Annotated in this window: 38 protein-coding genes; 14 read left to right on the top strand and 24 right to left on the bottom strand. The window is 64.8% G+C overall.

Annotation, left to right across the window (positions count from 1 at the left end; genetic code table 11):
• Positions 1-151: 151 nt before the first annotated feature.
• Genes ACIQT2_RS22665 through ACIQT2_RS22655 form a run of 3 tightly spaced genes read right to left on the bottom strand, consistent with a single transcriptional unit; the run spans position 152 to position 2,807 of the window.
• Complete coding sequence (locus tag ACIQT2_RS22665; RefSeq protein ID WP_402951192.1) at positions 152-1,366, bottom strand: acetyl-CoA acetyltransferase; 1,215 nt, start codon at positions 1,364-1,366, stop codon at positions 152-154.
• Positions 1,363-2,073, bottom strand: a complete 711-nt coding sequence (locus ACIQT2_RS22660; protein ID WP_402951189.1) for a CoA transferase subunit B — start codon at positions 2,071-2,073, stop codon at positions 1,363-1,365. Before ACIQT2_RS22660 ends, ACIQT2_RS22665 begins: the two co-directional genes overlap by 4 nt.
• Positions 2,074-2,090: 17 nt before the next feature.
• A complete protein-coding gene (locus ACIQT2_RS22655) occupies positions 2,091-2,807 on the bottom strand; it encodes a CoA transferase subunit A (RefSeq protein ID WP_402951186.1) in 717 nt (238 codons plus the stop codon).
• Positions 2,808-3,073: 266 nt separating this feature from the next.
• Here ACIQT2_RS22655 and ACIQT2_RS22650 point away from each other — a divergent pair, with 266 nt between their 5' ends.
• A complete protein-coding gene (locus tag ACIQT2_RS22650) occupies positions 3,074-3,826 on the top strand; it encodes an IclR family transcriptional regulator (RefSeq protein ID WP_402951206.1) in 753 nt (250 codons plus the stop codon).
• Positions 3,827-3,886: 60 nt separating this feature from the next.
• Here the strand turns inward: ACIQT2_RS22650 and ACIQT2_RS22645 are convergent, their stop codons facing one another.
• Both ACIQT2_RS22645 and ACIQT2_RS22640 read right to left on the bottom strand, forming a co-directional pair.
• Positions 3,887-4,459: a GNAT family N-acetyltransferase gene (locus tag ACIQT2_RS22645; RefSeq protein WP_402951183.1), complete on the bottom strand. Its 573-nt coding sequence runs from the start codon at positions 4,457-4,459 to the stop codon at positions 3,887-3,889.
• An 86-nt stretch (positions 4,460-4,545) separates the two neighbouring features.
• Positions 4,546-6,372 (bottom strand): cytochrome c biogenesis protein DipZ, encoded by a 1,827-nt coding sequence (locus ACIQT2_RS22640; protein WP_402951180.1) that lies wholly within the window; start codon positions 6,370-6,372, stop codon positions 4,546-4,548.
• 278 nt (positions 6,373-6,650) lie between these two features.
• Here ACIQT2_RS22640 and ACIQT2_RS22635 point away from each other — a divergent pair, with 278 nt between their 5' ends.
• On the top strand, positions 6,651-7,340 hold the full coding sequence (locus tag ACIQT2_RS22635) for a fasciclin domain-containing protein (RefSeq protein ID WP_402951178.1): 690 nt from the start codon (positions 6,651-6,653) through the stop codon (positions 7,338-7,340).
• Between the two features lie 86 nt (positions 7,341-7,426).
• Here ACIQT2_RS22635 and eda read toward each other — a convergent pair whose 3' ends face one another.
• From eda to ACIQT2_RS22610, 5 genes are read right to left on the bottom strand one after another with little or no spacing between them, the layout of a single operon-like run.
• The gene (gene eda, locus ACIQT2_RS22630) at positions 7,427-8,059 is read right to left on the bottom strand and encodes a bifunctional 4-hydroxy-2-oxoglutarate aldolase/2-dehydro-3-deoxy-phosphogluconate aldolase (RefSeq protein WP_402951175.1); all 633 of its coding nucleotides are present in this window, start codon (positions 8,057-8,059) and stop codon (positions 7,427-7,429) included.
• A complete protein-coding gene (locus ACIQT2_RS22625) occupies positions 8,052-9,509 on the bottom strand; it encodes a mannitol dehydrogenase family protein (protein ID WP_402951172.1) in 1,458 nt (485 codons plus the stop codon). Before ACIQT2_RS22625 ends, eda begins: the two co-directional genes overlap by 8 nt.
• Positions 9,500-10,411, bottom strand: a complete 912-nt coding sequence (locus ACIQT2_RS22620; RefSeq protein ID WP_402951201.1) for a PfkB family carbohydrate kinase — start codon at positions 10,409-10,411, stop codon at positions 9,500-9,502. The genes ACIQT2_RS22625 and ACIQT2_RS22620 overlap by 10 nt, the downstream gene beginning before the upstream one ends.
• A gap of 47 nt (positions 10,412-10,458) precedes the next feature.
• Complete coding sequence (gene manD / locus ACIQT2_RS22615) at positions 10,459-11,670, bottom strand: D-mannonate dehydratase ManD (RefSeq protein ID WP_402951169.1); 1,212 nt, start codon at positions 11,668-11,670, stop codon at positions 10,459-10,461.
• Between the two features lie 23 nt (positions 11,671-11,693).
• Positions 11,694-13,076 carry an MFS transporter gene (locus ACIQT2_RS22610; RefSeq protein WP_402951166.1) on the bottom strand — a complete coding sequence of 461 codons (1,383 nt, stop codon included), beginning with the start codon at positions 13,074-13,076 and terminating at the stop codon, positions 11,694-11,696.
• 155 nt (positions 13,077-13,231) lie between these two features.
• Here ACIQT2_RS22610 and ACIQT2_RS22605 point away from each other — a divergent pair, with 155 nt between their 5' ends.
• Positions 13,232-13,966: a GntR family transcriptional regulator gene (locus ACIQT2_RS22605; protein WP_400270057.1), complete on the top strand. Its 735-nt coding sequence runs from the start codon at positions 13,232-13,234 to the stop codon at positions 13,964-13,966.
• Between the two features lie 74 nt (positions 13,967-14,040).
• Here ACIQT2_RS22605 and ACIQT2_RS22600 read toward each other — a convergent pair whose 3' ends face one another.
• The 11 genes from ACIQT2_RS22600 to purU all read right to left on the bottom strand — a co-directional run bounded on the left by ACIQT2_RS22600 (position 14,041) and on the right by purU (position 28,197).
• Positions 14,041-14,220, bottom strand: coding sequence for a hypothetical protein (locus ACIQT2_RS22600; protein ID WP_400335451.1), 180 nt, complete (start codon positions 14,218-14,220; stop codon positions 14,041-14,043).
• Between the two features lie 33 nt (positions 14,221-14,253).
• A complete protein-coding gene (locus tag ACIQT2_RS22595; RefSeq protein ID WP_402951161.1) occupies positions 14,254-16,266 on the bottom strand; it encodes a BCCT family transporter in 2,013 nt (670 codons plus the stop codon).
• 289 nt (positions 16,267-16,555) lie between these two features.
• Complete coding sequence (locus tag ACIQT2_RS22590; protein ID WP_402951159.1) at positions 16,556-17,362, bottom strand: IclR family transcriptional regulator; 807 nt, start codon at positions 17,360-17,362, stop codon at positions 16,556-16,558.
• A gap of 66 nt (positions 17,363-17,428) precedes the next feature.
• Complete coding sequence (locus ACIQT2_RS22585; protein WP_402951156.1) at positions 17,429-18,676, bottom strand: molybdopterin molybdotransferase MoeA; 1,248 nt, start codon at positions 18,674-18,676, stop codon at positions 17,429-17,431.
• A gap of 125 nt (positions 18,677-18,801) precedes the next feature.
• Positions 18,802-20,019, bottom strand: a complete 1,218-nt coding sequence (gene fdhA / locus ACIQT2_RS22580) for a formaldehyde dehydrogenase, glutathione-independent (protein ID WP_402951153.1) — start codon at positions 20,017-20,019, stop codon at positions 18,802-18,804.
• A gap of 135 nt (positions 20,020-20,154) precedes the next feature.
• A complete protein-coding gene (locus ACIQT2_RS22575; protein WP_400270051.1) occupies positions 20,155-20,571 on the bottom strand; it encodes a heme-binding protein in 417 nt (138 codons plus the stop codon).
• Positions 20,572-20,715: 144 nt separating this feature from the next.
• A complete protein-coding gene (locus tag ACIQT2_RS22570; RefSeq protein ID WP_402951150.1) occupies positions 20,716-23,037 on the bottom strand; it encodes an FdhF/YdeP family oxidoreductase in 2,322 nt (773 codons plus the stop codon).
• A gap of 44 nt (positions 23,038-23,081) precedes the next feature.
• Positions 23,082-23,975: a bifunctional 5,10-methylenetetrahydrofolate dehydrogenase/5,10-methenyltetrahydrofolate cyclohydrolase gene (locus ACIQT2_RS22565; protein ID WP_402951147.1), complete on the bottom strand. Its 894-nt coding sequence runs from the start codon at positions 23,973-23,975 to the stop codon at positions 23,082-23,084.
• On the bottom strand, positions 23,972-24,598 hold the full coding sequence (locus ACIQT2_RS22560) for a cyclodeaminase/cyclohydrolase family protein (RefSeq protein WP_402951144.1): 627 nt from the start codon (positions 24,596-24,598) through the stop codon (positions 23,972-23,974). The genes ACIQT2_RS22565 and ACIQT2_RS22560 overlap by 4 nt, the downstream gene beginning before the upstream one ends.
• Before the next feature lie 142 nt (positions 24,599-24,740).
• Positions 24,741-27,233 carry an FAD-dependent oxidoreductase gene (locus tag ACIQT2_RS22555; protein ID WP_402951141.1) on the bottom strand — a complete coding sequence of 831 codons (2,493 nt, stop codon included), beginning with the start codon at positions 27,231-27,233 and terminating at the stop codon, positions 24,741-24,743.
• Positions 27,234-27,279: 46 nt separating this feature from the next.
• The gene (gene purU / locus ACIQT2_RS22550) at positions 27,280-28,197 is read right to left on the bottom strand and encodes a formyltetrahydrofolate deformylase (RefSeq protein ID WP_402951139.1); all 918 of its coding nucleotides are present in this window, start codon (positions 28,195-28,197) and stop codon (positions 27,280-27,282) included.
• Between the two features lie 134 nt (positions 28,198-28,331).
• Here purU and ACIQT2_RS22545 point away from each other — a divergent pair, with 134 nt between their 5' ends.
• Entirely contained in the window at positions 28,332-29,012 is a 681-nt protein-coding gene (locus tag ACIQT2_RS22545) for a GntR family transcriptional regulator (RefSeq protein ID WP_400335431.1), read from the top strand.
• Between the two features lie 288 nt (positions 29,013-29,300).
• Here the strand turns inward: ACIQT2_RS22545 and ACIQT2_RS22540 are convergent, their stop codons facing one another.
• Entirely contained in the window at positions 29,301-30,233 is a 933-nt protein-coding gene (locus ACIQT2_RS22540) for a LysR family transcriptional regulator (RefSeq protein WP_400335429.1), read from the bottom strand.
• A gap of 159 nt (positions 30,234-30,392) precedes the next feature.
• Between ACIQT2_RS22540 and ACIQT2_RS22535 the strand changes: the two genes are divergently transcribed.
• Together ACIQT2_RS22535 and ACIQT2_RS22530 are read left to right on the top strand one after the other, a co-directional pair.
• On the top strand, positions 30,393-31,697 hold the full coding sequence (locus ACIQT2_RS22535) for an SRPBCC family protein (protein WP_402951134.1): 1,305 nt from the start codon (positions 30,393-30,395) through the stop codon (positions 31,695-31,697).
• Positions 31,694-33,103 (top strand): ferredoxin reductase, encoded by a 1,410-nt coding sequence (locus ACIQT2_RS22530; protein ID WP_400335425.1) that lies wholly within the window; start codon positions 31,694-31,696, stop codon positions 33,101-33,103. The genes ACIQT2_RS22535 and ACIQT2_RS22530 overlap by 4 nt, the downstream gene beginning before the upstream one ends.
• Here the strand turns inward: ACIQT2_RS22530 and ACIQT2_RS22525 are convergent.
• Positions 33,100-35,253: a glycogen debranching N-terminal domain-containing protein gene (locus tag ACIQT2_RS22525; protein WP_402951130.1), complete on the bottom strand. Its 2,154-nt coding sequence runs from the start codon at positions 35,251-35,253 to the stop codon at positions 33,100-33,102. The genes ACIQT2_RS22530 and ACIQT2_RS22525 overlap by 4 nt on opposite strands.
• Before the next feature lie 226 nt (positions 35,254-35,479).
• On the opposite strand from ACIQT2_RS22525, the gene ACIQT2_RS22520 reads away from it, so the two are divergent.
• The 8 genes from ACIQT2_RS22520 to ACIQT2_RS22485 all read left to right on the top strand — a co-directional run bounded on the left by ACIQT2_RS22520 (position 35,480) and on the right by ACIQT2_RS22485 (position 42,803).
• Positions 35,480-35,818, top strand: coding sequence for a hypothetical protein (locus ACIQT2_RS22520; RefSeq protein WP_402951127.1), 339 nt, complete (start codon positions 35,480-35,482; stop codon positions 35,816-35,818).
• Between the two features lie 76 nt (positions 35,819-35,894).
• Positions 35,895-37,292 carry a cryptochrome/photolyase family protein gene (locus ACIQT2_RS22515; protein ID WP_402951124.1) on the top strand — a complete coding sequence of 466 codons (1,398 nt, stop codon included), beginning with the start codon at positions 35,895-35,897 and terminating at the stop codon, positions 37,290-37,292.
• 174 nt (positions 37,293-37,466) lie between these two features.
• Positions 37,467-38,966, top strand: coding sequence for a CoA-acylating methylmalonate-semialdehyde dehydrogenase (locus ACIQT2_RS22510; protein ID WP_402951198.1), 1,500 nt, complete (start codon positions 37,467-37,469; stop codon positions 38,964-38,966).
• The gene (locus ACIQT2_RS22505; RefSeq protein ID WP_402951195.1) at positions 38,966-40,063 is read left to right on the top strand and encodes an enoyl-CoA hydratase/isomerase family protein; all 1,098 of its coding nucleotides are present in this window, start codon (positions 38,966-38,968) and stop codon (positions 40,061-40,063) included. Before ACIQT2_RS22510 ends, ACIQT2_RS22505 begins: the two co-directional genes overlap by 1 nt.
• A 47-nt stretch (positions 40,064-40,110) precedes the next feature.
• Complete coding sequence (mmsB, locus tag ACIQT2_RS22500) at positions 40,111-41,034, top strand: 3-hydroxyisobutyrate dehydrogenase (protein ID WP_402951121.1); 924 nt, start codon at positions 40,111-40,113, stop codon at positions 41,032-41,034.
• Positions 41,035-41,071: 37 nt separating this feature from the next.
• Positions 41,072-41,845 carry an enoyl-CoA hydratase gene (locus ACIQT2_RS22495; RefSeq protein WP_400270157.1) on the top strand — a complete coding sequence of 258 codons (774 nt, stop codon included), beginning with the start codon at positions 41,072-41,074 and terminating at the stop codon, positions 41,843-41,845.
• 115 nt (positions 41,846-41,960) lie between these two features.
• Positions 41,961-42,266: a DUF4190 domain-containing protein gene (locus ACIQT2_RS22490; protein WP_397326590.1), complete on the top strand. Its 306-nt coding sequence runs from the start codon at positions 41,961-41,963 to the stop codon at positions 42,264-42,266.
• 327 nt (positions 42,267-42,593) lie between these two features.
• Positions 42,594-42,803: a hypothetical protein gene (locus ACIQT2_RS22485; protein WP_397326589.1), complete on the top strand. Its 210-nt coding sequence runs from the start codon at positions 42,594-42,596 to the stop codon at positions 42,801-42,803.
• Between the two features lies 1 nt (position 42,804).
• Here the strand turns inward: ACIQT2_RS22485 and ACIQT2_RS22480 are convergent, their stop codons facing one another.
• On the bottom strand, positions 42,805-43,467 hold the full coding sequence (locus tag ACIQT2_RS22480) for a TenA family protein (RefSeq protein ID WP_402951116.1): 663 nt from the start codon (positions 43,465-43,467) through the stop codon (positions 42,805-42,807).
• Positions 43,468-43,633: the final 166 nt, after the last annotated feature.

Genomic DNA, 43,633 nt, shown 5'->3' with positions numbered 1-43,633 from the left:
AAATCAACAAACTCCCGCCGGGCGTCCAACGAAAAATTCCTGACCACAACACGCTCCATCAATCAGAGCGTTGCAACGACCCTATGACTCCGCCGGGTTCAAAACGCGCACAAATGCGACTCAGTTGGGTGCTGTCCCCTAGTTGGGCAGGTTAGAGGGACTCGAGGATGCTTACGTAGTTCGCGATGCCCACGCCGCCCATGTTCTGGACGGCGCCGCGGCGGGCGTTGGCCAGTTGCATGTCGCCCGCCGTCCCGGTGAGCTGCATGGCAGCAATGACGTGCTGCGAAACGCCCGTGGCACCGACGGGGTGGCCTTTGGCCTTCAGCCCGCCGGAGACGTTGACGGGCAGTTTCCCGTCTTTGTAGACCCAGCCTTCCTTGATGGCCCGGGAGCCCTCGCCACGCTCGGTGAGGCCCATGGCTTCGTACATGATGAGCTCGGCGATGGTAAAGCAGTCGTGCACCTCGGCGAAGTCCAGATCGTTGATGCCAACTCCCGCCATGCCGAACGCCCGCTCCCACGACGCCCGCGTGGCCGCGAATTCGGTGGGATCGCGCTTCTCTGCGGGGAAGAAGTCGTTCGCGTGACCGAATCCGGCCAGGCGCACGGCTGCCGTTGCGCCGTTGGTTTCCTTGGTGGAAAGTACGACGGCGGCAGCACCGTCCGAGACCGGCGAACAGTCAGTGCGTCGCAAGGGCTCGGCGACCATGGGGTTCTTGTCCGAAATGGTCCGGCAGAACTCTTCGCCGAAGTCACGGTGCATCTGGGCATAGGGGTTGTCCATGCCGTTGCGGTGGTTCTTGGCGGCAATGGAGCCGAGGACGTCACCCAGGCCGGCTTCGAAACCAGGGCCTGCGATGCTGCCGCCGTAGCGCTTGTCGTAGTGCTTGGCTACCTCTGCGAAGAGACCCGTGAAGCCTGTGGTCGAGGGTTTCCCGGCCATCTCGTAGGAAGCACCAAGGAGGGCTGCCCCCACAACGTCCGCACCGGCGTCGGTCATTTTCTCGGCACCGATCACCAGGACATTCCGCGCTGTTCCGGCAAGGACCGCCTTGACGCCCTGCTGGAAGGCTGCCGAACCGGAGGCGCACGCGTTCTCCGTACGCGTGGCTGGCACGTTGCCGAGGTCTGCGGACAGCTGCAATGCCAGCGAAGACGTGAAGCCCAGGGGCTGCATGCCGGAGTTGAACTGGCCCAGGTAGATTTCGTCAATGTCCTTCGGCTCGAGGCCGGAGTTCCGGATCGCTTCACCGGCAACCTGGACAATCAAGGTTTCCAAAGTTTCGTCGGTGAGCTTGCCGAACTTGCTGTGACCCCAGCCCGTGAGCAGGATGTCTTTGCCGAACTGGTCCTTGAGGCTCATGCGTTGGCTCCTTCGAGGGTCTCTTCGACAGATATGTGCGTCAGCGCGACCGTGAACTCCGCGTCGGTCTTGTCGCGCAGCTCTTCGACCGTGACGCCCGGGGCGAGCCGGGTCAGCAGCAGGCGAGTGCCGCCGTCGTGCGTTTCACCGGTTTCCGGGTCGGGCACTATGTCGAAAACGGCCAGGTCCGTGATGATCCGGTCCACGCACTTGAGCCCGGTGAGGGGGAGCGTGCACTCGGTGACGATCTTGGCGGAAGCGTCCTTGGCGTTGTGCTCGGTCAGGACCACCACGCGCGGAGTGCCGGCAACGAGATCCATGGCACCGCCCATGCCCTTGACCATCTTGCCGGGGATGGTCCAGTTGGCGAGGTCGCCGCTGCCGGATACCTGCATGGCACCGAGGATGGCGACCTTCACGTGGCCGCCGCGGATCATGCCGAAGGAGGTGGCGGAGTCGAAGATGCTGCCGCCGGGATTGATGGTGACGGTTTGCTTGCCTGCGTTGATGAGGTCGGCGTCTTCCTCGCCTTCGTACGGGATCGGGCCCATGCCGAGGAGGCCGTTTTCGCTCTGCAGGACCACCCGCACGCCGTCGGGCAGGTTGTTGGCAACCAGCGTGGGGATGCCGATGCCCAGGTTGACGTAGTCGCCGTCGTTGAGTTCTTCGGCCGCGATGGCGGCCATCTGGTCACGTGTCCATGCCATGGTGTGTGCTCCTTTGCTTAGGCCGGGACGGGTTCGGGGCGCTGCCGGACAGTGCGCTGTTCGATGTCCTTGACCCGGTCGCTTGCCTGGACCAGCCGCTGGACGTAGACACCCGGGCTGACAATATGGTTCGGATCCAGCTCGCCGAGTGGCACGATCACCTCCGCCTCCGCGATGGTCACCTTGCCGGCAGTGGCGACGACGGGGTTGAAGTTCCGCGCAGTGTAGCGGTACACGAGGTTGCCGTCGGTATCCGCCGTGTGGGCGTGGACCAAGGCGATATCCGCGGTGATGGCGCGCTCGCGGACGTACGTGACGCCGTCGAACTCTTCATGCGGCTTGCCCTCGGCCACCAAGGTGCCCACCCCCGTCCGCGTGTAGAACGCGGGAATGCCCGCGCCTCCGGCACGGAGCCGCTCGGCCAGGGTGCCCTGCGGGGTGAACTCGACCTCGAGCTTGCCCGCAAGGTACTGCTCGGCGAACAGCTTGTTCTCGCCGACATACGACGCGATGACCTTCCGGACCTGCCCGGCCTCTATCAGGACGCCCAGGCCCTTGCCATCGATGCCCATGTTGTTGGACACGATGATGAGGTCCTTGGCGCCCGACTCGCGGACGGCGTCGATCAGGTCGGCGGGGATGCCGCTGAGGCCAAAGCCCCCGACGGCGATCGTCTGGCCGTCTGCCAAAAGGTCACGTAGCGCTTGGCCCGCGTTGGGATGCAGCTTCGACATGGGGCGGCTCCTCATTGAGTATCCACTTTGTGGACTTGGTGTTCTTGGGTACTGAGCCTAGGAGTGGTGATGTTGCGGGGCAAGGCCAGCCGGGCTTCCTGACTCATGCTGTGGACGATAGAGTGACAGCTGTCCATATTGTGGATGAATCTTCGGGAGTAACTATGGCTGACCAGAAAACAGGGCGCGCCAAAGCGGTGGCGTCCTCGGGAGCGGCGGCGCCCCCAAAACCGGTGCCGTCGTCGAACCCGGTCCAGGGCGCCCAAGTGGTGGGCCGTGTCGCGGCGCTGCTTCGTTTGGTGGGGCGTAAGCCAGCCGGGATGTCCCTCGCTGGGGTTGTGCGGGAGTCCGGACTGACGCGGCCTACGGCCTATCGACTGCTCACGTCCTTGGCGGCGGAGGGCTTGGTGGAACACGAGGAAGGCACGGGAAAGTGGGTCCTGGGGCCGGAGGTCTTCCTGCTCGGTTCAGTTGCGGCGGCCCGTTTCCCCATGGAGGACCTTGCCCGGCCTTCCCTGCGTCGACTGGCCGCTGAGACCGGGGAGAGCGCGTTCTTTTCCATCCGCCGCGGCAATGAAACAGTCTGCGTTTTGCGTGAAGAAGGGTCGTTCCCGGTCCGGTCCTTTGTGCTGCATGAGGGCGTTCGTTTCCCGTTGGGCGTGGCTTCGGCCGGAACCGCGATCATGGCTTTCATGCCTCCAGATGAGCAGGAGAGTCTTTTGGAGGACTGGGCCGCGCACGCCGGGGAATTCGCCGTCGGGCATCCCGCGGACGTGGTCCGGGACAACCTCGAACGGACCCGGTTGGCCGGCTATTCAGTGAATCCCGGGCTGGTCCTTGAAGGAAGCTGGGGGATGGGCGCCGCTGTCTTCGACCGGCAGGGCCACCCGGCGTGGGCGTTGTCCTTGACGGGGATCGAGCCGCGTTTCCGTGGGGAACGGCAGGAGTTCCTGGGCAAGTTGCTCATGGCCGAAGCACACCGGATGACGGCGCGTTTGCAGGGGTCCACGCCCAACTAGGTCGCATTTGTGCGCGTTTTGACGGTTCAAAACGCGCACAAATGCGACCCAGTTGGGTACTCAGGTGAGGTTCAGGCGCATCAGGACCCTCGGGAAGCCGTTGAGGACGGACGTGGTCTCGGCGACCTTCTTGAACCCGGCTTTTTCGAAGAGCCTTCGCGTGCCCACGTAGGCCATGGTGAGATCCACTTTGCCGCCCTTGTTGTCCACGGGGTATCCCTCGAGGACCGGTGCGCCGTGCGCCTTCGCGAAGTCGATGGCCCCCTGCAGGAGGTGGTGCGAGATCCCTTTGCCGCGGTGCCCTGGTTTCACGCGGATGCACCACACGGACCAGACCTCCGAGTCATCCACGTGGGGGATCTTACGGTTCGTTGCGAAACTGGTGTCCGCACGCGGGTGGACGGCCGCCCACCCAACTACCTCGTCGCCGTCGTACGCCAAAACGCCGGGCGGCGGATCCTCGGCCACCAGCCCCTCGACGTACTTGCCGCGTTCCTGTTTCTGGAGGCTCTGGTTGAGCTTGGACGGGATGCGGTAGCTGAGGCACCAGCACACGTTGGAGTCGGGTTTCTTGGGGCCCACCATGGTCTTGACGTCGTCGAACACCGTGGCGGGACGAACTTCGATAGCCATCGGCCCATCCTGTCACCATTCCAACGCGGGGTCACTCACGGCCCATCCTGAGGGTCAACATGGGCCGTGAGTGACCCCGCGTTGCTTTATCCGAACGTGAACGAGTACGCCTGGATGCCCTGCGGGACCCTCACCTCCAGTGCCCCCTCACGGATCTCGGAATCATCCACGATCTTGTAAAGGGTGGGCGTCCCGGACACGGCCACGGTGCTGGCTTTGCCGTCCCGGATCACATCCAGCGAACCCTCGCCGCTGACCACGATGTACACCTGCTTGGCGTGGTAGTTCAGCGAGATGGACGAGCCCGCCGCGGTGGGCGCAATGGACTGGGTCCCCAGGTTCCAGGAACCGGTCAAGGCGAAGCTGTCCGCAGGCTGAGCCGAAGGGGCCGAATACACGCCGTCCCCCGCCCTGTACGGTTCCGTGCCCCCATAATTGACCTTCTTGGTGACGCCCAAGTACGTCTCGGGAGTGGTGGCACCTGCAATCGGGCCGTCGTCGGAGGCTTCGACAGGTGCCGGGAGTTGGAGGGAGGGTTTGGCCTGTTGAAGCAGTTCACGGATCAGCTTTTCCGTGGTCTGATAGCCGCCCTCGCCGAACTTGATGTGGCGGACGGTCCCGTCGGCGTCAATGAGGTAGTGCGCAGGCCAGTAGCGGTTGCGGTAGTTGGTCCACGTGGAGAGGTTGTTGTCGATGGCCACGGGGTACGTGATGCCGAGGTTCTGCGCGCCGGACATGACGTTCCGCGTTTCCTTTTCGAACGCGTACTCGGGGGAGTGCACGCCGATGATTTCCAGCCCGGAGTCCTTGTACTTGCTGTACCACTGGGTGAGGTGCGGCACTGAACGCTGGCAGTTGATGCAGGAGTAGGCCCAGAAGTCCACCAGCACCACCTTGCCCTTGAGGTCCTTCAGGTTCACGGCCTGGTTGCCGGGCGTGTTGAACCATTCTTGGATGCCCTTGATATCCGGCGCTGTCCCGCACGATTCCAGCGAGGTGCCGCCGTTGCTGCACTTGTCCAGGTCCTTGTTCTGATCGTTCACCAGGCCGCCGAGGTCCAGGGCCTTCTTCACGGCGTCGTTGTCCTGGACCTGCTCCTGGAGTGAGGAGGTGTAGTCGGGGACGAGTTTCTGCAGCAGTTGCGGGAGGTTGAACACGAGTCCGATGGCCAGCGCAATCATCATGATCCCGCCCGCAATGCGGATCTTGCGCTGGTTCTTCCGGAACGCTTTGACCCGCTCGGCCACGCGGCGGCCCGCCAGGGCAAACACGAGCAACGGAATGGCGGCACCCAGCGCGAAAGTCAGCGTGAGCACGATGGTTTCCGGCCCCACCTGTCCGGTGGCACCCGCGACGGCGATCGCGGCCAGCACTGGTCCTGCACAGGGGACATAGACGACGCCGAGGGCCAGTCCCAGCACCAGCCCACCATTTTCGGTACCGACCCTGCGCTGCGGGATCCAAGAGAAGGGCTTTTCGAGGATGTGTTGGAAGCGGTCGAAAATCAGGCCAAGCCCGATCAGCACCAGGACCACCAGCCCGATCCAGCGCAGCAGGTCCTGCGGCAGGTTGACCAGCGTGAGCAGGAACGAGCCAACCAGCGTGAACGTGCTGAAGCTGATCACCAGCCCGAGGATCACCAGGTAGGGACGCCATCCCGCCCGCCGCTTTGCTTTGGCTTCGGATTCACGCTCGACGGCGGTAGCGAGGTTTCCGCTGGCGGCGACCTCGCCGCCTGAGGTGCTGCCGCCGTCGGACGTTTTGTCCCTCGGGGCTCCACCGGACGCGGCCGATCCGGGCCGGGCACCCTGGACGCCGCCGGACAAGAAGATGACCGGGAGGACCGGAAGGATGCAGGGCGAGATCCCCGTAATGAGCCCACCGAGCAGGCCAATGAGTGCCAATTGCAGCATTTCTTTCTCCCAAACTTCGCCGGGCCGGCGGCTGGTGGTGCCCGCTCCGGATATCTGCGGGGAGTTCGGAGCCGGGACGGCGATGGCTTGGTGCGGGCTTGGAAAACGGGCCTATTCCCGTTTCCATAAGACTTTTTCAATCCGCACCCATCCGCGCGGCCACACCCTCCGAATAGCTGGTGAGACACAAACCGCAGGTGAGGCAAAAGCGTCGCAGGCTGTCCGTGTCCCACACCCACTGGATCCAACGCCCTGGTTCCACAAACAAGGAGAATGAGATGTTGTCCACAAAGCGCCCCGCCCTCGCCTTCGTTGGCCTCACTGCCGCCGCCCTTCTCGGACTCACGGCCTGTGGTGGTTCAGGTAGCTCCAGCTCTTCCGCGTCTTCGTCCGCCGCACCGTCGGCGTCGTCCATGGCGCCGTCGCCATCGGCTTCGTCCAGCTCGGCCATGGCCTCCAGCGCCGCCATGGATCCGGCCCGTGACCTGGTTGGCCCGGGTTGCGCCGGCTATGCTTCACAGGTTCCGGACGGTGCCGGTTCGGTTGTAGGCATGGCGCAGGATCCGGTAGCTGTTGCCGCTTCCAACAACCCGTTGCTCAAGACCCTCACCGCGGCTGTCTCGGGCAAGCTGAACCCGAAGGTGGACCTGGTCTCCACCCTGAACGGCAGCGAATTCACGGTGTTCGCTCCGGTTGACGATGCCTTCGCAAAGATCGACCCCGCCACGATCGAGGCGCTCAAGACGGACGACGCCACGTTGAGCAAGATCCTCACCTACCACGTAGTCCCCGGCCAGCTGACCCCGGACCAGATCGTTGGAACGCACAAGACGGTCCAGGGTGGCGAAGTGACCGTTGCCGGCACCAAGGATGCCTTGACGGTTAACGGTGCCAACGTGATCTGCGGCGGCGTCCACACCGCCAACGCCACGGTCTACCTGATCGACACCGTGCTGATGCCCAAGTAGGCCTCTGGTCCATCAGTCCCAACACAACGCAGCAGGCGCCGGGATCCCGGCGCCTGCTTTGTTGTTTGTAAGGGTTCTTCAGAAGGTCAGGCCTGGCTTTGGAGGGCGGACGCCTCGCGGGCCAGTTCCGATATGGCGGTCCAATCCCCGGCTTCAACCAGGGAGCGCGGGGTGAGCCAACTGCCGCCTACACACGCCACGTTGGGCAGCTTGAGGTAGTCCGGTGCGGACGCCAGGCTGATGCCGCCGGTGGGGCAGAACTGGACTTGCGGGATGGGTGCGCCGATCGCCGACAGGTAGGGAGGTCCTCCGGCCGGTCCCGCGGGGAAGAACTTCATGACCTTCAAGCCATGCTCCAGGACGGCCATGACTTCCCCAACCGTCGCGACGCCCGGAAGCAGCGGAACATCCAGCGTCAGCATGTGGCGCAACAAGCCGGGAGTGACTCCGGGGCTGACCAGGAAGCTTGCGCCTGCGGACACTGCGGCCTCGGCTTGGGCCGGGGTGAGGATGGTCCCTGCGCCCACCAGGATGTCCGGGACTTCGTCAGCGATCATACGCAGGGAATCCAGCGCTGTGCCGGTCCTCAGGGTCAGCTCGATGATGCGGATTCCACCGTCCACCAACGCGCGGGCCAGAGGTACTGCGTGTGACGGGTCTTCCATGGTCACCACCGGAATGACGGGGGAGACATTCAGGATGGAGGCGGCGTCAGCCATGGGGGATCTCTTTTCCCAGGCCCGGGAGCCCGTGTTCGTCGATGACGGAGTACCAGTGTTCAAGCAGCGCGGCGAAACCGGCGTCAGTTGCCGTGGCTTCATCGAAAATGCTCCGTACGCCCAGCAGTGCGTTGACCACTGCCCGCGCGGACAACTCCCGCGGCAGCGCGTCCTTCAGTTCAGCCGCCAGGGGATCATTCAGGGCCTCAGCAGGCGTGACCGCGACGTGACGCATCCACGCTGCCACGGCGAGCGCCGCCCAGCGTGGTGGGCGGCCGGCGTCGAGGTTTGCCCTGACGGTACTGAGCAGCCGCAGCCCGATTTTCTGTGAACCGTCGCTGCCCACCTTCGCCGTGGTGTGGCCCAGCGCCGGATTCGCAAAGCGGCCAAGCACCTGCTTGCAGTACGTTTCGCCGTCCAGGCCGTCCGGCAGGTGGAGGGTTGGCAGGACGTCGTCGAACATCATGCGTTCGCACGCGGCGCGGAAGGCGGGCACGGACACGGCCTCTGCAATGGTTGGGTTGCCGGCGGCCAGACCGAGGTAGGCAAGCAGGGAGTGGCTCGCGTTCAGCAACCGAAGTTTCGCGGCTTCCCACCCGGGAACGTCGGTGCTGAAGACCGCGCCTGCGTCTTCCCAGCGCGGGCGGGGACCGGCGAAGTTGTCTTCGATGACCCACTGCATGAAGGGTTCGGCGACTACGGCGGCTTCATCGCGAAGGCCCAGTTCATGCTCGACGGCGTCAAGGTCGCGTGCCGTCGTGGCGGGGACCATGCGGTCCACCATGGTGCTGGGGAAGCTGACGTTGGTGGCGATCCACGCCAGGAGGGGTGTACCTTCGGCGGCGGGGAGTGCTGCGACGAATGCCTGGACCAGCTGGCGCGTGAGTTCGCCGTTGCCGGGAAGGTTGTCGCAGGAAACCACGGTGATCGGCCCTGAGCCCAGCCGGGACCGTTCCTGCAGTCCGCGCGTGAGCTGTCCGATGGCCGTCTGTGGTGGATGTCCGGCGAGGTCGGCCTGGACCTGAGCATCGCCGAGGTTCAGCGAGCCGGTCTGGGGGTCCATCCGGTACCCCTTTTCCGTAATGGTCAGGGTGATCACCGAGACCGAGGGCAAAGCGATGCGCTCTACCACTGCGGCCGGGTTGTCCCGCCCGGAAATGGCCTCGATGACGCTGGATACCAAACGGGCGGGTGCAGCCCCATCTCCGCGCTCGGCCACGGTGAAGAGCCCGTCCTGGGGTGCGAGTTGCTGCACCACAGTGTCCGAACGCTGCGTCACGCCGATGATTCCCCACCCCGGTTCGCCGGAGGACTGCATCGCTCCCTCGGTGAAGACAGCCGTGTGGGCGCGGGCGAAGGCACCGAGGCCCAAATGGACGATGCCGGGCGTGAGGGTCGTGCGGTCGAGGCCAAGCGGCGTCTCGCCCAGGGAAGCGAGGCTCAGGCGCATACCGGTTGCCCTTCAGCGTGTGCGGTGGTCTGCTCAAAGGTGGGAATGAAGCCCGTGCCACCCTTGCCTCCGACCACCAGTGAGGCCGCAGCAGCACCGTAGCGCGTCGCTTGCGGAAGGGGGTCGCCCAACACCAAGCGGGCGGCCAGGGTGCCAACGAAGGCATCGCCGGCCCCGGTCTGGTCCACAACCGCAGGGGCCGGAACGGAGGGCACCCACTCGGAGAGTTCGAGGCTTTCAAGGTGGACACCCTCAGCGCCGCAGGTAACTGCAACACCGGAAGCACCCATGGCAAGGAGCTTTGCGGCAGCAGCCTCTGCTGATGACACTCCAAGCAGCGCGCTGGTTTCGCCGGGAAACGCCGGCGTCACGAGGTAAGCCTGCGGGGCCAGCTCAGCCAAGGCTCCTGCGGCGGCGGATGCGGTGGTCAACCTTGGCCGGTAGTTGGGGTCGTAGATGAAGCGCTGGGCCAAGGACGCTGCCTTGAAGACAGCGGTCCGTGAGGACTCGGAGATGGCGCAGGCAATTCCACCGGCCAGCACGGCACCCGCGGAAGCGAAGACGGACTCGTCGATGTCCGACGGGCCCAGCGTGGATCCGACGCTCCCGGAACGGGCGTAGGAGAATTCACGCTGGCCCAGCGGATCGGAATGCACCAAGTACACGCCTTGCTGGCCCGGACGGAACGTCAGGAGATCCGTCGCGATGCCGAGTTCCGCGATCCTGGCCGCGATCGCTTTGCCGAGATCGTCGTCGGGCAGGATGGCGAGCAGCCCCGTGCGTGCCCCGGCGGCTGCGGCCGCAGCAGCGACATTGAGGGCGTCACCGGAGATGCCCAGTTGGGCCGGAACGCCGTGGCCGAACGGAATGTCGGTGGCGACTTCCACCAGGATTTCGCCCATGACGACGACGTCGAACGGCTTGCGCTGCAGGTCTTGGGTCACAGGATTCACCAATCGTGGATCGAACCGTCGAGGCGGCGGTTGATGGGCAGGTACTTGGGGTCGAAGGGGAATGCGGCGGCTGCTTCTTCGTTGAATTCGACGCCGATACCGGGAGCGTCGCCGGGGTGCATGTAGCCGTCGGTGAAGGTGTAAGTGGTCTTGAAGACTTCCCCGGCGGGATCGCGGTGGCCCATGTACTCCTGCACCCCAAAGTTGGGGATGCTGAGGTCCACGTGCAAGGCCGCCGCGAAGGAAACGGGTGAGAGATCGCCGGCGCCATGGGACCCCGAGCGCACGCCGTAGAGGTCGGCGAGCGAGAAGATCCGGCGCAGGTGGGTGATGCCACCCGCATGCGAAACGGAGGTCCGGATGTAGTCGATCAGCCGTTCGGTGATCAGTTGCTGGCAATCCCAGATCGAGTTGAAGACCTCGCCCACGGCAATAGGCGTGGTGGTGTGCTGGCGGATCAGGCGGAAGGCCGACTGGTCCTCCGCCGGGGTGGGATCCTCGATCCAGAACGGCCGGTACTGCTCCAACGATGCGCCCAGGCGGCCAGCCTCGATGGGGGTGAGACGGTGATGGACGTCGTGCAGGACATGCACTCCGTAGCCGAACTGATCGCGGACGTGGGCCATCATTTTCGGCGCGAAGTCCAGATACGCAGAGGTTTCCCACGTATCCTCCTGTGGCACGTTGCTGCTGGCCGGCTCGTACAGTTTCCCGTCCACCGGCGCAATCCCGTAGGTCTTGTCCAGTCCGGGAACCGCGGCCTGGGCCCGGATGGCCTTGTAGCCCAGGTCCAGGTGGTGCTGGAAGTCGGCGCTGAGGTCATCCAGGGTGCTGCCGCTTGCGTGCCCGTAGACCATGACACCGTCGCGGGCTGCGCCGCCCAGGAGTTCGTAGACCGGCATGCCGGCGGCCTTGCCTTTGATGTCCCAGAGTGCGACGTCGATCGCGGCGATCGCTGTCATGGTCACCGGGCCCCGGCGCCAGTAGGCGCCCTTGTAGAAGTACTGCCAGGCATCTTCGATCCGGCGCGCGTCGCGTCCGATCAGCAGCGGGCACAGGTGCTCCGCAAGATAGGACGCGACGGCGAGTTCCCGCCCGTTGAGGGTGGCGTCACCGATGCCGGTGATTCCGTCCTCTGTTTCAATAACGAGCGTCACGTAGTTCCGTCCCGGGGACGACACCACTACCCGTGCATCGGTGATCTTCACTGGTTGTTCCTCTTGCTTCGTGGCTATTTGAGCGAGCTCGTGCTCGGGTTGGCGGCGGTGCCTGCTACGGGTTCCTGGGGGACAGCCCACTCGGCGTACTCCTTGCCGCCACGTTGGCTGGGGGCGGTTTCGGGAAGGAACGACAGGCAGACGACACTGACCAGGATCAGGGCTGAGACGTAGATGGCCACGCCTCCGATCGAACCGCCTCCGGCGACCAGCAACGCAGTCGCAATGACAGTGAACGGTCCGCTGGCGATCATGGCGCCAAACTGCCAGACGATGGAGACACCGGTGTAACGGCCACGGACAGGGAAGAGCTCGGGGTAGTACGAGGCCTGCGGTGCGTAGGTTCCTGCGTGTCCCAGGGCCAGGCCGGCGACGAGGATGGCAACGATCGGCAGGGTGTCGCCGCTCGCGATGGCGCCGAAGGCCGGCCAGATCAGCACCAGGTTGAGGATTGCTGCGCCGAGGAACACCTTCTTGCGGCCGATCTTGTCCGTGATCCAGCCCCACACCGGAATCATGATGAGTTCCACGACGATCGCGATGATGATGGCCTCCAGCACGAAAGCAGAATCGTTGCCAAGGTTCTTCGAGTAGGCCACCAGGAACACGGTGTAGAAGGGGAACACTGCGGCTTCGACGAACTTCGATCCCATGCCGAGGAAGACTTCCTTGCGGCTCTGTTGGAACACGAGCTTCATGGGGGCTTGCTGCTGCTTGGCGTTTTCCTTCGCGGCCTTGAAGGTTGCCGACTCATTCACCCGAAGCCGGATGTAGAGGCCGATGGCCACTACCACGATGCTGAGGAGGAACGGGACGCGCCAGCCCCAGGCGAGGAAGTCCTTCTCCGAGAGTTGGGTGGTGAGGAAGGCGAAGAGGGCGGACGGGACGAGGTAAGCGGCCGGGGACCCCATCTGGACCAGGCTGGCATAGAAGCCGCGCCGCTTCTGGGGTGCTGCTTCTGCGGTGAGGAGCACCGCGCCGCCCTGCTCGCCGCCCACGCCAAAGCCCTGGAGCAGGCGCACGAAGACCAGGATGACGGCAGCCCAGAGTCCGATGGTCTCGTAAGTGGGCATGAGGCCGATGGCGAAGGTGCCGAGTCCCGTGATGAGCAGGGTCCAGACGAGTACCTTCTTTCGCCCGATCCTGTCGCCGATGTGGCCCCAGACGATCCCACCGAGCGGGCGGGCGAAAAAGCCCACCGCGTAGGTGGAAAAGGCGGCCAGCGTGCCTACCAGCGGGTCGATGTCCGGGAAGAAGATCTTGTTGAAGACCAGCGCAGAAGCTGTTCCGTAGATAAAGAAGTCGTAGTACTCGGCCATGGTTCCGATGAAGGAGGCGCCCGCGGTCTTGCGGGCCTGCTTGGCATCGTGAACCGGCGGCGCAACGCTCTCGGTCATCATTTGCTCCTTTGCAGGCGATGAAGTCAGGGAGATTTTTGTAAGGGGAAAGAGTGGCGGGTTGACGGAGGAATCAGAGGCTTCCGAACCCGCAGTGATAACTACCATACAAGCACTACCATTCTAGTTTGTCAACGATGGCTTAGACTGGTGCTGTGGCTACCAAGAAACCGGAACCGGACCCCTCCGCCCCCCGACTTTCCGTGCGGGACCGGACCCTGGATGTGCTGCGCCGCCGGATTATCTCCCTGGAACTGCCACCTGGTTCGCCGCTGTCGGAAAACGAGTTGGCGCAGGAGCTGGGGGTCAGCCGCACGCCTGTCCGCGAAAGCCTGATCCTCCTTCGGGAAGAAGGGCTTGTTGAGGTCTTTCCGCAGATTGGTTCATTCGTTTCCTTGGTGGACCTGGCCCGGGTTGGGCAGGCCCAGTTCATCCGCGAAGCGATCGAATGCGCATCGTTGGCCGATGTTGTCGCCGAGCCTTCGGGGATCGCCGGCCTCCGCGAGATCCTGCAGGCCCAATGGGATGCCGAAGCAGCCGGCGACATCGACCGGTTCTTCCGCCTGGATGAGGACTTCCATCGGGAGTTGCTGCAGTTGGCAGGCCACGAAGCCGCCTGGAACGCGGTCAATTCGGCCAAAGCGCACCTCGACCGTGCCCGTCGCCTGAGCCTCATCGACGCCGGACATGTCGCCACGCTCATCAAGCAGCACACCGCCGTCGTGGACGGACTGGAGAACAGCGACCAAGCCGCCGCCGACGCCTCGCTCCGCCTCCACCTACGCGGTGTTTTCAAGGATATTGAACGAATCCAGGGGGCCACGCCTGAGCTGTTTTCCGATGGCTCCAAGCCGCGGGCATCCCGCAGGAGCGTCGCACGGCTTTCCTGAACTCCGGAAACAACAAAGCAGGCGCCGGATAAAACCGGCGCCTGCTTTGTGTGTTCTAGGGGTTCTTCAGAGGGTCAGCGGCCCAGGTCGCTGTCCACGTAGGAGCCCGTCTTCGTGTGCTCGGAGCCGCACGGGCAGCCGCCGATCAGTTCAATCCGGACGGTCACGGGGTTGGTGCCATCCACGGTGACGGACATCCGGTCCTTTGAATCGTTGATCACGCGGACGGCTGCCTCTACGGGGGTTTGGGTCATGGCGGTTCTACCTAACTGCTGGGTGGCTGGGGATCAGTTGTTGTCTGCCCGTGGGCTGTCGACTGTCGGAAGGCTGCCCGTGGGCGTGCCGCCGGGACAATCGGCGTCGGGGCATTTTTCGGCGCAGTCGTGCTTGGTCACGAGATCGAACTGGACTCCGCGGTGTTGTTCCACGCCGGTGCGGATGGCCCGTTCCACCACGGAAGTGGCAAGCCGCCGGCGCAGGGAGAGCGGATCGCGCCGCAGGTCCTTGGCCAGGGCGAAGCAGAGCAGCAGCATCACGATGATGAACGGCAGGGCCGCCACAATGGTGACCCGTTGCAGCCCGGACAGGGCCTCGGAAGGTTCGTCACCACCGGCCAGGAGCAGGACGGCGGCAACGGCACCTGTGAGGCAACCCCAGAAGATGACCACTCCGCGGCGGGGATGTTCCGCACCGTTGGAGCTCAGGGAGCCCATGACGATCGAGGCCGCGTCTGCGCCCGTGATGAAGAAGATGGCTACGAGCACCATGGCCAGGACAATGACGGCCCCAGTGAGCCAGTCCGGCATGTGGAGGTTCTTCACGAGGTCGAAGAGGGCGCCGTCGAAGTTGATGGACGGTGCTCCGTCCACCATGGTCACGAGTCCCGGGGTTCCGGCCTTGTCTGCCTCTTGCTGGACGTTGAACGCGGCGCCGCCAAAGATGCAGAACCAGACCACGCTGACGATGCTCGGGACCAGCAGCACGCCGGTGACGAACTGGCGGATGGTGCGGCCGCGGCTGATGCGGGCAATGAACAGTCCGACGAAGGGCGTCCAGGAGATCCACCAGGCCCAGTAGAAGATGGTCCAGCTGGTCAGCCAGCTGCGCAGCGCGTCGTCGCCTACGGCTTCGGTCCGCGAGGACATTTCTGCGAGGTCGCGGGCGTAGTCGCCGATCGAGGACGGGATGAGGTTGAGGATGAACAACGTGGGTCCGGCGACGAACACGATGACGGCCAGCACCACTGCCAGGACCATGTTGATGTTGGAGAGCCACTGGATGCCGCGGCTGATGCCGGACACTGCCGAGGCTACGAAGCAGAATGTCAGGACAGCGACGATGACCACCAGGATCGGCGTCCCCACTTCACCCATCCAGCCGTTGGATGTCATGCCGCTGCCGATTTGCAGGGCGCCGAGGCCCAACGACGCAGCGGTACCGAACAGGGTGGCGAAGATGGCCAGGATGTTGATGAACTTCCCTACCGGACCCTCCACCATACGGATGCCGAACAGCGACGTGAAGGCCGCGGAGACCAGCTGCCGGCGTCCCAGCCGGTAGGTGCCGTAGGCCATGGCGATGCCCACCACGGCGTACATGGCCCACGGATGGAGCGTCCAGTGGAAGATCGAGGTGGCCATGGCTGTCTGGACGGCTGCCGGAGTGCGGCCATCCACCGTCCCCGGCGGCGGGGAGATGTAATGGTAGAGCGGTTCGGCCACGCCGTAGAACATGAGGCCGATGCCCATGCCGGCGGCGAACATCATGGCCACCCAGGACACGGTCTTGTACTCGGGCTTTTCGCCGTCCTTGCCGAGCGGGATGTTGCCGAACTTGCCCAAGGCAAGCCACAGCACGAAGATCACGAACAGCGAGGCGAGCACCATGAAAAGCCAGCCGGTGTACTCCATGACCCAGCTGAGGGCTCCCTTGGAGGTATCGGACAGGCTGTCACGGCCAACGAAGCCCCAAACCACGAAGGCGACGGCGATGGCGCCCGTGATCCCGAAGGTGACTTTGTCGAGGGTAAGTTTGCGGTTCCGGCGGGCAGAGACGGCCTGCTCGGTTTTGGCGTGGCGCAGTTCTTCCAGGATCTGCTCGTACTCTTCCGAGTCGGGCAGGGACTCCGCGCCTCCGTCCTCAACGTCGAGGACTGCGGGGTTGGTTTCGTTGGGGGAGACGCTGAGGGTGTCCTTGGGCGTCTCCGTGGTGCGGGTTTCGGTAGAGGGAGCATCGGCCGGCTGGTCGCCGGCCGGTAACTCCTCCGGAGTTAAGGGTTTGGTGCCACTGTTTATAGCCATGAGCGGGTCCTTTGCTCGGAATCATGGGCTTGCGTATATGTGTGGATGCTTGGGCCTGGTTGGGGATCCGGGGCGTTCCGCAGTAATCAACAACATTCGCGGTAAGCAACAGAGTGCGCTGCCTCACACTCAAAGTCAAGAGGTAGCAGCTCTTTAACAGCACATTGATATATCAATTGGCCGCAAAGCGTATCGTTGCGTATGGTGAAGAACGTTGCGCTATAGCCTGCCAGTGGGGCTGGCGCAAAGGTGCGGCTGGCGGGAGGGTGCGGCTGGCCGAGGCTTGGGCCTAGCGGTGCCGATAGCCCATCTTGGCGCTGATGCTCAGGCCTGCTTCGCGGAGGCCGTCAATGAGGCCCGGCTGGTCCTCGGGCGTAAAGCGGAACGCCGGACCGGAAATGCTGACGGCCGCGATGACATTTCCCAAGTGGTTGAAAATGGGCACGGCAACGGCAGTGAGCCCGATCTCGAACTCTTCATGCACCACCGCGTACCCGTTCCGCGCGACGTCGTGCAATTGCTTTTCGAGCACCCCGCGGTTGGTGATGGTCCTCGGCGTCCGAACGGGGAGCCCGACGGCCTTGAAGACCTGGCTCCGTTCGTCCGCCGTCAGGGCAGCCAGGAGCACCTTGCCGCTGGAAGTGGCATGCAGCGGCGTCAGGCTGCCCACCCAGTCGTACGTGGCCAAGGTGGAAGGACCCATGGCCTGGTCCACGTTGACTGCGTAATTGGAGCGCAGCACAGCCAGGTTGACGGTTTCCTTGTATTCGGAGGCCAGTGCTTCCAGGACTTCCCTGGCCTCGTGCACCACGCTCAGCCTGCCGGGGATGGAGGAGGCGAGGCGCAGGATTCCGAAGCCGAGCTGGTACTTGCCCCGCTCGCTGTTCTGCCGGACCAGTTCGCGCGTGACCAGGGAACCCACAAGCCGGGACACCGTGGACTTGTGCACGCCCATTTCCTCGGCGATCTCGCTGACGCCGGCGTCTCCCTCGCGGGCAAGGATTTCCAGGATCTGGAGGGCGCGGTCCACTGACTGGACGCCTCCGCCCTGGGCGTCTGCGTCCTTGTCGATGTCCGGGTTGCTGGGTGCGGCCATGATTCTCATCCTAGACCGGCCCGGACCGCCCCTCGGGACGCTCAGCGGCTCATGCGGCCTCCTGGCTCATGCGGGCCACCTGCTGGGCGCAGTCCACGGCAGGGGCATGACGGGAACTCCCTGGCCGGCCTCGACGCCTTCGGGTGGAACCGCCATGAACCCATCTGCCCAAGCCAGTCCCCGCATCATTCCCGGGCCGGTGTGCGGTACGGGCAAGGCGAGTCCGTGCTCGATGGTGCAGGGAACCAGTCGTGTCCTGCCGGGGTCGGCGTCGATGTCCGCGCCGGAGGTCAAGTCCACGGCGGCGGGCAGGTCCCGGTTTCCGAGGGCGGCCAGCAGTGGTCCGCCAAGGGTAATGAGGGCGATCATGGCGGCCAGCGGATTTCCCGGGAGCCCGATCACGAACCGTCCATCCGGAAGTTCCGCCAGGACCGCGGGGTGGCCTGGCCGCATGGCTATGCCGTCGAGCAGCAACCGTCCGCCCATCGCGGCAATTGCAGCGCGGAAGTGGTCGGTCCCGGATTTACCCGTGCCTCCGGTAGTGATGGTGACATCCGCCCACGGGCCGTCCGGGCCGGAGAGGGCCCACAGCCATTCCTGGTAGGAGTCGCCAATCCTCAGCTGACCCCCGGGCAGGCCACCCAGTTGGGAAATGACCGTTCCGAGCTGCGGCCCGAAGGTATCGCGGACTTGCCCGGGGCCGGGCTCACCTGAGGTGACCACTTCCGATCCGGTCAGTACGACGGCGACCATCGGCTTGCGCCGAACCTCCACCTCGTCGTGGCCTGCTACGGCGGCGAGGGCAATGTGTGCCGGATTCAGGAGTGTCCCTGCGGGAATGAGGACATCGCCGGCGGCGGCTTCCTCTCCGGCAGGCCTGATGTGGCGGCCCGGGAGGGTTTCTCCGGGCTTCGCGTCGGGTTTGAGCAGAAGGTGTCCTGGCGCGTTGGCGGTCACGAGGCCGCTTTCCTTGCGGAGGATGCCTGAGGCTCCTGCGGGTACCAGGCCGCCTGTGGCGATGATGCTTGCCTGGTGCGGTTCCAACGGCGCTCCCGGCGTGGTGAGGGTCCATGGCCCGCTGCCGCTGATGGCCCAGCCGTCCATGGCCGAGGAGGCGTAGTGCGGGATGGCCCGGGTTGCTGCCACGGCGGAGGTCAGCTCGCGTCCGATCCCGTCCCGAAGCGGTACCACGAGGGAGCCAAGCGGTGCGGCGCAGTCAAAGGCAAGTTGGCGCGCCTGGGCCCAACCGGGCGCGTGTTGGTGCCCGCAGGGCGGGCTGGTGGTAGGAGGGTCGGCGACGACCTGTGCGAGCATGGCGGCCACTTCCTGGTGCGCGGGTGCTGTTAAGTGGTGCGGGGGTGCTGTTAAGTGCAGATGCCGGGGGCGGCAGGGCCTTCCCGTGGTGCTTACCCTCCGCTCCCGGTATCTGTGCTTCCGTACTAAGCCTTCACGTATCCGTTGGGGTTCAGTACGAACTTTGTTGCCGCTCCGGCGTCGAACTCCGCGTAGCCGCGGGGTGCGTCTTCGAGCGGGATGGCCTTGGCGTTCACGGCCTTGGCGATCTGGACCTTGTCATGGAGGATCGCCATCATGAGCTGGCGGTTGTACTTCATCACCGGGCACTGCCCGGTGGTGAAGGACAGGGATTTGGCCCAACCGGTACCCAGGGACAGCGAAAGCGAGCCGTGCTGGGCTGCCTCATCGATTCCGCCCGGATCGCCGGTGACGTACAGGCCCGGGATACCCAGGGCGCCACCGGCGGCCGTGATATCCATGAGGGAGTTCAGCACCGTGGCCGGGGCCTCGTGGGAGGCGTCCTTGCCGTGGCCGCGGGCCTCGAAGCCCACGGCGTCGATGCCGGAATCGACTTCCGGAACGCCGAGGATCTGCTCGATTTGGTCCTTCGGGTCGCCCTTGGAGACATTGACGGTTTCGCAACCGAACGAACGTGCCTGGGCCAGGCGGTCCTCGTTCATGTCGCCCACAATGACGACGGCGGCACCCAACAGTTGGGCGCCCACGGCCGCAGCGATACCCACGGGGCCTGCACCTGCCACGTACACCGTGGAGCCCACGCCGACACCTGCGGTGACGGCGCCATGGAAGCCGGTGGGGAAAATGTCCGAGAGCATGGTCAGGTCCATGATCTTCTCGAGCGCCTGGTCACGGTCCGGGAAACGCAGCAGGTTCCAGTCGGCGTAGGGAACCAGGACATACTCGGCCTGGCCTCCCACCCAGCCGCCCATGTCCACATAGCCATAGGCGCTGCCGGGACGGTCGGGGTTGACGTTGAGGCAGATGCCGGTCTTGCGTTCCTTGCAGTTCCGGCAGCGGCCACAGGAGATATTGAACGGCACCGAGACGATGTCGCCCACCTTGATGAATTCGACGTCGGGTCCAACCTCAACCACTTCGCCGGTGATTTCGTGGCCAAGGACCAAATTCTGCGGTGCCGTGGTCCGGCCGCGGACCATGTGCTGGTCCGAACCGCAGATGTTGGTGGTCACGGTGCGCAGGATGACGCCGTGGGGCACCTTCCTGCCAACATTTGCAGGGTTGACGCCCGGGCCGTCCTTGAGCTCGAACGTCGGATACTCGGTGTTGATGATCTCAACTACACCGGGTTCCTTGTAGGCGACTGCTCTGTTTCCTGACATGACACTCCTTTGGCCATTTGCTGATGGAAATGGGACTGGCCAGTTGCCCGAAAGCGGCGCTTCGGTGAGGAAATACCTCCCCAGGTTTCAGGCCACCGAAGCGCCGTTCACGGGCAACTGGACAACTTTTTGGCTCTAGGCGGCGTCCTGGAGTTGAACGGCCGCTCCTGCAGATGCCACCGTGTGGTCGTTCTCCACGGTGCTGCCGCTGACGCCGATCGCTCCGATCACGGTGCCGTTGCTGTCCTGGAGCGGAATGCCGCCGGGGAAGGTGATGAGCCCGCCGTTGGAGACTTCAATGTTGAAGAGCGGTCCGCCGGGTTGCGACAACCCACCAATGGATCCCGTTGGCATATCGAAGTAGCGCGCCGTGCGGGCCTTCTTGATGGAAATATCGATGCTGCCCAGCCAGGCCCCGTCCATGCGGGTGAAGGCTTTGAGGTTGCCGCCGGTATCGACGACGGCGATGTTCATGGCCGTGCCGGTTTCGCGGGCTGATCCGAGGGCGGCGGCCAGGACGGCCTCCGCGTTGGCTTGGGTGATGTCAGACAATGCTTCTCCTTTGATTCATGTCTTGTCACTGGCGTTTTTCATGGGGAAGGCTGTGGGTGGCGAGAGGGGCCGCTGATATCTTCCAAAGCATCGGAAAGATATATCAGTCACATACTATGGCACCGATCACACTCTGTACAGGTCCTAGGCGGCTTCCATGCGGATGATGACGGACTTCGATGTAGGCGTCCCGCTGGTGTCGGCCACCGAGTCCAAGGGCACAAGGACGTTGGTTTCGGGGTAGTAGGCCGCAGCACAGCCCTTGGGTGTTGAATACGCGACGATCCGGAAGTTTTCCGCGAGGCGCTCGACGCCCTGGAACTCCGAGATCAGATGTACCATCTGCCCGTCGGTGAAGCCGAGTTCGTCGATGTCGGCTTTGCTGACCAGGACCACGCGCCGGCCGCCGTGGATGCCGCGGTAGCGATCGTCCTTGCCGTAGATGGTGGTGTTGTACTGGTCGTGCGAGCGCAGGGTCTGCAGCGCCAGGCGGCCCGGGGGGATCTTGATGTATTCCAGCTCGTTCCCGGTGAAGAGCGCCTTGCCGGTGGGGGTATCGAACGCCCGGGCGTCCCGTGGGGGATGCGGCAGGACGAAGCCGCCCGGATGGGCGATGCGTTCCTCGAAGTCTTCAAAGCCATCGATCACCGCCTGGATGTGCTTCCGCACCAGGGAGTAATCGTCCCGCAGGGAGATCCAGGATGCCCGGGGAGTATTGGGCAACGGCCGGCCCTCGGCATCAGTGAAGAGCTTGTGCGCGAGGTTGCACACAATGGCCACCTCGGAGTGCAGGTGCTCGCTGGCGGGCTTGAGGCGGCCGCGGGAGGCATGGACGGCGCTCATGGAATCCTCCACGGTGACGCGCTGGTCGCCCGAGGCCTGGGCATCCTTCTCCGTGCGGCCCAGGGTGGGCAGGATGAGGGCCCGGCGGCCAGTGGAGAGGTGGGAGTGGTTGAGCTTCGTGGAGATCTGCACGGTCAGGGCCGTGTTGGCCAGCGCGTCCTCGGTGACCAGGGAATCCGGGGCTGCCCGGACGAAGTTGCCGCCCATGCCCATGAAGAACCGGACCTTGCCGTCCCGCATGGCACGGATGGCCGCCACGGTGTCGTAGCCGTGCTCACGCGGTGAGAGGAACTCGAACTCGTGGTCCAGCCGGTCGTGGAACGTCGAAGGCATCTTCTCGAAGATGCCCATGGTGCGGTCGCCCTGCACGTTCGAGTGGCCGCGCACCGGGCACACGCCGGCCCCGGGCTTGCCGATGTTTCCTTGGAGCAGGAGGACGTTGACCACGTCGCGCAGGGTGGGTACGGAGTGTTTGTGCTGGGTCAGTCCCATGGCCCAGCACACGATGGTGGCGTTGGAGGCCAGGAGCCGTTCGCCGGTGGCGTGGATCTGTTCCAGGGTCAGGCCGGAGGCTTCAACAATGTCATCCCACTCCACCTTCTCCAGGTGCCGCAGGTAGTCGTCCACGCCCACGGTGTGGTTGGTAATGAACGCGTGGTCCAGCACGGTGTCCAATCCCGGCGTGGAACGGCCTGCGGTTTCAGCCTCGAGCAGGTACTTCCCAAGGCCCTGGAAGAGTGCCTGGTCCCCGCCGGCGCGGATCTGCAGGAAGTCGTCGGTCAGCTCGGTGCCCACCAGCATGCCGGAGACGTTCTGCGGGTTCTCGAAGTGGAGGAGTCCGGCTTCGGGGAGCGGGTTGATGGAGACGATGATGGCGCCGTTTTTCTTGGCCTTCTCCAAGGCGCTCAGCATGCGGGGGTGGTTGGTCCCCGGGTTCTGTCCAGCCACGAAGATCAGCGATGCCGTCTCCAAGTCCGTCAGGCTGACTGAGCCCTTGCCGATCCCGATGGTCTGCACCAGGGCCGAGCCCGACGATTCGTGGCACATGTTGGAACAGTCCGGCAGGTTGTTGGTGCCGATCCCGCGGACCAGCAGCTGGTACACGAAGGCGGCCTCATTGGAGGTCCGGCCGGACGTGTAGAAAACAGCCTCGTCCGGCGACGCCAGGCCCCGGAGCTCCCCGGCCATCAGTTCGTAGGCCTCGTCCCAGTCGATGGGCACGTAATGGGTGGCACCCTCATCGAGGAACATCGGATGCGTCAGTCGTCCCTGCTGTCCCAGCCAGTAATCATCGCGGGTCTTCAGGTCCGCTACGGAATGCGCGGCAAAGAACTCCGGGGTGACCCGGCGCCGCGTGGCTTCCTCGGCGACTGCCTTGGCACCGTTCTCGCAGAATTCCGCGGCGTTGCGCTTCTCATGCTCCGGCCAGGCGCAACCCATGCAGTCGAACCCATCCAGCTGGTTCACGGCCATCAGCGTCTGCACGCTGCGCACCGCGCCCATCTGCTCGAACGAGATCTTCAAAGCATTGGCTACGGCAGGGATGCCTACGGCCTTGGTCTTGGGTTTGGTGACGGTCAGCTTCGACTCGTCGATGTTATGGCGTGGTGCTTTGGAAGCCATGGTGGTCTTCCCTCCAGATCAGGAACGGGCGGCGATGCCGCGGGTCAGGCGGCGCCGGCTGCCACGGGCTGTTCGGCGGATGCCGGAACCCCGGCCTGAAGCCGGGCGGCTTCTGTGGTGTGGAGCAGCAAGAGTGCGGTAGTCACCGAGCCTACGCCGCCGGGTACCGGCGTCAAGGCCGCCGCTCTTCCGGTGACGCTCGCTTCGTCGACGTCACCCACCAGGGTGCCGTCGGGCAGGACGTTGGTGCCGACGTCGATCACTACCGTCTTTTCGGTGACGTGCGCGCCCGTCAGGAGGCCGGTGCGGCCCGCGGCGACAACCACGACGTCGGCCGGCCGGGTGTACGTCTCCAGAGGACCTGACTTGGAATGGCAGACAGTAACGGTTGCGTCCCGTTCCAGCAGCAGCAGCGCCAACGGCTTGCCCACCACGGCGGAACGCCCGACGACGGTCACGTTGCGGCCCGCTACCGGCACCTCGAAGTGCTCAAGAAGCTCCACCACCGCGCGGGCCGTGGCCGGAGCGAAGGCCGGCCGTCCCACAGCCAAGCGGCCCAGGCTCAGGGGATTGGCGCCGTCGATGTCCTTTTCCGGAGCGATCAGCCCCACCAGGCTGTCAGCCGCAACGCCGGTTGGCAGGGGCGTCTGCAGGATGATGCCGTGTACCGAGGGCTCGGAGCTGAGGTCCTTCAAGACGCTCGCGAGGACCTGTTCCGTCGCATCGGGTCCAAGGTCCACGATCCGGCAATCGATGCCTGCCCTGTCTGCCGCCCGTTCGATGGAACGCACGTACCAGTGGGTGGACTCGTCATCGGTGGCCACCACCACGGCGAGGGTGGGGTGGATGCCTTCGTGTTGGGCCAGCCGGGCCTGGTCCTGGGCGCGCTGCTGGATGAGGGAGGCCAGGCGCTTGCCGGAGAGGGTGGCGGTGTTCATGCGAGGATCCTTTCGCGGACCCGCTTCACCAGGGAATCGGCGGCGAGGACCACTTTGTCCTCGAGCCCGTCGGTCCGCCCCGCGAGTTCGGCCCGGATGGCCTGGTCCTTGATGGCAACAACGTTGATGTCGATGTTTACCCGGGCCGTGGTGGCTGCGGCCCGGGCGGCGTCCGCTGCAGCGGCGACGTCGCTGATGACGTTCATGTTGGCCACCTCGAAGAGCTCGGTGGCAAGGTCCACAATGCTGCCTGACAGTTTGATGAGCTGTGCGGGGGTTTGGGCGGCTTCCACCAGGGCTGCGTCGATGGCTGCCTTCCTGGCAGCCTTGAGTTCGTCCGTGCCGGCCGGAAGTTTGTAGGAATCGATGACGCCTTGGAAGGCGGTTTCGTCGGCGTCGGCGAGGCCCAGGGCCTCGAGCCTGTACTGGTCGGCGTCGTTGGTGATGCGCTCCACGAGTCCTGCGTGGGCGGCATATTTCTCACCGGTGGTGTAGCGGGCCACCATGGCCACCAGGGCGGCGCCCTGTGCTGCGTGCAAGGCTGCTGCTGCACCACCACCCGGCGTCGGCTGGCGCGCCGCGAGCCGGGCGAGGTAGTCGTTGATGGTTTCTGAGCTGATCATGTGTCTTCCTGGGCGGGCGTCCGGAGTGGGGTCATCCCGGGTGGCGAAAGTGCTGGCTGGAGAAAGAGCGAAGGCAGCGCCCGGACCCGGTTGCGGGGTGAATCGGGTCCGGGACGCTGCCTGTGGCGGCTGGAGGGCCGGGTTAGCCGCGGAGCCTGCTCATGGTGGGGTCGTACAGCGGATCCTCGGTGACGGTGGCCTGGATCCGGCGTCCGAAGTACTCGATTTCCACCGAGTCGCCCAAGGAGACGGCCGAGGGCAGGTAGGCGTAGGCGATTGGCTTCTTGACGGTGTAGCCGAAGGCTGCGCTGGTCACGTAACCAACGGCCTGGTCCTTATAGAACACCGGTTCCTTGCCGAGGACGAGGCTGCGGCCGTCGTCGACGGTCAGGCAGCGCAGGCGACGTGCGGAGCTTTCTTCGCTGCGGCCTTCCAAGGCGGCCTTGCCGACGAAGTTCTCCTTGGCCATCTTGACCGCGAAGGCGAGGCCCGCTTCGAAGGGGTCGTGCTCGGTGGTCATGTCCGTGCCCCAGGACCGGTAGCCCTTCTCGAGGCGTAGCGAGCTGAAGGCGGCGCGGCCGGCGGCGATGACACCGAACGGCTGGCCGGCCTTCCACAGTGCATCCCACAGGCGCTGGCCGTTATCGGCGCTGGTGTAGAGCTCCCAGCCCAGTTCGCCAACGTAGGACAAACGCATTGCCGTGACGGGGATCCCGCCAATGACAACCTCCTTGGAGCGGAAGTACTTCAGGCCGTCGTTGCTGAAGTCGTCGTTGCTGATGGTTCCCACCAGGTCGCGGGCCAGCGGACCCCAGAGGCCGATGCAGCAGGTGCCGCCGGTGGTGTCGCGGACCTGGACCCAGTCTTCGGCTCCGCCGTTTTCGGTCTGGTGGCGTGCTGCGCGGTCAAAGTAGGCGGTGTCGATGTTGCCGTTGGCGCCGAGCTGGAAGGTGGTCTCGTCCAGTCGAGCCACGGTGATGTCGCTTCGGATGCCGCCGGCGTGGTCCAGCAGGAGGGTGTAGGTCACGGCGCCGGGCTTCTTGGCGAGGTCGCCCGTGGTCAGCTCCTGCAGCAGCTTCAAGGCTCCGGGACCGGAGACTTCCAGGCGCTTGAGCGGGGTCATGTCGTACATGGCCACAGCCGTGCGGGTCTTCCAGGCCTCCGCAGCGGCGATCGGGGAGCTGAACATGCCGGACCAGGCGTCACGTGCCGGGGGCTGCCACTCGTCCGGCATTTCCTTGAGCAGTTCGGCGTTGGCCTCGAACCAGTACGGACGCTCCCAGCCTGCGCCTTCGAGGAAGAAGCCACCCAGCTGCTTGTGGCGGGCGTGGAACGGGCTGACGCGCAGGTTGCGCGGGGAGAGCTTGGGCTGCAGCGGGTGCAGGACGTCGTAGATCTCCACGAAGTTCTGCTGCGAGGTTTCGCTGACGTACTCCGGGGTGAGCTGTACTTCCTCGAAGCGGTGGATGTCGCAGTCGCCCAGGTCGATCTTGGACTTGCCGTCCACCAGGACCTCGGCCACGGCGCGGGCAACGCCGGCGGAGTGGGTGACCCACACGGCCTCAGCCACGAAGAAGCCGTCCACTTCCTTGGACTCGCCCACCAGGGAGCCGCCGTCCGGGGTGAAGGAGAAGATGCCGTTGAAGCCGTCTTCGATTTCGCTCTCGCGCAGGGCCGGAAGGATCTGCTTGGTGGCTTCCCAAGCCGGGAGGAAGTCCTCCAGGGTGAAGTCCAGGCGCGAGGGCATGTTGTGCTCGCTGATGCTTTCCGGGGTGTACTTGCCCAGTTCGTCCAGGTCCACGGGCATGGGGCGGTGGGCGTAGGAGCCGATGCCGTAGCGGTCGCCGTGCTCGCGGTAGTAGAGGTCCTGGTCCTGGTGGCGGAGGATGGGCAGCCGGGCGCCGTTGGGCAGCTCGTTCTTGCCTTGCTGCGCCGGGACCGGGGTGGTCTTGACGTACTGGTGGGCCAGCGGGAGCAGCGGCACGGACATGCCGATCATTTCGCCGATCTTGGCACCCCAGAAACCTGCGCAGGACACCACGATGTCAGCCGGGATCACGCCGTCGGCCGTCTGTACGCCGGTGACCCGGCGGCCGGACTGTTCAATCCCGGTGACTTCCGTGTTGCCCAGGTACTTGACCCCTGCGGCTTCGGTGCGCTTGATGAGGAGTTGCACGGCGCGGGCTGCCAGGGCCAGGCCATCCGAGGGGACGTGGAGGCCGCCCAGGATGTCTTCCTCGTTGATGAGCGGGTAGAGCTCCTTGCACTCTTCGCGGGTGAGGATCTTGCCGTCGATGCCCCAGGACTGTGCGTAGCCGAGCTTGCGCTTGAGGTCGGTGAGTCGGGTCTCCGTGGTGGCCACTTCAAGACCGCCCACCTGGTTGAAGCAGCTCTGGCCGTCCTCGGTCAGGGAGAGCAGCTTCTCCACCGTGTACTTGGCAAACAGTGCCATGGTCTTGGACGGGTTGGTCTGGAACACCAGGCCCGGGGCGTGCGAGGTGGAGCCGCCCGGCATGTTCAGGGGGCCTTGGTCCAGGACGGTGATGTTGTTCCACCCGCGCTGAACGAGTTCGTCGGCGAGGTTGGTGCCGACGATGCCGGCTCCGATAATGACAATTCGGGGCGTCGATGCCATGAAAGATTCTCCTGCTAGTAAGTCGTGCGGGGCAAGGGCGGGCTGGTTACCGGAAAACGACCGTGCTGGTCTGGTCCAGCAGGACGCGGTGTTCGCAGTGCCAGCGGACGGCGCGGGACAGGGCGAGGGCTTCGGCGTCCTGGCCAACAGTGGAAAGGGCGGTGGGACCGTAGCTGTGGTCCACGCGGATCACTTCCTGCTCGATGATCGGTCCCTCGTCCAGGTCGGCGGTCACGTAGTGGGCCGTGGCACCTACCTGCTTCACGCCGCGGTCGTAGGCCTGGTGGTAGGGGCGGGCACCCTTGAAACCGGGGAGGAAGGAGTGGTGGATGTTGATCGCGCGTCCTTCGAGCTTGCGGCACAAGTCATCGGAAAGAACCTGCATGTAGCGGGCCAGGACCACCAAGTCCGCCTGGTACTCCTCGACGAGGTCCAGGAGCTTCTGCTCGGCCTCGGCCTTGGTGTCCGGGGTGACAGGAACGTAGATGAAGGGCAGTCCGGCCGCCTCGGCCATGGCACGGTGCGTCTCGTGGTTGGAAACCACGGCCACCAGTTCGCCACCCAGGCTGCCGCCGCGCCAGCGGAAGATGAGGTCGTTAAGGCAGTGGCCGAACTTGGAAACCATCACCAGGACGCGCTGCTTGGTCTGGTCGTGGAAGCTGAACTTCATGTCGAAGCGGTCCGCGATGGAACGGAATTCGTCCTCGAGTTGCTCCGGCGAGTAGCTCGACGGTCCGGAGAAGGCAGTGCGCAGGTGCAGGGTCTGGCGCAGGCTGTCATCGAACTGCTGGTGCTCTTCGATGTTGAATCCACGGTCGAAGAGAAAAGTGGTGACTGCCTGCATGATGCCGGGCTGTTCGACGCACGACAGTGTGAGTACGAACTTTTGGGCCTGCTCTTCCTTGAGCTGACCGCGTTCAGCCGGCAGGGTGCTGAGGTGTGAGTCTGAAGCCACGAGGGTCATGTGTCCTCCTTAGATGGGTTTCCTAGATATATTCCTGAATTGCGTACTGATATATTAGGATTGAGATCAGCGTATACTGGACCTTGGAACGGGGTCAATAGGTTTTTTCGTCACCGCGGAAGGGGCTCGGCATCATGGCACTCGAAACTCTGGCACCTGCTGCGGACGCCAGCAGGAAGTCCTTGGCGGATATCGCCTACGAGAGCGTGCGTGACCGGCTGCTGACACTCGACATCAAGCCGGGCGACCTCCTCAACGACGACCAGCTTGCCAAAGAGATTGGGATTGGGCGCACCCCCGTGCGGGAAGCGCTCAAGCGGCTGGAATTGGATCGGCTGGTGGTGACCTATCCGCGCCGGGGCACCTTCGCCACCCGCGTGGAAGTGACAGACCTGGCCTTCATCTCCGAGATCAGGGTCCAACTGGAGCCGGTGGCGGCAGCCAGGGCAGCCCGGGTTGCGACCCCCGCCAGCCGGGAACACCTGCGGCGCGTAGCGGCCGAAGTCAAGGCCTTCGACCTCCGCGCGGCCACGGTGGTGGAAACGCTCAAGCTGGATGCGAGCGTCCACCAAGGCATCTACGCTGCCGCGGCAAACCCGCACCTGGAGGACGTCCTGATCCGCTATGACAACCTGGCAACCCGGATCTGGTGCATGGTGCTGGACCGGCTGCCCAACCTGGAGCACCACGTCCATGAGCACGTGGATCTCCTGCAGGCCGTTATTGACGGCGATGAGGCGAAAGCGGCCGAGTTGGCCCGCGTCCACGTCAGCGGCTTTGAGCAAGCGGTGCGCCAGGCATTGTTCGCCGCCTGAGAACTGTGTCCGTCGGACACTGATCCTCTGCGTGCTATTCCCCGCCCCCAGCTGCCGCCATTTTCGCGGCAGCTGGGGGCGGGGCCCCTTTTACGCACGCTGCCGGATCAGCGTCCGCCGGTGTTCGGGCGGGGGCGGGGCCCCTTCTGCGCACGCTGCCGGATCGCCACTGCCCTCAGCATGAGGTGCTGGAGTTGATCTACGACGCCGGGTGATTGCCTTTCATGGAGACCGTCCGGCGTATCGCGGGTCTCGGCGGTGTGCGCGGATGGATGCTGCGCGCCAGGTTTACGCCTCGTTCTCGGGGCGGGCCGTCAGGATCCATTGCGCCCTCTTTTGCAGGACGTCCAGTGACTCCTTGATCAGCGGCGACGACATGCTGCCCCTTCGCGCTGCGGCGACGATGCGGCGCGCCGGCTTCCCCTTGCCCGTGATGCGCAGCCGGACCACGTTTTCGGCGTTGTTCAGGGGCGCCAGGCGCGGCAGCAGGCCCACGCCCAGGCCGGCGCCCACGAAAGCGATCTGGGTTTCCCACTCAACCGCCTCATGCGCAATCCGCGGGGTCACCCCCACGGCCGTGAAAGCGGCAGTGAACAGTGCGTGATAGGTGGACCCCGCGGTCTCGGTGATCCACGGTTCCGATGCCAACTCCTCTAGCGTCACGGTTTCCCGCGACGCGAGCGGATGGTCCGCGGGAATGATCACGTCCAAAGGATCATCCAGGAGGACCGTCTGCTCGAAGCGGGGATCGTCCTCGCCATGGTTGTCCGATTGCATGGCAACGATCACCGCCAGGTCAATGCGCTCTGCCACCAGCAGGTCGAAGCAGCGGGATGGGTTGGCCTCGAGGACCTGGACCTCCAGTTGTGGACGTGTGGCGCGCAGCGTGGCGGCGAGCGGCGCGAGCAATTGGGCTGCCGCCGTCGAGAATCCACCGAGGCCGAAGCGGGACTGCACCTGGTCGCCGGCCTCCATGGCTGCGGCGCGGAGGCTCTCCCACTCGGCAATGAGGGCGTCCGAGCCTTCCACCAGGAAGCGGCCCGTGGCGGTCAGCCGCACACCCCGTCCGTCCTTGGTGAGCAGCTGCAAACCGAGCACGCGTTGGAGCTCGCGCAGTTGCGCTGAGACGGCCGAGGGGGAGTAGCCGGTGAGCTCAGCCGTGGCCCCGACGGTGCCGCACCGGGCGAACACCCGGAGCGTAATGAGACGTGGGTCGATCATGCACCTATTGTGCATGGTTATCTACTGAATCTTGCGCTTTTGTTGCAGTTCAAGAATCCCTAATCTCTAACTACGAAGACTTCGACAACGCCGGTCGCGACGACGCACCCGCGGTCCCACGAATCACCAGACACTGACCCAGCCTCCCGGGAGGAACCCATGACTGCTCCAGCGAACGCACCCCTCAACACCCGCGGAAAACTTGCCTCAACGCTGCCTGCCGAACAGCTGGCGGAAATCTCCGCGTTGTTCGAGTTCCGTCGCACGGGCTATTCCCTCGACGCCCCGTTCTACACCGACCCGACCCTTTTCAGGATCGACATGGAAGCGATCTTCGGCCAGCACTGGATCTTCGCCGGAAGCGTCGCGGAACTGCCGGAGCCGGGCGACTACATCACGGTGGACTACGGCCCCTACTCCCTCATCGTGCTGCGCACGGATGAAGGCGAAGTCAACGTCCTGCACAACGTCTGCCGCCACCGCGGTGCCCGCGTCCTCACCGAAGCTGCCGGCTCCACGGGCAACCTGGTGTGCGGCTACCACTCCTGGACCTACTCCCCGGAGGGCAACCTGATCCACGCTTCGGCTCCCGGCGAGGCGAAGTTCGACAAGAACTGCTTTGCCCTCAAGCGCGCCCACAGCCGCGAGGTGGCCGGCCTCATCTTCGTCTGCATCGCCAACGAACCGCCCACGGATTTCGACGAGACCTCCAAGATCTTCGAGCCCTACCTTGCTCCGCACGATCTCTCCAAGACGAAGATTGCCTACCAGCAGAACATCATCGAAGAGGGCAACTGGAAGCTCGTCATGGAGAACAACCGTGAGTGCTACCACTGTGACGGCCACCCCGAGCTTGCCTGCTCCCTCTTCCCCACCTGGGGCCTGACGGAGGGCCTGATCCCCACCCACCTCGAAGAAGTGTGGGAGCGCAACAAGGAAGCCCAGTCCTCCCTTGAAGAGCGGTGCCGCCGCTATGGCCTTCCTTACGAGGTGGTGGAAGAGCTGGACACGCGTATCGCGGGAATCCGCATTTCGCGGGAATCGCTCGATGGCGAGGGTGAGTCGTTCTCGGCTGATGGCCGCAGGCTCTCCAAGAAGCTCCTCGGTGACCTGCGGGACTTCCGCTTGGGCCGCTGCTCCATGCACCTGCAGCCCAACAGCTGGTTCCACTTCCAGAGCGACCATGTGATCACGTTTGGTGTCTTCCCGATCAACGAACACCAGACCCTGGTCCGCACCACCTGGCTCGTTGCCGACGACGCCGTGGAGGGCGTCGACTACGACCGCGAGAAGCTCACCTACACCTGGGAGCAGACCAACATCCAGGACAAGGCGTTCGTGGAGCTGTGCCAGCAGGGCGCGGCCAGCCCCGCCTACGAACCCGGCCCGTACATGAAGAGCGAATACCAGGTAGAGGCCTTCATCAACTGGTACGTACAGCGTGTTCAGGAGCACTTGGCATGATCGAAGTCCTCACCGAAACGGCAATCCAGGAACCGCAGCGCATCCGCGGTCTTGAGATGCCGTGGAACCGGGTGATGGGCAGCACTGAGGCGCCCGCCCGCGCTGCCCGCGCCCTGGGTCCATGGCACCCGCAGGAGTTCATGGCCGAATGCGTCGAGACCGTTCCCGAGGCCGGCGGACTGATGACGTTCGTGTTCCGTCGCACTGACGGTGCACCGCTGGCGTTCCGCGCAGGCCAGTACGTCAATATCGCCTTTCCCGTGAATGGTGAAGACCAGGATCCGGTGGACCGCAGCTATTCGCTGTCCAGTTCGCCCACGGAACCGTGGACCTTCAACATCACCGTCAAGCTCGACCCTGCCGGTCTGGTTTCACCCTGGGTGCACCAGAACGTCAGGCCGGGAACTGTCCTTGAGATGCTCGGGCCGGTGGGAGCCTTCCACCTGCCCGACGCCGACCGCCGGGCACGGTATCTGTTCCTCGCCGCCGGCGCGGGCATCACACCCATCATGTCCATGGTCCGCACCATCCACTCGCTGCCGGGGCATGCCGATGTTGTGGTGCTCTACCACGGAGCGGAAGCCGGGGGCTTTGCCTTCCACCGGGAGCTGGCCTACATCGCCTCCGTGGACTCGCGGATCAAGGTGTTCTACTCCCTGGGAGACCGCAACAAGCCCGAAGAGTGGGAGGGACTCAGCGGACGGCTGACGGCAGCCATGCTGGACGAGGTTGCCCCCGACGCCAACGGCCGCCAAGTGTATGCCTGCGGCCCCGAGGGTTACCTGAACACCGCCACCGAACTCCTGCAGAAGGTGGGCGTGGACGATACCTCCATTTATATGGAGTTCTTCTCGGGGGATCGGCAGACGCTCCTTGAATACGCGGCCGAACTGGCACTGGCCGTGGACATCGCGGAGGAAATCGCCGAGGAGATCTCGGATTCCGCCGAGGACTACTTTGAGAGCCAGCCTGCGGCCTTCGGGATCTACGAGCCCGGATACGACGCCGAAGGTACTTTGGAGGCGACCGGCCTGCCGCTGGAAACCGTGGAACCGGAAACAACCGGCCCGGAGGCCCCTGAAGCCAGCCCGGAGCCGGAAGCGGCAACTCCGGATGCCTCGAATTTCGACACCGTGGGAACGGGCAGCCTCACCATGTCCTTCCTCCGTACGGGCATCAACGTGCGGATCGATCCTTCCGAGCACATCCTGGGGGTGGCCCAGCGTGCGGGTGTACGGATTGGTGCCAACTGCCAGGAGGGCATGTGTGGCTCCTGCAAGGTGGTCAAGCTGTCCGGCGACGTGGACATGAACCACCAGGGCGGAATCCGGAAACGGGAAATCGATGCCGGCAAGTTCCTGCCCTGCTGCTCCACGGCGCAGACCGACCTGGTGATCGACGCCTAGCCCTGCGGCTTTCCCTGGTGCGCCCACTCCACCAGCTCGGACATCCACGGACGTTGTCCGCGGTGGACCGTGAGGCCGTCGGGGATGCCGTGGACCGTGGCTTGGTCGCCTGAAGCGTCGATCGTGATCCGGGCATCCCCCATGGGGGCGTTGCTGATGTGGAGATCCCCGAAATCGCGTGGAAGAACGGGATCAAGCCAAATGCCGCCCAGGGAAATGTGCGTGTCATAGCGCATGAGCGAGGTGACCACGTGGATGGGCGTGGTGGCGGCCCACGCTTGCGGTGAACAGGCCGTGGGGTAGGGAACGGGTTCCGTGAACTGCCCCCGGTCGAAGCCGCAGAAGAGCTCGGGCAACCGTCCGCCGGAGTACTCGGCGGCTTCCAGGAGCGCGGTACCGATCCTCTGAGCCTCCTCGACGTACCCGTAGCGCAGGAGACCGGACATGATCAGGGCATTGTCGTGCGGCCAGACCGACCCGTTGTGGTAGCTGGCCGGGTTGTAGGCGGCCATGTCCGTGGCGAGGGTCCGGACGCCCCAGCCGCTGAACATCCTGGGCGACATCAAGTGCTCCACCACGGATGGAACCTTGTCCTCATCCATGAGCCCGAACCAGAGGCAGTGGCCCATGTTGGAGGCGCAGGCATCCACGGGCCGTTTGTCCCGGTCCAAGGCCACGGCGTAGTAGCCCTTGTCCGGCAGCCAGAAGTCTTCGTTGAATCTTTGCTTGAGGCGATCCGCGCGTTCCCGCAGCTCATTCGCCAACGCGAGGTCGCCGTCGTCGTAGGCCATCCAGGCGCGCGCCACATAGGCGCCGTGCACGTACGCCTGGACCTCGGCGAGCGCGATGGGCGCCTGCGCCAGCGTGCCGTCCGCGAAGTTGATGCCGTCCCAGGAGTCCTTCCAGCCCTGGTTGATGAGGCCGTGCTCGTTGGGCCGGCCGTACTCCACGAAACCGTCGCCGTCCCGGTCGCCGTAGTTCCGGATCCAGTCGAGGGCGCGGTCCGCGTTGGGCAGGAGGGCCGTGATGGTGTCCTTGGAGAATCCCCAGCGGCTCACGGAACCGAGCACCACCACGAACAGGGGAGTGGCATCCACGCTGCCGTAATAGGCGGAGTTCCCTTGCAAGGCCTGCCCCGTGCTGACATCCAGGCGGACCTCGTGCAGGATCTTGCCCGGCTCTTCCTCGGTCTCGGTATTGACCTCGGTGCCTTGCCGGTCAGCGAGCGTCCGCAGCGTGCCCAACGCCAAGGACGGGTCAACCGGCAGGGCCATCTCCGAGGCCCACAGCGAGTCGCGCCCGAACAGCGTCATGAACCAAGGGGCGCCGGCAGCCACCACCACCCTGTCCGGATGGTCCGGATCCTGGATGCGCAGGGCGCCCAGGTCCTCGTAGCTGCGGCGCAGCGTGCGCTCAATGGACCGGTTGCCGATCTGCAGGGCGGGGATTTTCGCAACCCATTCCTGCCGGCGCCGGTCACTCGGTGACAGCTCGCCGCCGGCCGGATGGGTGAACGGGACCGAACTCCCCTCCAACGTGGGGGCGACGCTCACGTGCGTGCTCCATTTACCGAACGCCGGAACCGTCACCCTGAAGCCCAGGGCCTTGGCCCCGACGCCTGCGCCCTCGGCCCGGATGACCACCGACTTCCTGATGCCCTCCCAGACGCCCCGGATTTCCAGCGAGTCGTTCTCGATGCGCCGCGTTTCATGCCAGTCGCGCGTGATGCGGGCTTCCTTGACCTCGAACAGGTCCGCGAAGTCGGCCTCGACCACCAGGGTGATGCGGCATTCGGCGGGCTGCCTGGAGTAGTTGCGGACCGTGATTTCCTCGAGGATCCCGGCGCCCACCTCCCGCAGGCGTTCCACCAGCAGCGGGCTGTCGGCGTAGCCGTCGGCGCGTGGAACGCGGCAGGCGAAGAGCGCCCGGTAGGGTTCCTTGGTCTCCGCTGCCAGGGATTCCAGGGGCTGATCGTTGATTGTCAGTTCCCAACGGGACAGGATACGGGTATCCAGATGGAACACGCCGTGCGGAAGCTCCGGCCGGATGTCCCCGTTGGAGGCAGATATGCAAAAGGACGAGCCCTCAACCAGCGTGACGGTTCCGGAACCCAAGGGACCGGCGGCCGTGTCAGCATTCCATCCAGCCACGTGAAGCTCCTTATTAAGCGTCGGCAGGGACGTACTCGACGCTACGCCGGAGGACCCCCGGAAACCAGACCCGCCAGGCCCCGGAGGCGCCAAATTGCGGTGCGGACGGTCGCAACCGGGAGTTAACCTTCGCCCCGGCGTGTGGGCGGAGAATTGCGTCTATAGTGAGACTTGCAGTACTCGCTGATGCAGACCGGCGGCCCTTTTATGGCCGGAGGCCTATCCAATGACCGATACCCAAATTGGCGCATTCCTGCGGGATTGCGTTGTGTACGAAGAAGACAGCGAAGAGGGCCTGGACCTCGATGCCCTGTACGGCCTTTACATCAGCTGGTGCGTCCTGGGGAACAAGATTCCCGTACCTGACAGCGCCTTCCGCACTTCCATCCGGCTCAACGGCGTCAAGCACCACAAGCGCGACGGCAACCGTTACTACCCGGGACTGCGCATGGTGGGTGCCGCCGCACGCGACTACGTCCTGAACAGCGTGCCGGAAGCCTACGAGGTCAGCGTTCCCCCTGTGCCGTTGACCGATGACGACGAGGCCCTCCCGGCCGCCGTCTGAGAATTCGCACAGCAGGTGCCCCTAAGATGCCTTCTTAGGGGCATTTGCCGTTTCTAGACCCGGAAGTGGGACTCAAGTGAAGCCATCCATCGTCTGGTTCCGTGACGATCTCAGGGTCCGGGACAATCCCGCCCTGCGTGCCGCCGTCGACGATGGAGCGGCCGTGGCCCTCTTCGTCCTCGATGAAGAATCGCCGGGAATCCGCCCCCATGGCGGTGCCGCGCGGTGGTGGCTGCACCACTCGTTGACGGCCCTGCGCGAGGACCTCGATGCGCTTGGCATCCCGCTGCTGCTGCGCCGCGGGCCTGCTGCGGAGATCGTCAGGAAGACCACGACGGCGGCAGGTGCCGGCGCGCTGTACTGGAACCGGCGGTACGGCGAAGTTGAACGGACCATCGACGCCGATATCAAGTCGTGGGCCGGCGATGAGGGGCTCCATGTGGAGAGCTTCCAGGCATCCCTGTTGCACGAACCGTGGAAGGTATCCACCAAGACCGGCGGCCAGTACAAGGTCTTCACCCCCTTCTGGAAGGCCGTCTCCGGGCTGGACTTCCGCAAGCCGTTGGCCATCCCGGCCAAGGGGCACGGTTTCACTGGCGACCTTCCGGCCTACGAGGACCTGGAATCGTGGCACCTCCTGCCCACCAGGCCGGACTGGGCGGGTGGCCTGCGGGAGCGCTGGACCCCTGGGTCGGCTGCGGGACACCGACGTTTGAAGGCGTTCGTGGCACAGGGGCTGGACGAGTACAAGGAGGGCCGCAACCGACCGGACCAGGACGGGAGCAGCAGCCTGTCGCCGTATCTTCGCTGGGGCGAACTCAGTCCGTTCGAGGTGTGGCATGCGTTGGGGGCCAAACGCTCGGAAAGCGCCGGAATCTACGCTTCCGAACTGGGCTGGCGGGAATTCTGCTGGCACCAGTATTTCCACAATCCGAATCTGGCGACGGCCAACCTGCGCACCGAATTCGACCGGTTCCCTTGGGCCTGGCCAGGTGCCTCAGGCCACGCGGAAGGCGGCAAGCACCCCGGCCACGAGTCGGCCGCGCAGGAACTCCGGGCCTGGCAGAAGGGGGAGACCGGCTTTCCCATGGTTGATGCCGGGCAGCGCCAGTTGTGGCACACCGGTTGGATGCACAACCGGGTGCGCATGGTGGCCGCGAGCTTCCTGGTCAAGAACCTCGGCATCCATTGGCAAGTGGGCGAGCAGTGGTTCTGGGACACGCTGGTGGATGCCGATCCGGCCTCCAATCCGGCCAACTGGCAGTGGGTTGCCGGCTCGGGAGCGGATGCCTCCCCGTTTTTCAGGATCTTCAACCCGGAGGCGCAGCGGACCAGGTTCGATCCGCAGGGTAAGTACATCGCCCACTGGATTCCGGAGTTCGGGACACCGGATTATCCGGAGGAAATCGTTGATCTGAAGACCACCCGGCAGGAGGCCCTGGAGGCGTACAAGGAGCTGAAGGAGGTGCACTGACGCCCGCGTGGCTGCACGCGCGGTGCCCTCTGGAAATTAGTAGGAAGTCCGAGTATATTCGGGTTCAGAGATGATCTGGATCACAGTTGGCGACGTCTTGCCGCGGTGCTCCAGCCAGGCGCCACAGCCGATCGGCACGGCGATCATTCACGAATGCAAAGGAGCATTTCCACCATGGTGCGCGAGCTTTCACACTATGTAGACGGGCAACGGGTCGACGGCACATCCGGCCGTTTCAGCGACGTCTACGATCCCTGCACGGGCGAGGTCCAGGCCAGGCTCCCGTTGGCCGGCGCCGAGGAGGTCCGCAACGCCATAGCCAACGCGGAGAAGGGCCAGCTCGAATGGGCCGCCATGAACCCGCAGCGGCGCGGTCGGATCCTGCTGAAGTTCGTGGACCTGGTCAACGAGAACATGGACGAGCTCGCCACACTCCTCTCCTCCGAACACGGCAAGACCTTCGCCGATGCCAAGGGCGACATCCAGCGCGGCATCGAAGTGGTGGAGTTCTCCGCGGGAGCGCCGCACCTGCTCAAAGGCGAGTTCTCGGACAGTGCGGGGCAGGGAATCGACGTCCACTCGCTGCGCCAGCCGCTGGGGGTGGTTGCCGGGATCACGCCGTTCAACTTCCCGGCCATGATCCCGTTGTGGAAGTCGGGCCCTGCGCTCGCCGCCGGCAACGCCTTCATCCTGAAACCGTCCGAACGCGACCCCTCCGTACCGTTGCGGCTTGCCGAGCTCTACAGCGAAGCAGGCGTCCCGAACGGCGTCTTCAACGTCATCAACGGCGACAAAGAAGCTGTAGACGCCCTGCTTGAAGACCCGCGGGTCAAGGCCATCGGGTTCGTGGGTTCCACTCCGATCGCCCAGTACATCTACGCGACGGCGGCGGCGCACGGGAAGCGCGCGCAATGCTTTGGCGGGGCGAAGAACCACATGGTGGTCATGCCCGACGCCGACCTGGACATGGCTGCCGACGCCCTCATTGGTGCCGGGTACGGTTCCGCGGGTGAACGCTGCATGGCCATCTCCGTGGCGGTTCCGGTGGGGCAGGAAACCGCAGACGCCCTGGTTGCCAAGCTGGCTGAACGGGTCAAGGACCTCCGTGTGGGGCACAGCATGGATAAGGACGTGGACTTCGGCCCGGTGGTGGCGGCCTCGGCGAAGGAACGGATCGAGGGCTACATCCAGTCCGGCGTCGACGAAGGCGCCACCCTGGTCACGGACGGCCGCGGCCTCACGGTGGACGGCTACGACGGCGGCTTCTGGGTTGGCCCCACGCTTTTCGACAACGTCACCAAGGACATGAAGATCTACAAGGAGGAGATCTTCGGTCCCGTCCTCAGCATCCTGCGCGCCGCCGACTACGACGAGGCGCTCCGGCTCTGCAGCGAACACGAGTTTGGCAACGGCGTCGCAATTTTCACCCGCGACGGCGACGCCGCGCGCGACTTCGCCAGCCGGGTCGAAGTGGGCATGGTGGGCATCAACGTTCCGATTCCGGTGCCGATCGCCTATTACACGTTCGGCGGCTGGAAGGCCTCCGGATTCGGCGACCTCAACCAGCACGGCGCCGATGCGTTCCGTTTCTACACCAAGACCAAGACCGTCACCTCGCGGTGGCCCTCAGGCATCCGCCAGGGCGCCAGCTTCGTGATGCCGGCGGGCAGTTGATGGGAGTGGCGGGCAAGGAAACAGAGCAGCAGGAGGAAGAAGTCCTTTTTGAGCGACGCGGGCACCTCGGCATCGTGACGCTCAACCGGCCCCGGGCAGTCAACGCCCTCAATGCGGGCATGGTGAAAGCCATGCTGCAGCAGTTGGCTGCCTGGGCTGATGACGATTCCGTCCGGACCGTCCTGGTGCGGGGCGCCGGTGACCGCGGCCTCTGCGCCGGCGGCGACATCGTGGCCATCTACAAGGACATGCTGCACGGCGGCACGGAAACGGCCGAATTCTGGGCCGACGAGTACCGGCTCAACGCCCTGATCGCCGGCTACCCCAAGCCCTACGTTGCGTTCATGGACGGCCTGGTCCTCGGCGGCGGCGTTGGTGTTTCGGCGCACGGTTCCGTCCGGGTGGTCACCGAGCGGACGCGTACCGGCATGCCGGAAACCACCATCGGGTTCGTGCCCGACGTCGGCGGCACCCTCTTGCTGTCCCGCGCACCCGGCGAGGCGGGAACCCACGCCGCGCTCACGGGGGCGCACCTGAGCGGCGCGGACGCCATTTTCCTCGGGCTCGCGGACTCGTTCGTGCCGTCCGAAAGCCTCCCGGCACTCGCCGAAGCGCTGGAAAGCTCGACGGCGGCAGACGCCGTCGGGCGTTTTGCCCACGCCGCACCGGACTCGCCGCTGGCGGCCCAGCGGGAGTGGATCGATTCCTGTTACGCGGGCGATGACGCTGAGGAGATCGTGCGGCGTTTGCGCGGGACCGGCGGCGAGGCCGCTGCTGCCGCGGACACCATCGAGGGCAAATCGCCGACGTCGGTCAAGGTCACCTTGGAGTCGCTGCGGCGCGTGCGGGGGCTGTCCGTTGAACACGGCATGACCCTCGAAGAGGCGCTCGACCAGGAGTACCGCGTGGGACTTCGTTGCCTGTCCGGTCCGGATTTCCGGGAAGGCATCCGCGCGCAGGTGGTGGACAAGGACCGCAACCCGCAGTGGAAGCCGGCGTCGCTTGCGGAGGTCCACACGTCCGACGTCGAGGCCCACTTCGCGCCGCTCGGCGAGCGGGAGTTGGGGCTGGCAGTCGGGCAGGTCCAAAGCAGTTGAGCCAGTCCAATCGGTGTGAGCCAGTCCAACCCAGTTGAGGAGACGAAATGACAGAGAACGCAGCATCAGCAACGGGACTCATCGCTTTCCTCGGCCTCGGCCATATGGGCGGTCCCATGGCGGCCAACCTGATCAAGGCCGGGCACGATGTGATCGGTTATGATCCCGTCCCGGCAGCTGTGGAAGCGGCGAAAGCGCACGGAGTGCCCATGGCGGATTCGGCAGCGGACGCCGTATCCGGGGCGGCCGTGGTCTTGACGATGCTCCCCAGCGGCAAGCACGTGCTGGACGCCTACCGCGGAGTGGGCGGGCCAGGGCTGCTCTCCGTTGCCGGGCCGGACACGCTGTTCCTGGACTGCTCCACCATCAACGTCGACGAGGCCCGGGAAGCTGCATCGCTTGCCGTGGACGCCGGCCACCGTTCCGTGGATGCTCCCGTGTCCGGTGGAGTGGTGGGTGCTGAGGCAGGGACCTTGACGTTCATGGTGGGGGCCTTGCCGGAGGACTTCGACACCGTGAAGCCCATCCTTGAACTCATGGGCAAGCGGATTGTCCACTGTGGCGACCACGGGGCGGGGCAGGCCGCCAAGGTGTGCAACAACATGATCCTTGGAGTGTCCATGATCGCCGTGTCCGAGGCGTTCGTGCTCGGTGAAAAGCTGGGGCTCACGCATCAGGCCCTGTTCGATGTTGCATCCAACGCCTCGGGGCAGTGCTGGGCGCTGACCACCAACTGCCCTGTTCCCGGTCCCGTGCCCACCAGCCCTGCCAACCGCGATTACCAGCCCGGGTTCGCCGGAGCCCTGATGGCCAAGGACCTGCGCCTGGCGGTGAATGCCCTGGAGAGTACGGGGGTTGCGGCTGAAATGGGTCCTTTGGCCTCCCGGATTTACGATGCATTTGCGGCAGGAGAGGGTGCGGCGCGGGATTTCTCCGGCATCATCACCGATATCCGTGAAAAGTCTGAGTAAGGATTTGTTGGTGACCATTGCTGCGGAGAGGGAGAGCATGACATTCGAGAACATTCTGGTGGAGCGCCGGGGCCGGGTTGGCCTGGTGACACTGAACCGGCCGTCGGCGCTGAATGCGTTGAACACGGCGCTCATGAATGAACTCGTTGCGGCGGTGACGGACATGGACCGGGATCCGGGCGTGGGCGCCGTGGTTGTCACCGGGTCCGCCAAGGCCTTCGCTGCCGGTGCCGACATCAAGGAAATGTCCTCCAACAGCTACATGGAGATGTACGCGGCCGACTGGTTCCGGCACTGGGAGGACCTCACGCGTTTGCGGATCCCGGTCATCGCTGCTGTTTCGGGGTTCGCCTTGGGTGGTGGCTGCGAACTGGCGATGATGGCAGATTTCATCATCGCAGGGGACAACGCCAAGTTCGGCCAGCCGGAGATCAACCTGGGCGTGATCCCGGGGATGGGTGGCTCCCAACGCCTCACCCGGGCCGTGGGCAAGGCGAAAGCGATGGACATGGTCCTCACGGGGCGCTTCATGGAAGCCGACGAGGCTGAGCGGTCCGGACTGGTCTCGCGCGTGGTGCCCGCCGCCGAGGTGGTGGACGAGGCGTTGAAGGCGGCCGAGGTCATCGCCTCAAAGTCCAAGCCGGCTGCGATGGTGGCCAAGGAGGCCGTCAATGCGGCCTTCGAGATGGGGCTCGCGCAGGGTGTGGTCTTCGAGCGCCGGGTGTTCCATTCGCTGTTCGCCACCGAGGACCAAAAAGAAGGCATGGCCGCGTTTGCCGAAAAGCGGCAACCGGAGTTCAAACACCGTTGAGTGGCCCGCTGTGCGCGTCATTTTTGGGTTGGGGCGCGCACAACAGGCCTTGCAACGCGGAATCGGCGAGTGCCCCGGTTAGACTCCTTGGCACGGACCAAATGGGGAGCGAAACATGTCAATGGAGAGTGTTCGCGCCGAATCGTCGGAAACCGGAGCAGAGCCCGCAGGGGAGAGCCAGCCGGTCAACAACCTCGCCATCGTCTCGGCGGCCATGGCGGCGCTGGCGGTCGTGGGGTTGTTCCTCGCCGGCATGGCCATCATCGCCGTGTTCGTGGTGGGCGCCGGGCATGTTGCGTTGAAGCAGATTGAGCAGCGCGGGGAGCGCGGACGTCCCTTCGCCATCTCGGCCTTGGTGGTCGGCTACGGAATCGCGGCCCTGTCCCTGGTCTCGGCGCTCATCTACACCTTTACCCGGTAGGGCGCAGCTCACTGGCCTTTCTGCGTCACTAATAGCCCATTCCGGCACTAATCGGGGGCGGGCCGTCATGAGGGCAGGCCCCATCGACCGTGAACGGGGATCTCCATGACGTGGCAATTCTGCGACAACCACCGCTGCCCGGACAGTTGGCATTGGACCGACCTCGCGGGGGTCCTGGAGCAGTGCCCCAGCGTGGACCATACCGAAGAGCCGGACCCCCATGGCCCATTGCTAAGTATGCTGATAATATAGGCGTGCCGAGACAGAAGACGTACAACGACTGACCTGCCGGGGGTGTCAGTAATGACGGAGCGGAAGGTTCCGGACGTGGTGAATCAGGAGAGTGTCCGGCGGGAGGCGACGGACGTCCTCGCCGAAGGTGACCTGACCCTGACTGACCTGTGGATCGAGTTCTTTGCCCGCGGTGGCATGGCAGGCGCAGAAGAGTTTGAAGCCTTCATCCAAGGCATCATGCCGGTGGAAAGCACTGATCTGCAGATCCTCGACCTCACATTGGTGGAGCTGCAGAGTCCCTGACTCAGTGGACGGGCGAGGACTCCAGCGCGGCGTCAAAGAATTCACGTTCCAGGCGTACCGCCTCGCGGAACGTCATGGCAACGCGCCCGCGCGCCTCGGCGGATACGGGCTCGACGGCGTCGAATTCCCCGCGCAGCCAGGTCACCCACGCGTTGTACCCGGGGTTGTTGTGCAGGCGGATCCAATCAGCATGCTTCGGCGCGGCCGGCCAGGTGGCGATGTCCCCGGCCCGCGCGGCCCAGTCGCCATACAGCCATTCGGCGACGAGCAGGACGGCAAGGATGTCCGGGTAGGAGCGGGTGTCCAGCGCGCTGCGCATCAGCGCGTCGAAGGAACGGGTGGTTGCTCCCAGTTCTGGTGCGAGCCTGTCCTCTTCCGGGACGCCGAGTTGGTCGAAGCTGTCTTGGAAATAGGTGTTCTCATCCGAGGCGAAGGCGCCCAGGACCTTGGCGAACACCAGCCGCGACGGGAGCGATGGCGCTGAGGCAACTGCCTGGCCCAGGAGTGCGGTGAAGGCATCGCAGAACTGGTAGTCCTGCACCAGGTACCGGCGGAGGTCCTCGTCCTCGAGGCTGCCGTCGATCAGCCGGTCAACGAAGGGATGGTTGACAGCCGCATCCCAATCGGCGGCGGAGGCGTTCTTCAGTTCGTCGGCAAAGCCCATGGATGCGGTCCTTTTCTTGGGTGGTTGGCAACTGACTGGCATTTGTGGTGGTTTTCAGCGCTGGGAACAACTGTGGAGTCTCATGACTTAATGGACACTTGTGTCTCATGACTTCGTGGACAGTGTGTCTCAGGACCTCGTAGACACTTCTGGCGGGTTTGCTCTG

This window comes from Paenarthrobacter sp. NPDC090522 (assembly GCF_044769225.1).
In the GTDB taxonomy this organism is placed as follows: Bacteria; Actinomycetota; Actinomycetes; order Actinomycetales; family Micrococcaceae; genus Arthrobacter.
The sequence above is the reverse complement of the archived record's forward strand: the minus strand, read 5'-3'. Positions and strand labels throughout refer to the sequence as shown.

Coding starts and splice junctions, on each gene's coding strand:
- ACIQT2_RS22640 (WP_402951180.1), bottom strand. CDS start 6,372: ATGCTGCAATTGGCACTCATTGGCCTGCTCGGTGGGCTCATTACGGGG.
- ACIQT2_RS22610 (WP_402951166.1), bottom strand. CDS start 13,076: ATGACCGAGAGCGTTGCGCCGCCGGTTCACGATGCCAAGCAGGCCCGC.
- ACIQT2_RS22495 (WP_400270157.1), top strand. CDS start 41,072: ATGACATTCGAGAACATTCTGGTGGAGCGCCGGGGCCGGGTTGGCCTG.
- ACIQT2_RS22625 (WP_402951172.1), bottom strand. CDS start 9,509: ATGCGCCTGAGCCTCGCTTCCCTGGGCGAGACGCCGCTTGGCCTCGAC.
- ACIQT2_RS22570 (WP_402951150.1), bottom strand. CDS start 23,037: ATGGCTTCCAAAGCACCACGCCATAACATCGACGAGTCGAAGCTGACC.
- ACIQT2_RS22660 (WP_402951189.1), bottom strand. CDS start 2,073: ATGGCATGGACACGTGACCAGATGGCCGCCATCGCGGCCGAAGAACTC.
- fdhA (WP_402951153.1), bottom strand. CDS start 20,019: ATGTCAGGAAACAGAGCAGTCGCCTACAAGGAACCCGGTGTAGTTGAG.
- ACIQT2_RS22530 (WP_400335425.1), top strand. CDS start 31,694: ATGATCGAAGTCCTCACCGAAACGGCAATCCAGGAACCGCAGCGCATC.
- ACIQT2_RS22645 (WP_402951183.1), bottom strand. CDS start 4,459: ATGGCTATCGAAGTTCGTCCCGCCACGGTGTTCGACGACGTCAAGACC.
- ACIQT2_RS22585 (WP_402951156.1), bottom strand. CDS start 18,676: ATGCTCGCACAGGTCGTCGCCGACCCTCCTACCACCAGCCCGCCCTGC.
- ACIQT2_RS22535 (WP_402951134.1), top strand. CDS start 30,393: ATGACTGCTCCAGCGAACGCACCCCTCAACACCCGCGGAAAACTTGCC.
- ACIQT2_RS22505 (WP_402951195.1), top strand. CDS start 38,966: ATGGGAGTGGCGGGCAAGGAAACAGAGCAGCAGGAGGAAGAAGTCCTT.
- ACIQT2_RS22620 (WP_402951201.1), bottom strand. CDS start 10,411: ATGGGCGAAATCCTGGTGGAAGTCGCCACCGACATTCCGTTCGGCCAC.
- ACIQT2_RS22665 (WP_402951192.1), bottom strand. CDS start 1,366: ATGAGCCTCAAGGACCAGTTCGGCAAAGACATCCTGCTCACGGGCTGG.
- ACIQT2_RS22635 (WP_402951178.1), top strand. CDS start 6,651: ATGTTGTCCACAAAGCGCCCCGCCCTCGCCTTCGTTGGCCTCACTGCC.
- ACIQT2_RS22565 (WP_402951147.1), bottom strand. CDS start 23,975: ATGAACACCGCCACCCTCTCCGGCAAGCGCCTGGCCTCCCTCATCCAG.
- mmsB (WP_402951121.1), top strand. CDS start 40,111: ATGACAGAGAACGCAGCATCAGCAACGGGACTCATCGCTTTCCTCGGC.
- ACIQT2_RS22480 (WP_402951116.1), bottom strand. CDS start 43,467: ATGGGCTTTGCCGACGAACTGAAGAACGCCTCCGCCGCCGATTGGGAT.
- eda (WP_402951175.1), bottom strand. CDS start 8,059: ATGGCTGACGCCGCCTCCATCCTGAATGTCTCCCCCGTCATTCCGGTG.
- ACIQT2_RS22520 (WP_402951127.1), top strand. CDS start 35,480: ATGACCGATACCCAAATTGGCGCATTCCTGCGGGATTGCGTTGTGTAC.
- ACIQT2_RS22590 (WP_402951159.1), bottom strand. CDS start 17,362: ATGGCCGCACCCAGCAACCCGGACATCGACAAGGACGCAGACGCCCAG.
- purU (WP_402951139.1), bottom strand. CDS start 28,197: ATGACCCTCGTGGCTTCAGACTCACACCTCAGCACCCTGCCGGCTGAA.
- ACIQT2_RS22600 (WP_400335451.1), bottom strand. CDS start 14,220: ATGACCCAAACCCCCGTAGAGGCAGCCGTCCGCGTGATCAACGATTCA.
- ACIQT2_RS22545 (WP_400335431.1), top strand. CDS start 28,332: ATGGCACTCGAAACTCTGGCACCTGCTGCGGACGCCAGCAGGAAGTCC.
- ACIQT2_RS22540 (WP_400335429.1), bottom strand. CDS start 30,233: ATGATCGACCCACGTCTCATTACGCTCCGGGTGTTCGCCCGGTGCGGC.
- ACIQT2_RS22490 (WP_397326590.1), top strand. CDS start 41,961: ATGTCAATGGAGAGTGTTCGCGCCGAATCGTCGGAAACCGGAGCAGAG.
- ACIQT2_RS22595 (WP_402951161.1), bottom strand. CDS start 16,266: ATGGCTATAAACAGTGGCACCAAACCCTTAACTCCGGAGGAGTTACCG.
- ACIQT2_RS22555 (WP_402951141.1), bottom strand. CDS start 27,233: ATGGCATCGACGCCCCGAATTGTCATTATCGGAGCCGGCATCGTCGGC.
- ACIQT2_RS22655 (WP_402951186.1), bottom strand. CDS start 2,807: ATGTCGAAGCTGCATCCCAACGCGGGCCAAGCGCTACGTGACCTTTTG.
- ACIQT2_RS22560 (WP_402951144.1), bottom strand. CDS start 24,598: ATGATCAGCTCAGAAACCATCAACGACTACCTCGCCCGGCTCGCGGCG.
- ACIQT2_RS22510 (WP_402951198.1), top strand. CDS start 37,467: ATGGTGCGCGAGCTTTCACACTATGTAGACGGGCAACGGGTCGACGGC.